Genomic DNA, 57,671 nt, shown 5'->3' with positions numbered 1-57,671 from the left:
CAAGTTCCGTTCTCCCGCGAAATCTATATCGAGCAAGATGACTTCATGGAAAATCCACCGAACAAGTATTTCCGCTTGTTCCCTGGCAATGAAGTCCGCTTGAAGCACGCCTATTTCATTAAATGCCATGACTTCGTGAAAGACGAGAACGGCAACGTGGTTGAAATTCACTGCACGTATGATCCGGAAACGAAGAGCGGCAGCGGATTTACCGGGCGTAAAGTGAAGGGGACGATTCACTGGGTGGAAGCCTCGCACGCGCTTCCGGCTGAATTCCGTCTGTATGAGCCGCTTATCCTGGATGAAGAGAATGATGAAGATGATTCGTCATCGTTCTTGGATCGCATCAATGCGAATTCGCTCGTGAAGGAACACGGCTTCGTGGAACCGAACATGAAGGATGTGAAGGGACAGGATAAGTTCCAATTTTTCCGACATGGGTATTTCAATGTCGATCCAAAAGGCTCGAGCGAAAATCATATCGTGTTTAACTTAATTGTTTCGTTAAAGAGCTCATTTGAGCTGCCGAAGAAGTAATTGCGCCGAATCTTGACGCATGAATAGACCGGAATGATTAGGCTGCGCGAGAGATCGGCAGAGATTGCCGTACAGGCTGGAGGTCAAGAAGCATGAACGGGAAAGTCATTTTACTGACATCGGATTCGATTGGGGCGCAGGAGAACGGTCTCGGCGCTACCATTCTGGAAACATTTTTGACGTTGCTGAAGCAGCGGGAGGAGCAACCGGCGGCCATCTTCTGCATGAACCGCGGAGTGTTGGCCCTTACGTCCCGTTCGCTGGCATCGCTGCAGTTCGCGGAATTGGCTCAAGCGGGGGTGCCGGTGCTCGCTTGCAAGACATGTGTCGATCATTATGGCATCGCAGATGAGCTGGCAGCAGGCGAAATATCGAGTATGGGCGCATTTGTCGATTTGGCTTCGCAGTACGAAGTCGTCACATTGGGATAGCAGAGCAGCTGAACAGTTGAACAGCTATATTAGTGTATACGGAAGACCGAGTTCTCTTTGAGGGCTTGGTCTTCTTCTATTTTTTCCGTTCAAAAGAAATATATAGAGAATCAAGGTTCCTTCTATCAACATCTTATTCGTTCTCGCTCCATGCGAAAAAGCCCTGACCCTTACGGAAAACCTCCGTGGGGGCAAGGGCCGTGACAGGCTGGCGCTGCAGTTACTCCAGCAGCTTCCGCTTCAGCTCTTCTATATCCGTTTCGGTTAAGCCGAGGGCATCCTCTAGGTATGGGTGGATGCCGCCGTATGCTTGTTCCATTTCCTCGAACGCGGCGGTCAAGTACTCTGGACGAGCTTCCATGACGGCTTGCAGCACGTCAGGGTTCACGAGCCCGAGCCTATCCGCTATCCTGGCTTCCGTCTTCAGACGCAAGTTAAAGACATTCAAGTACCTATTCGTCAGCATATAGTCGTACATGACCGTCTCCTTCGGGACACCGATCGCGATGAGAATGAGTGCAGATATGAGACCGGTGCGGTCTTTGCCGGCTGTACAGTGGAAGAGAAGCGGCGTGCCGTCCTCGCGAAGCAGCAGCTCGAAGACGCTGCGGATGCCGGCTGTGGAATGAACGAGCGAACGGTTCAGGTCGACGAGCAGCTGCCCCGGCTCGCCCGTATTAAAGGCGGACGGCTGTCGGATGACATCCCGCGATTGGCGAATGGCAGTTGACCCTGACAATTGCACGAGTGGGACGTGATTGCTGTTCACTGCCTGCAGGGGCGGAGAAGGCATGGAGGCTACTTCATCGCTGTCGCGGAAATCGCACAGGGCGCGCAGATGGAGTGAATCGAGATAGGACACATCGTCCGCTGTCAATTCAGATAGCTCTGCTGCCCGGTACAGCCGGCCCCAGCGCACTCTTCGTCCGTCGCTGGCAGCATAGCCTCCCAGATCGCGAAAGTTGGAACCGCCTGCAAGCGGCAGCACGCGTTCACCTACGGTCAACACCGCATAACCGCTCTGCACCACGTGAACGTAGCAACGGCGTCCGGGCGTTGGATCGCCGAACTCCAGAGCTGTTCCCTCGGTGCCGGTGGTGCTGGTGATGAAGGTAGCCTGCGCCCGATCCCAGTCGGGTGAAGGGCTGTTGTACACTTCATACTCGGCACCAGGCCTGCCGCATGATAAGTGCAAGCTTAGCTTGCCTGGTGCGCTTCCGCGCGTCAGCTCGGCTTGAAGGGCTGGTGCAATGGAGCGGGTAGACGGTGTCATCGATTCGGATGTGGACATATCGCATCACCTCTATCTATGATGTTAGGTCTCCGTGCGGGCACGGGACGGAAGACAGTGTTGCTGCTTCCATCATACAACATATCAGACGCTCCGAGCGAATGAGCAGCTCTACCGTACCCCCAAGCCGTTTACAAGAGGGTGGTCGCAGCACTCCGTGAATCCGTTAGAGGGTAGATAAGTCAATGGCTGTGGAGATGGAGGATGCAGCAATCTCCTCCGCAGTCACCTCGCGACCGAGCGTGCTCGACATATAGATGCCTTCACTGATAAGCATGGTGTTCAGCGCCAATTCAGCTGTTGGCAGAAGCGGCACAAGTCCGTTCAACGCAGCTGCCCAGTGACCTTGCGAAGAGTCGTATGCCCATTCATTCGGGTTGAGCAAATGATTGCGGCTGTCCATGGAATCGAGATCGATCGTCGCGTTCAAGTCTAAATCAGCTACTGTGCTGTGATAAGAGAACGAATGCGCTCCCTGGCTCGTGCGGTAAGGCATGCGGATACCGCCTTCGGATCCGACGATGCTGCTGCCTTCGAAGCTGCTAAGGTATATCGCCCATGCTTCTACGATATCGAGCGTCACGCCGCCTTCGAATTTGACGAAGCCAAGACCAAGCTCTTCCACGTCGAACTTGCTCTGTTCACGGCGGTCCTGGAGCATTTCCATTTCTTGATACGTCTGCCCGCTGATGCGCGCCACCTTCGGCAGGCCAAGCAGGTATAGCAGTTGGGAAATGTGGTATACGCCCATGTCATATAGCGCTCCGCCTGAAGCGGTCGCTTTCTGTGTGAAGGCCATCGAGCCGTATCCGTCGACGAATGGGCGGCCGCGGCGGCGGAAGCCTGTGGAGCGGGCGTGATACAGCTTGCCAAGCTTCCCGGCGTCGATTAATGCTTTAGCTGCTTTCGTCTCTTTGGAATAAAGCGTCCCCAATTGGATGTGCAGCATGCGGCCGGTTGCTGCGGCGGCTTCTACCATTGCTGCGCCGTCCCGGTAGGAGCCGGCAATCGGCTTCTCGCAGTAGACGTGCTTGCCGGCTTCCAATGCGGCTATCGTAACTGGAGCATGGAAGTTGTTGTGCAAGCATACATCGACAGCCTCGATGTCATCTCGTTGCAGTAGCTTGCGGAAGTCGGTATACACATGGGGCACCCTGTATTGCTCGGCGACGCGCGTTGCTTCTCCTTCATTCACATCGCATACCGCGATAACGTCGACACCTCCGACATGCGCATACTCACTTGCATGGTGCTTTCCAATCTGACCGACACCAATGATGGCGATACGTCTTCGTTCCATTTATTTTCCTCCTGCTATCACTATCTCTTCTCTATCCGCTCCTCCTTAAATTCGGGTTCTTGCAACCTTTTCGATGCTGAATAGGTCTTTTTGAACACGCGCTATAAAAACATTCAGTCTGAAATATGTTCTGAACTGCTGCTGCTCTCGTTCCGGCACGCGGCCACATGATGACGCAGCTTGTTCAATGCGTCGCCTACTGCGTTCAATTGGTCATTGTCCGCATTGTACTCAATGGCCCAATATCCATCGTATCCGGCTTGGATCAAGCTGGATACACGCTCCACGGCGTTATCTGCCTCAACTAAGCGGTGATCGACATGGGTATGGCGGACCCAACGGCTAACTTGTCGATCTCCTTCCTTCGCTAAGAGCGCGGCATCTTCCGCTGTAGCTTTACGGTGGCCGAATGGAACGCCTGTCGCCTGCCAGCGTCCGAGATGAAGCAGAATGCCGTAATGCGGGTGGTCGACTGCTTCGGAGATGCGAACGAGAGATTCCGGGAACAATGCGAGCCCGGTATGATTTTCGGGGCCTACCCAGTAACCGCCGTCAGCGGCCCGATCAGCATATTCACGGTAACGTGCGACAATGTATTCCAAAGCTTCGTCGCTTAGCTGACCGTCACCGTGCAGCACCGCATCCAAGCGCACCGATTTCGCCTCTAGTATTTCAGCGGCCCGTAGATAGGAGAGCGCATTCTGATGGAGCGCCTCCCGTACCTCCGGATCAGCGTCCCATAGATGTGCGCTATCTACAGCAATGTTCACCAGGGTCATTTCTCGCTCCTTCAAAGCGTCGCGGATGCGCCGCAGTTGGTCGTCGTCAGCGACTTTCCAGAGCGGGCGCGAGCTGTCAGCGAAGAAGGCGTTCCAGAAATCAATGGCGTGGAGCTGATAACGTGCATGCACCGTGTCAATATAAGAGAAAATATCCATTTTCCCTTCCACGCGCATGTTATTGAACGAAAATCCACCTATAGATAATTTCATGCTTCTCCTCCTTTGCACAGCAACGGTTTCCCTACGAGCGTAGCAGATTATGGAATCTTCAACAATCCCTTCCTTGTGCTGTAATAGTACTGTTTAAATACCAAGCTTACCCTGCTGCTGCTTCTTGCGCCGGATCCCGAACTTTTCTGCGATGTCACTATAATCTCTATAAAAATAATTATGCATGTAAAAACGAAAAAAACCGCAGATTATCTCTGCGGCCCCAGACAGGTAAATTAAAGAACACGCTTGGCACCGACATAGGTGCGGCTTGACCAAGAGGATGACAGGCTCGACACAATAACGCGGTGAGCATTGCCTGATGAAGCATTCAAATACTGGTTGTTTCCGATGTATATGCCAACATGCGTTATGGATTTTCCTCCGTCCGCAAAGAAGAGCAAATCTCCAGGCTGCGGGTTGCTTACGGACGTGCCGGTGGCACGATACATGTCGCGGGAAGTGCGCGGCAGGGATATTCCATGCTTGCTATATACATAATTAACATATCCGGAGCAATCGAAGCCGCTCGGTGAAGTGCCGCCCCATACGTAGGGCACACCGACGTAACTGTGGGCCGTGTTCAGGATGCGATCCGTCAGGGCGCCTGTTTTTGGCTCAGCTGCCTTAGGCACTTCTGGGGCATGGCGCTCAATGCTTGGAATGGTCTTTAAGTATTGAGGATTCCATGTAAATTCTAAATTGTATTGCTCCATTAAAAAGCGCAGCGGGAGATATGTATTGTTTTTGTACGCCCATGGCTCGCTTCCCATATCAACGGTTTGGCCATCAACTTCGGCTTTCGGACTGTCGGTGCGGAACCGTATGGTCTTGTCGCCGTTGGAAAATTCAATCTCAACAATATCTTCATCAACAGTCGTCCAATTTATCGTATACCCCATTCGATCGGCAAAGCCGCGCAGCGGGACGTAAAGGTTCTCATTTTCATCAAGAATTGGAATAATATCAGTAAATTGTAATGCTTCTCCGTTCACGTTAATCGTCACTTGCTTTGCTTCGGCAGCATGTACCGTCGCTCCAAGAGCGCTGTCTGCCCACAGCATGCAACCGAATACTGCGCCTGCCACTAGGACAGTGCGTAAGGCGGTTTTCACTGCATCTCCTCCTTAAATGTAAAAAATGTAAGTTGATTACTAATTAATCGACAAAACTAGACTAGCATAGTTGTTAAAAAGTTGACAATAGTCTGGGAGAATCATTATTACAAAAATGTAACTATTGTTCAAACTTCCTTCGCAGTGCTGGTTTTAAGCGGGATCTCTGCTAACTTAACCACAGAACTGATATTGGAAATGAAAGGAATAATGATGAAAATAGAGAAAATTGTCGAAAAAAGTACTGGAAATTCGCCCGTAAACCTTACTATGTCAGTAGTTGCAAACAAACTGGCCGAGGATGAAAAGGAGACTTTGCTTATGCATGTATTTGTGAAAAGACAGAAACCGTACCAGCAAGTTGGGTGCGCCCATTCGCGCAACGTCTTAATTGAACATGGAGGCGGGGGTGAAGGTCATGAAGCTGGATTTAGTGCTTTGGAACTATGGCTGCTCGGGCTCGCTTCCAGTGTGGGAACCTCGATGGAGGACTATGCTAATGAGAAGGAATGGAATATTACCTCTCTGCAGATTGAGGTCGAAGACGAGGTGAACGAGGAGGGTTACATTATGGATTTGAAGTTCTATATTACGGCTGAAGGGCTGACTGCTGCCCAGAGAGGCGAAATGTTCGGTGCCGTCCGGCAAGAGTGCAAGCTGCTGCATACAGTGAACCCTAATGTAGAGCTCTACTTCGCTGACAGGCTGGTGAAAGACGAAATCGGGCCTGCAGATTAGGTGGATACGGTTGTTTCAATACGTAAAATTATGGATCTAACACTTGCAATATAATACAATTAGGTCAAGTTCAAGAAGGGAACTTGAACAGCCTCAAGCTGACTGCTTGGTGAACATCAGGCAAGTATATTGCATGTGGGAACGAACCATTTGTGTTGAAGGAGACCGGGGTGGATGAGGACGATATTGGTAGCGGATGATGACGATCATATTCTCGAGCTTATCGGATTGTATTTGCGTAACGAAGGGTTCCGGGTGCTTGAAGCAAGGGATGGATTGGAAGCCATTCAACTAATGGAAGTGAATCGAGTGGACTTGGTTATTTTGGACATTATGATGCCGTGTATGGATGGGTGGGAACTGTGCAGCAAGCTGCGGCGCGGCTATCCTGATTTGCCCTTGCTTATGGTGACCGCGAAGGGGGAGCCGGGGCAGAAGATCAAAGGGTTTCAGCTTGGTACTGACGATTACATAACGAAGCCGTTCGATCCGATGGAGCTCGTCATGCGAGTGAAAGCGTTGCTTCGACGTTATCGGATCGTATATTCACAAGTTGTCCAGCTTGGCCAGCTGCGGTTGGATCGCAGCAGTTATAAAGTGATTAAGCCGGAAGACGATTCATCTATGACATTGCCGTTGAAAGAGTTCGAGCTGCTATTTAAGCTCGCAAGCTGCCCAGGACAAATCTTGACGCGCGAGCAGCTGATTCAAGAAATATGGGGAATCGATTACGTAGGAGACGATCGCACGGTAGACGTACATATTAAGCGCCTTCGCGAACGTTTTTCCAGTTATACGGACATATTCAACATCGTTACAGCCCGCAGTCTCGGCTACCGCTTAGAGGTATACCATGATTAAGACGCTGTATGTGCAGGTTGTGCTCACTTTTATGCTAGCGCTTATTGTCGGCATTTTCGCTGCGTTTTCTGTTTCGGGGATGCTGTTTCAAAAAGAGATGGAAGAGGCTGCGTATCGCGATTTATCGAAGCTGGGAGAAGATCTGGCCCGTCTTCGAGCGGGCATGCCGCTGTCTCAATTTGAACAATATTTGCTATCGATGCAGTCACTTGATTTGTTTCAAGTGCAAATTTTCGATAATCAGGGCCGCACTGTGCTGCAGCGTAGCATTAACAGGCATCAGCTCTACCCTGTGGAAGCGGAACAGATTAAGCAAGTGTTGGCGGGCGAAAAGGTCCGCATGACCGCGGCTAACAACGAGAGTGTTCCGATTATCGGGATTCCTGTAGATATTGGGGAAGAGCGGCAGGCACTAATTTTACAGATGTCCATCGGCGGCTTGGACGTCATCGGACGCTTCATCATCATGGTGCTTATCGTCGTGCTCGTAGTGGGAAGCTTATGCTTCTTGGTGGCTGCGAGCTATATCGTCCTTCCGGTGAAGAAGATGACCGCGGCTACAAGGAGAATGGCAAAGGGTGATTTTACGACCGAATTGCGCATGAAAAGAAGGGATGAGATCGGTGAATTGGCGGCAAGCTTCAACAACATGGCGAAAGAGTTGAATCAGGTGGAGCAAATGCGGCAAGATTTCGTCTCGAATGTCTCCCATGAGATTCAATCACCCTTGACGTCGATATTCGGCTTCGCCAAAGCGCTTAAAAATAACGTTGTCCCTGAACAACAACGTGAACGGTACCTGCAAATTATTATGACGGAAAGCGAACGATTGTCCCGTGTAAGTGACAATCTGCTGCAGCTCGCTTCCTTGGAGTCAGAGCATCATCCTGTAAATATGAGGACCTATTCATTAGACGAACAACTTCGTAAAGCTATTGTTGCCTTTGAACCGCAATGGCAGGCCAAATCATTACAGATGGACCTGCAGTTAGAAGCGGTCACGATTACTTCAGACGAAGACATGCTAAGTCTCGTCTGGATGAATCTGATTGGCAACAGTATGAAATTCACTCCGGATAACGGAACGATCACAATCGTGTTGTCCCGCCAGTCAAAAGGAATTGAAGTTGTCATTTCCGATACCGGTATCGGCATACCTAAAGAGGATTTGAACCGGGTGTTCGAACGGTTCTATAAGGCGGATCGGTCACGGCGGCGTGACGGTAACGGAAGCGGTCTCGGCTTGGCGATTGTGAACAAGGTCATGTCTCTGCATAACGGAACGGTTGCGCTGGCAAGCGTGAGCGGTCAAGGAACGAAGGTGACGGTGACACTGCCGTTAATAAAAGGATAATTCGCCAATAGTGTCTCTTGCCATGCTATTTATTCATAGTAAAAAGGTAATGTATGTTTTCCACGACCATAACCGTGTTCGCTGCGGTTATGGTTTTTTTGTTCCTTAATTTTCCTTTGTTCATGCTCCGTTCATATTTCATTGTTACGTTATGTTCTAGGCCGGAACCTTGGTACATAAAGCCATGTAAGGAGGAGACAAGGAGGAAAGTATGAACGCATTAATTCGATTTTCAATGAAAAATGTGGCTGCGGTTCTTATTATCGTAGCGATGCTGTTCGGGGGAGGGTTGTATGCGTCCACGGGCTTAAAAATAGATAACATGCCTAACATCTCGTTCCCGCTCGTCTTAGTGACTGCACAGTATGAGGCCCCTCCGCAGGATGTGATGGAGGAGGTGACGAAGCCGATTGAGAAAAAAATATCCGGCATGGAGCGCGTGAAGTCGATCTCCTCGACGTCGAGCGCCCAGACATCTGTGATCCTCGTGACATTTGAGGAAGGCGTGGATACGGATCGGAAGAAATCGGATATGGAAAGTTTGATTCAGGAAATCTCATTCCCGGCTGGTATGGATCGCCCTCATGTATCTACGCTCGGCGTTGCATCGATCCCTTCCTATTACTTGGCCATGTATGCGGACGAAGGCATGACGCAGCCTGAACTGGAACAGCATTTCGAGAAGACGATCAAACCAGGTTTTCAAGCATTAAGGGGCTTGGATCATATGGATATTATCGGAGCGAGCAGCACGACGCTCAACATCCGTCTATCGCCTGAGAGGCTCCGCTCATACGGGCTTGCGCCGGCGCAAGTGTCGGAGGCGCTGCGCAGCGCTCTGGCAACCGGGCCTGCGGGAATGGTGGAGCTGGATGGGAACACGCTTCTTGCACGCATGGACAACGGAATAAGCAGCGTGAAGCAGCTTGAGGATATCCCTTTGCGGACGGCCCAAGGAGGAACGGTGCACCTTGCCGAACTGGGGAGGATTGCCGAGATTACCGAGTCCAAGTTCATGGCAAGGCTGGACGATCAACCGGCCATCGGCATTTTGCTGTATAAGGCAGACGGCGCGAATGCAGTCGAGTTCACCACCGGGGCGGATCTCCTGATGGAACAGTGGAAGTCGGATCTCGCGGGCGTAACCTTCAAGAAGGTATACAATTACGCAGACGAAGTCAAAGAATCCATCGGAGGACTTGTGCGCGAAGGGCTTGTCGGCGCTTTGCTGGCATCGCTCATGGTTCTTGTCTTTCTGAGAAATATGCGGATGACGCTAATCGTGCTCGTGTCCATTCCGCTGTCGGTGCTCATCGCTCTGCTGCTTATGAAATGGATGGACATATCGCTTAATATTATGACGCTGGGCGGCATGTTTATAGCGATTGGCCGCGTCGTCGACGACAGCATCGTCGTCATTGAAAATATATATTCCAAGCTCCAGCGTGCTACTGAGAAGAATGAGTCGGTCATCGCCTTGGCGACCAAGGAAGTGGCGAATGCCATCACGTCATCCACGTTGACGACAGTGGGCGTATTTGCGCCAATCGGCATGATTAGCGGACCGGCCGGTCAATTGTTCCGTCCCTTCGCCATTACGCTGGCCTGCGCCTTGATGGCATCGCTGCTGGTTGCCTTGACCGTTATCCCGATGCTTGCCAAGCTGATCGTGCTGAAGCAGGCTGATATCAAGGGGCACGACGAGTCCAAGCCATCGGTTCTTGCGTCCAGCTACCGGCGATTGCTGGAGTGGTCTTTGGCTCACCGCTTGAAGACCCTGCTTATATCGGGTCTGCTGTTCATCGTCACGATGGTGGCGATTGTGCCGCTGCTTTCCTTTACCTTTATGCCGGAAGGTAATCCGCCGCGTCAGTTCTACTTCACGGTGAAGCTGCCTTATGAGAGTTCCTTGAAGACGACAGACTTCATCTTGAAAGAAATGGAGGCAGAGCTGCGTGCGGCACGGGACGGGCAGGACCGCCCTCTGTTCACATTCATCGAAACACTGGTCGGTTATGGCGGCGTGCCGAGTCCAATGCCATATACGGCACAAATATATACGGAAGTGAACGAAGAGGCTGATGTCGATCAGGCAAAGCGGGAATATAAAGCGAAGCTGGCCAAGCTCATTCCGGCAGGGTCGGAATTGGATACGATGACTTTGTCAGGAGTTGCCGGCTCGTCGCCGGATTTCACCTACGTTCTGTCTGGAGAAGACGCTGCTCAGTTGAGGCAGGCCGCCGCCGTCATCAAGCAAGAAATGAAGAAGTTCCCTGAGCTGTCTGAAATCAAGGACTCATTGAGTGAAGCCACATCGGAAGTCGTCATTGATGTCGATCCGCGCAAAGCGAATCAATTCGGGCTTACCCCTGCTGTCGTGCAGAACACGCTGCAAACGTGGTTGTTTCAAAACAAAATTGGCGAATATCGGTATGAGGAAGGACTGCTTCCTACTGTAGTGGAAACCGAGGGCGGGGGGCGGAACGGCTTGCAGTCTGTTGGCCTTATCCAATTGAAGACACCGACTCAAGATACGATAGCGATCTCTGATATTGCGGACATCAAACGGGTGCAAGCGCCTGCCTCCATTAAGCGGGACAATCAAAAGCAAGTTATCAACGTAACCGCAAAAATTACCGGACAGAACAAGGGCGGCATCAGCGTCCAGATTGCGGCCGGATTGGATCTGATCGAGCTGCCTGAAGGCGTTGGCCGTTCAGTAACGGGCGTGAGCGCGGACATCGGCGAGAGCTTCAGTCAGCTATTTGTGGCAATGGGCGCTGCGGTATTCGTCGTGTACTTGATTATGGTGCTGACGTTCGGCAATGCGAGCGCGCCATTTGCCATATTGTTCTCCTTGCCGTTCGCGGCTATCGGCGGCGTGCTTGGGCTGTTTGTAACCAATGAATCGATCAATATTACATCCCTCATCGGTTTCATGATGCTTATCGGCATCGTGGTGACGAATGCCATCGTGTATCTCGACAAGGCGCAACAGCTGCGCGAAGCGGGATGGGGTGTTCGTCCGGCATTGATCGAAGCGGGGCTCTCCCGTCTGCGTCCTATCATCATGACAGCCGGCGCCACGATTATGGCGTTGCTGCCGCTTGCATTCGGGTTCGGCCATGGAACGCTCATTTCGCGGGGGTTGGCGGTTGTCGTTATCGGCGGGCTGACCGTATCTACGCTCTTAACGCTCGTCGTCGTTCCGATCATTTACGATATCATTGCCCAGCGGCAGCGAAGCGGTAAGCGCGCTTCCGGACAACCGGGGAACGATGCGGCACCGCATGCCGCAGGAAAGGGGATATAACTCATGAATCAAACATATAGAAGCAGCCGCATCACAAGAGCGCTTCTCCTGGCGATACTCGCGGGAACGGTTGTTGTCGCCGCCGGATGTTCTCAGCCAGACCAGGCCAATGAGCCGGGAGCAGAGAGCGGGCAGCAGACATCCATTCCCGAGGTCAAGACGGCGGCTGTGGCCAAGCAGCCGATGGGAGCGCCGGCGGAGGTTGTAGCCGATATTACTCCATCGGTCATGATGGATATCGTCGCGAAGGGAGCGGGCGATGTCGTGTCGGTGCAGAAGCAGCGCGGGGAGCAGGTCAGACGCGGGGAAGTGATTGCCCGCACGGATGTAGCCCGCATTGAGTCGCAGAAACGGCGGGCGGAACTCGCGTTGCAGAGCGCCCAGAAGCTGCTTACGTCATCACGGGAGACCAAGCGCGTGAACATGGCTGAAGCGCGCTTGTCGATTACGAAGCTGGAAGCCCAAATTGAGGAGCAGACGAAGGCGCTGAACAAGCTGAAAAACGGATATGACGAAGGCACGGTGGAAAAAACGGCCATCGAACAGGCGGAGATGCAGCTTAAAAATGCCAACCTTGATTTGCAAGTGCTGAAAATGAAGCTGGATACGGCGGAGAGCGTTAAGTCCGATGTGACGGTCGAGGATCAAATCGCGGCCGCTCAGTATCAGTTGGCGGAGGCGAACCTCGCGCTGGAAGAAGCGGAAATTAAAGCGCCTGCCGATGGCATATTGACGGAATGGGAAGCTCTCGCTGGGATGACTGTGGCTTCCGGGACGAAGCTGGGCCGCGTCGCCAACATCCGCACGGTGCGTGTTCAGGCGAAGCTGGCCGAAGATATGCTCCCGCTCGTGCACGGTAAAAAGACGTTGGCTTTTTATGTATCCGGCAGCCGGGAGAAAAGCCTTAATGGAACAATCACATATTTGTCTTCCGTCATGGATATGGATACGCGCACATATGCCATCGAGATGAAGGCGGATAATGCCAAGCTTGAACTGAAGCCGGGAATGAAGGTTCAGATCAGCCTGGCGGGAGAGAAAGAGCGCGAGGTTCCTGTCGTGCCGGCGAACGCAGTCGTGCGCGACCAGGGAGCGACATTCGTCTTTATATATAAAGACGGTAAGGCAGTGAAGCGTTCTGTCACTCTGGGTCCGTTGGAGGAAGCCATGTATGCGGTGACGGACGGATTGCGGGAAGGAGAGTCCATTATAGTCTCAGGTCAGCATCAACTAAAGGATAAGCAGCAGGTGCGGCTTGCGCAGTAAAGGAGATGGCGAGAAATGAATAGAAAATTGATTCAATTGACAGCTGCCGCTGTTCTACTTGGAATCAGCGTTGGCTCGACTTCGGTCTACGCGCGCCAACCTGCGGATGACGGTCGTGCAACCGTTCATGCCGCCAAGGGGGAGAAGCCTAACGTAGCCAACCCGGTCAATCAGGGGACTCAGGAAAAACCGGACTATACCGCTAATAAAGCTAAAAATGTTAACAACACTAATCCGACTATACCGGTACAAACGTCGACACCCAATGCAACGGAATATATGAAGGCCAAGTTCCGATTACAAATCGAGCTAGCCGATGTCATCAATAGCGATACGACTGAGGGGCGGCAGGTTGCCGCTGTAATTAAGCTAAAGAACGAATCGGGCAAACGGCTTCGCCTGCCTGACTATGAGCTGTTCGTGCAAATGGATAATAAGGCGGAGTACGCCATGGAGCCCAGCTCGAACAATGCGCGCGTGCTGTCGCCGGGCGAAATGGCCGAATGGCGCTGGATGAGCCATGTGATGGCTGAGGAAACGGCTGCTCCTGTCCGATTTATATGGAAGGAAATCAATCGTGAGGTGTATCCGAAAAAGGAGACTGCCATCGCCACAATGAATATGCCGCAGCAGGCATGGGAGAATGACTACACGCCGATAACCGATCCTGAATCGATTAAGGAGTGGGGCCAACCTTTTCAGTTGAGCGCATTGTCTGATACATCTATGCTTATCTATACGCCGATAAGCATCGTGAAGAGCTCAGGCAAGCCGGAACAGGCGGCAGAGCGCGGCAAAGAAAAGCTGGAGTCCATCCATGTCGTCACGTTCCGCGTAGAGAACCGGAACAGCATACGGGAAAGTGTGCCTGACTTTAAGTTGATTGCCTGGTCTAACAATGAACTGTATTACAGCAAGAAGCTTGGTAAAGTTCCCGAGTCGCTCTTGCCTGGGGAAGGTGCGACCCTCCGATTTGCGGTCGAGACAGGGCCCCGTGCGGAGCTGACCGGCTTGCAGCTGATGACGCCGGAATCGTTCCAGCCTCCGGGAGCGGCCGATGCGACGCAAGCTGTTACGTATCAAGTAGGGCGTCTCTTCATTAACATTACGAAGCAAGCGTCAGCCCAAGTGACACCGACCGACTACAAGCTGCGGGAGCCGATGAAGTTCGGAGCAGGGGTTGATTTGTTCCCCGAGGGATTGAAAGTATCGATCGAGGAAGAGACGACGCTGGAGAACAAAGAAGCGGGCTTCAAAGCGCTGCTGCTTCGCTTCAAGCTCGAGAACAAGAGCGGCTCTTCCGTTGTGCTGCCATCGTTCCACGCTGAATTGGAGAATAAGGACGGAGCCCGATTCGGCGGAGAACGGATCGGTTCCAAGACAGACAAGAAGGCGCTCATTCCGAATGCGGCTGTCGTTGAATCGCATCTGTTCGTTCTGCCTGATGGGGATAAGGGACAAGAGCTGCTGCTTCATATTGTTGATAGCCGCGAAGAGAAGGAGTATCCATTCGTCGTCGATACGTTCCGCTTTAAGACGAGTCCTGATTATACAGGTGATTTGTTGTTCGACATGTACCCGTTCCGATTGAAGATCGACGATTGGGAGGGCAAGTGGCTCCGGGACGGAAATTCGATAATGGAATCAACCTCATATGCATTGAAGCTGAAGCTCAATATCGATCGCGCCCAACAGGTAATGGCCGATCCGAGCTTGTCCAAAATCAGATTGGAAATGACGGATCACGGCGGCCGCGTGCTCGGAACGAAGCTGTTCTCGCTCGTCGAGGAGCCTCGTCTGGCAGAGGGCGAGCAGAACATCATCTTCCAGAATATTGACATGGTAAGTGTGAGATACCCGGTTATCGTCAATTTCTACGAAGTGCTGGATACGCCTTACGGCCCGGTGAAGCGTTTCTTGGGCAAAGTTATCCGAAATTAAATAGTTAACATGCGCTACCCCTTGTAGGTAACAATGAGAAAACACATAGGTTAAGATGTGTTTTCAATTGTTACCTCTAGGGGAGTTTTTCTTTTTATTAACATTTTAAATGAGCTCTTCGTCTAATGAATAAGATAGCACACGATTACGGAGTGGCTAGTGGGTGTATCATGCATGAACAATGCTATTTAAAAGGGGTATCCGGAAACAGAACGTACTCTACTATAAATAACTTGAGCTAGATTGTTCTCCGCAGTCGAAGTTAGTTCCATTGGAAAATATACAGTGAAATGTACGGTTTAAGCGTCTAAATGGTGTTCAGACTGTATTATGTCCAGTGGATTTGGCGCTTTTCAGTGATTGCTCCTCAATGGAATGGCAAAGCATTGGATAATTCCAATGAAACCTGTTGTAGAAGAGGCATAGGTGCTGTTCCATTGGACAAAATCCAATGGAAGATGAGATAAGCTTATTTGTATTTGTTTCTCCTGTAGCGAAAAATGCCATCAATACGTTGCAGGTGGAACTGCTGATAAGTTGGTGGACCCCAATAGCTAATTTACCTTATTGTGGAGGAGGTGTTTTTGATCCGCAGTAATACGATTATTTTGGTTTGTTATTTTCCGTTTTAGTTGGTTGTGCTTCGACAACGGCTCACGAAGAGGGAGCGCAGAAGTTTAATACGGATATAGAGAAGTAAAGATAAACAGCAGCCTACACCGAAGTGCCGGTGCAGGCTGCTGTTTTTGTTGGATTTATGTCAACGTAACCAAGAACGTACGAATTTCATACGGCTTGAGCGTAAAGGCAAATTCGTCTTTCAGCACATCGCCCTGCGGACGCTCCATCAAGTCGCATTCCTGCCAAGACTTGATGTGCAGGTCGCTTATCACGCGAACGTTGCTGCGGGAGCCAGAGAAATCGTGTACGCGCAGTACGACCTGCTCGCTGTCTTCCGCCTTCTTCACGGCGTCAATCATGACGTTCGGCGCGTCGATGCGGAACATCGAGAATTCATCCTGCTCGCCCCGGCCTACGGTGCAACGGAGCGGGTTGTTCAGCATCCAAGCCTCCTGAACGGTATGGCCCGCATACCAATCGCCTGTGTGCGGCAGCAGCGAGTACGTAAATGCATGGTACCCTTGGTCAGCCGTCGGGTCAGGGTGAGTCGCGCACTTGATGAGCGACAGGCGGATAACGTTGTCTTTAATGTCATAGCCGTATTTGCAATCGTTCATCAAGCTGACGCCGTAGCCGCGATCGGACAAGTCGGCCCATTGATGGCCTACGGACTCGAACCGCGCCCAATCCCAGCTCGTATTCCAATGTGTCGGCCGCTTTACGTTGCCGTACTGGATATCGTACGTCGCTTCCGTTGCACGCACATCGACTGGGAACGCCACCTTCAGCAATTGCTTCGGATTGCGCCAATCAGCCTCCGTCTTGAAGTCGATGCGGCGGTTATGCGCGTAAACGATCATATCTTGCTCGATCGTCGCCTTCATGTACGTCCAAGTGAAGCGGACGACTGCACGGAGTTCGCCGTTCTCCATCGTTTCCACAGATTCCAGCGTCGTCACCTCACGCATTTTCTCCTGATAGAAAAGATCGATATCCCATGCTTCGTGAGCAAGCGGCTTATCTTCGAACACCTGCAGTACGTTGCCGCGTGCGCCTGCCGCCAGCACTTCGCGCTCTGCCTGCTTGTCGTAGATACTGGTCAGCTGGCCATTTTCGTTCCACGCAAGCGTGTAGAACGGCGTGTCCACGCCCGAAGGGCTCACCGCAAATGGCGACCCCGATACATCTGCTGCAGCTGGAGCTTCTTCCGCCCGGAAGCGGATCGTCGTGAAGCCCATGGACGGCACGTCCTTCACCTCGACTATCCAGCCGCCATCCGTGCGCTGGGCTTGCAGCGTGCCGCCCGTTGCGTCCAGCCATGCGCCAGCTGCGCCGCTTGCGGCCGCATCGATGCTCACCCAGTGGGTGGCCGTCCACGGCGATCCGTTCCACACCGTGAACGTGCCCGCGCTGCCAGCCGGAAGGAGCTTCTGCACGGACTCGTTCAGCACGCCTTCACCAAGCTGCCACGCTTCCGCATATTCCGCGGTGCTGTCCTCGTACACTTCGTGTATCGAGGAGCCCGGAATGATATCGTGGAACTGGTTGCGAAGAATGATCTTCCAGCCTTCGTTCAACTCGTCGTGGCGATAACGCTCCCAGCCATAACGCAAGCTGTCGAGCGCGTTCAGCCATTCAGCCTCGCGGTACATGAGCTCAAGCTTGCGGTTCATCCGCTTATTGTACGCTTGACTCGTGTACGTTCCGCGGTGATATTCTAAGTACAGCTCGCCGTCCCACGTATGGACGTATTCGCTTGTATTATCCACCGTCTCGTGCAGCTTGTTGAAGAACGAGCCTGCGGTTCCTGTCTCGATCTTTGGCATGCCTGGCATCTTATCCAGACGGCGCCGCATTTCGAGCATCGTGCGGTTGACACCGCCGCCGCCATCGCCATAGCCATAGGACAAGAGCAGGTCCTGGTTCAGTTCCTTGTTGCGGTAGCCGTCCCATATTCCTTTGACCGTCTTCGGAATGATATGTCCATTATACGTATAGAACCAGGAACCTGGCTGGCTCCAAGGCTCTGGCGTCGTGATGAAGTGGGTCAGCACTTCGGAACCGTCGATACCGCGCCATTTGAACGTGTCGTGCGGAATGCGGTTGTATTGGTTCCAGCTGATCTTCGTCGTCATGAACGTGCGGATGCCTGATTTGCGCAATATTTGCGGCAGGGCCCAGCTGTAGCCAAACACATCCGGCAGCCACAAATAATCGCATTCTTGGCCGAACTCGTCGCGATAGAAGCGCGTGCCCACCAGCAATTGCCGCACGAGGGATTCACCGCTCGTCAGGTTGCAATCGGCTTCAAGCCACATGCCGCCTTGCGCTTCCCAACGTCCCTCCTTCACGCGGGCTTTAATGCCTTCATACAGTTCTGGATAATCGCTCTTCACATAATCATAGAGCTGCGGCTGCGTCTGCAGGAACACATAATCCGGGAACTGTTCCATCAAGCGCAGCACCGTCGAGAAGGAGCGTGCGCATTTCTCGCGCGTATGCTTCAAGCGCCATAGCCAAGCGACGTCGATGTGCGTATGGCCGATGCATTGCACTGTTACCGGTGATGCTTTCTCGATGCGGTCAATCTGAGCATGGAGGGTATCGCGCGCTTCCGCCACTGACGCATAGAACTCGTCAGAGCCCGGCACCGCCCAATCGATCAGGCGGAATGCGTCATTGACCGCCTTTAACAGCAACGGCTTCTCTGGACGGCCTTCTTCCAATACCTGACTCGTATCGAGCGCAGCCCATGCGGTATAGAACAAATCGTCCGCAGCTTCGTCGAGCCAGCACAGCTCGGCGCGTCTAATGTCATGCTCTTGCTCCTGTGGCTGTCCGCCGCCTTCCAGACCGGACCAGAGGCGGAACGTCAGATCAAGCTTGTTGCCCGAGACACGCTCTGGGAAAAATACTTCCTGGTGATTCGAATCAACACCTTGATACGGCTTGCCCTCAAAGTAGAACAGTGATTCGAAGCCGGAATTGTTGCCGCCGCCTGTCGAGCCGAAGTCAAATCGTCCGAGCACCTTGCGGCCAGACCATTCGGCTGGAACATCCAGTGACGCCTTCATCCACAGATACAGGTCGCGTCCCTTCCATTTCTCGCCGACGCGCAGATCGGTCCATTCGCCGCCCTCGGGCAGCTCAGGCGCAATTTCTTTCCCTTCGTTGACCTGGCTGTGGAATACCGGAATGCCAATACGATCGCGGTAACGCAAGTCGTTCAATTCCTGCAAGCGAGCTTGCAGCTTGTTTTCCGTTAAGAACATAGGAAGGGCCTCCTCTTTAGAACGCAATTAATTTATATTTAATATATTGATTATGATATTATAGGTGTATGGTAAAGTCTAGTGAAGGAATTGTAGTTTTACAGTAAAAAATGTGGCTCTGGCACCATTTGGTTCTCCTTCTACATGCAAACGTTTGATAAAGTAATAAGAAGGGTGTAATGTAAGCACGAATCTGCCGAAAAACGAATAGCCCGTATTCAAAAAGGCAACTTTTCAAAGAGGACATTGTAAGTGACCTCTGCCACAGACAAATCGTTAATTTAACGATGGAGGTAAGCGCCATCATGTTCAAACAAATTTATCAAAAGCATTTCAAGAAAAAGCTGTTCAATAAATTGATTGCCGTGTACTCCTTTATCGCGGTCGCTTCCTTGCTCACCGTATCCGTGTTCGCCTACCAATATTTTGCGCGCAACGATATTAATACTGCTTTGCTGGAGCAGCAGCGCATCGTGGATAACATGAATCGCTATTTGGATCAGAAATACGATTTGGCGCAGGCGATAACCCAGCAGGTGTTCCAAGATAATATGCTCATACGCGACACGGTTTATTTGCTCGAGCAAGGATATGAGCAATACATTCGCTACCGCCTCGATACGTATAGCTCAAGCAACGTGTTTTTTACCCGCAATCTACAGGATTTTTATGTACTGCAATTCTGGAAAGATCCCGATTTGCAGAACATTAATTTGATCAGTCCTACGAAGCAATTTGCCCTGATGTACAGTGTGCAAGCGTTAAGCGGCAAAATGTATGATTGGAGCAAGGAGCCCGGGCTGAATGAACAATGGAGACGGGAGCGTTACGGTTTTCAGAATCCTTCCTATATGAGTCAGAAGGCGAAGCAGGCGGGAACTGAAGCGAAGAACGGAACTGCCGATCCAGCTCCTTCGGATGTCGAACAGGGCGTTCAGGAGCCGGTGAACACTACGGACACAACCCGAGATATGCCGTTATTCACTGTGACGACACGCATCAGCAGTCCGGAGACGCTATTGACGGCGGGGCATATCTCGATAGATTTCAATGCCAATGGGATTGCGCGCCAGCTCGGGTCTTCCATTAGAGGAGAGCAGTGGCTTGTCCTGAATCCAAAAGGGGAGATCGTATATCCCGCCCAAGCGGCCTATGATGGTCAAGTATGGCCGAACTTTGACAAGTTGGCTTCCATAGACCGGAATAAGTCGCAAGCAGTTGATCTGGATGGGCAGAAGTCATACGTCATCGTATCCAAGACGAACAAGCTTGGACTAACGGTAGTGGGTGCTTTGCCGCAAGCCGCGATTACCGATCATTTATCCGGGATCAGAAATACAATCGGCATCGTTACGATTCTGTGCATTGTCACCGTTTTGACGCTGACCTATTTTTCTGTGCTCCATCTGTCCCGCCGCACGCAGACGATCGTCAAGGCGATGAAGAAGGTGCAGGACGGCAATTTGAATACGCGTTTGCCTGTGGATCGGGAAGACGAGCTTGGTCTGATTTCGGAAAGCTTCAATAAAATGTGTGAAGATTTGAAGCAGTATATCAACCGTTTTTATAAATCAGAATTGAAGCAGAAGCACGCGGAGCTTATCGCGCTGCAAGCCCAGATTAAGCCTCATTTTCTATTCAATACGTTGGAAGTAATTCGGATGCGTGCCATCTCGCAAGGCGTTCATGATGTGGGGGAGATGATCTATAGCCTTGCTTCGATGTTCAGACATATGGTTAAAGATAAGACGGTCATTACAGTCAATGAAGAAATCGAGAACTGCCGCAGATACTTGGAATTGACCCGAATCCGGTACCGGGATAAACTACAGTACACGATCCATATGGATGAAAGACTGGGCGGTTATAATATTATGAAGCTGTCGGTGCAGCCGATCATCGAAAATTACTTGGTTCACGGTATTGGTCTGGAGCGGACCGACAATCACATCTTAATTGAAGTGATGCAGTCGGAAGAGGAACTCGTCATCCGCATTTCCGATAACGGGAAAGGGATCGAACCGGAACGTCTCAAGCAAATTCAGCAAGAGCTGGACGAAGCCCAGATTCAAGATCATGGATCGCTTGGTTTGAAAAATATACAGGAACGCCTCAGAATCTTGTATGGCGAATCATATGGCTTGACGATTGACAGTGTATTGAACCTAGGCACGATCGTTACCATTTGCGTGCCGCTTAACTAATGGGTGGACTAGGGTTGGGGGGATAAACGATGTATGATGTGTTCTTAGTCGATGATGAACCGTTTATTATTGATGGTTTGCAATCGATTTTAGAATGGAACGATTACGGGTTTCGGATTGTCGGTCAAGCAGAAAATGGTGAAGCGGCATGGGACATCTTAAAAGACCAGCCTGTCGATTTGGTCGTTACCGACATTATGATGCCGAAGATGACCGGACTTCAATTAATAGAAAAAGTAAAACAGGTTCATCCGCACACGAGATTTATCATTTTAAGCGGATATAACGAATTTGTATATGTAAAGGAAGGAATCAAGCTGGGAGTAGAGAACTATCTGCTCAAGCCAATTAATATTGAGGAATTTCGATCAACGTTGGAAAATACAGTGCAAAAATTAGACCAGTCCCGCATGCACCATATGACTGAACAGCATAACCGCGACATCTTGCGCGATAATGTGCTGTACCGCTGGCTGCGCGATCATATCCATTTGGAAGAGCTGCAGCAGCGTGCCGATTTGCTCGATATTCAGTTCAAGCATCCATACTATATGGTTGTATTGGTTCGGCCTGAGGTTCGGATGGACAATGAATTGGACTATCAAAAGCAGGAAGCGGTTGCTAAGGAGGCAAGAGCGCTTCTCGACTCAGCGTCTGGAGGCTTCTGCGTCAGGGAGTGGGATGGCGAGACGGCCATTGTATTCGGCTTATGCCAACCTGCGGACAAGCAGCCGATTATGGAGAAGCTGCGCGAGTGGAAGAAGGAAGCGGAGAGCAGATTGCTGACGCCGCTGCAAGTGACGATAGGCAGTGTGCAGGACGGGTACGCCAATGCGTCGCTGAGCTTCACACATGCGAAGCAGGTGCAGCCGTATCATCTCGTACGGCTCGATGACGATGTCGTCGATTGCGATGAGATCGCAAGCTACCGCTCCTCGCGTCCGGCTGCCGTTCAACCAGAGACGGAACCCTATGTGAAGCTATTGTATGCCCGTGACCGGGGCGGAATCGCCGCACAGCTGCAGCGGGATTTCGACCATTTGTCCGTGACGGAAGGGGTGGCACCCCGTGACATTCGTAATTTTGCGGTGGAGCTCCTGATTGCTTGGAAGCAATCTATGAAGGATTCAGCCATCTTGCAGCTGGATGATGAGCAGGATTGGTTCGATGAAGTGTATCACATGCAGACGTTGGATGCATTGAAGGAGCATGTGATGCAGGTGGCCAGGCGCATGATTGAACGACTGGCTGAACCGGAAGATATGAGTCCGGTCGTGAAGCAAGTGCTGCATGACATTCATGACCGCTACGCGGAGGAATTGTCGCTGAAGACGCTGAGTCAGATCTATAACATTAATCCGGTCTACCTAGGTCAATTGTTCCAAAAAGAAGTGCAATCCACCTTCTCCGATTATTTGAATAAGACACGGATTAAAAAAGCAAAGGAAATGTTAGTCGAAACGAACTTTCGCATGACAGATATTGCGGCGAAAGTCGGATATTGGGACAAAAGTTATTTTTACAAACAATTTAAAAAGTACGTCGGCATTTCTCCTAAAGAATACCGTGAAATCCATTGGAAGACAGATTGAATTGGGATGAAAACCATAATAGGAAAGGGCATCCACGTCGAAACGGAGCAATAGTTTCGGCGTGAAAGCCCTTTCTTTATTTTGTACACCAAATCTAAAGTTTGTTGACTATTGGAAACGTATTAATTGGGGTACGCTAAATGTACAACATAGCAACGGGGGATGATCGGATGCAATCCATCAAGAATGCTTTTTCGAACTTAAACCGCAATCGGATCTTTCTTCTCATGGTTCTGCCAGGAGCCTTGTGGTTTTTGTTCTTCTCCTACCTGCCGATGTTCGGAACTGTGATCGCTTTCAAGGATTATCGTTTTAGCAGAGACGGCTTCCTCGCTAGCTTACAGCAGAGCGAATGGGTAGGATTTAAAAATTTCGAATATCTCTTCAGTACGAATGACGCCTATGTCATTACACGTAATACGATTTTATACAACTTAGTGTTTATCTCACTTGGTCTCGTATGTGCCGTGGCGATGGCTATTATCTTAAGCGAAATCGTCAACAAGCGATTGGCTAAAGTATATCAGACGGGGATGTTCCTGCCTCACTTCTTGTCTTGGGTTATCGTCGGATACTTTACGTTCAGCTTCCTGAGCGTAGACAAAGGGGTTATGAACCAATTCCTGACGTGGATGGGCAAAGACCCGTTATCTTGGTATTCGGAGACGACGTACTGGCCTTACATTCTGGTGTTCTTGAACCTGTGGAAAGGGATCGGTTATTCCAGCGTCGTGTATTTGGCGGCCATTGTAGGTATCGACAAGACGTACTATGAAGCCGCGATGATTGACGGAGCGAGCAAATGGCAGCAAATCCGCCATATTACGATTCCATCAATTACGCCGCTCATCACTATCTTGACTTTGCTAGCGGTTGGTCGGATTTTCTATGCTGACTTTGGTCTGTTCTATCAAATTCCGCGCGATTCGGGTCCATTGTACGCGGTTACGAACGTTATCGACACTTACGTGTACCGTGGTCTGAAGGCGACAGGCGAAATTTCGATGAGTACGGCTGCTGGTCTATATCAATCGATAGTCGGTTTCATTCTCGTCATGACCTCGAACTGGATTGTACGAAAATTCAACAAAGAAAATGCACTGTTCTAGGATAGGGGGGAATGACATTGCGTAAGAAAAAACATCGTGACGTTCATGACTTGCCGAAAGGCATGAACATCCTGTTCAACATTATTGCCGGTGGTTTTGCTTTCCTGTGTGTGTATCCGTTCCTGTTCGTTATTGTCATCTCATTGACGGACGAATCATCGTTAGCGACGAAAGGGTACAGCATATTCCCGGATAAATGGAGCTTCTCTGCTTATGAATACATTTTCAAAGCGGGGGATCAATTGCTTCGTTCCTACGGGGTAACAATATTTATTACGATTCTCGGTACGGTTGTCAGCTTGGCTATGATTGCATTGTACGCCTACGCGATTTCACGCAAAAACTTTACGTACCGTGGATTTTTCTCCTTCATCGCATTCTTTACGATGCTGTTCAACGGCGGTCTCGTACCGACGTATATGGTAGTTACGCAAGTATTGGGCTTGAAGGATTCCATCTGGGCACTCATTCTTCCGCTCGTCATGAACGCGTTCTACGTGCTCATCATGCGGACGTTCTACAGTACGACTGTTCCGGATGCAATTATTGAATCCGCGAAAATAGACGGGGCCGGCGAGCTGCGGGCGTTCTTCAAAATCGTGCTTCCGATTTCCTTGCCGGGTATTGCCACGATCGGGTTGTTCGCAACACTCGGCTTCTGGAACGACTGGTTCAACGCCTTGCTCTACATTGACAATCCGGCACTCGTTCCGCTCCAATCGATGTTGATGCGGATCGAGAACAGCATGCAGTTCCTGCTCAGCAACGCACAGCTAAGCTCTTCGGGTCAATCGCTTGAATTGCTCCGCTCGCTGCCGCAAGAAGCGACGCGTATGGCGCTCGTCGTGTTGGCAACTGTGCCGATTGCTTGTGCGTATCCATTCTTCCAACGTTATTTCGTACAAGGATTGACGATTGGTGCTGTTAAAGAGTAACACATACCTACAATCTTGATTATTTCCCGGGCGGCGGCATCCGTTCATAATAGATGCCGCTAGTTCGGAAATAATATACACAACTATGTGTGGTACAAAAGGGGAGGAAACAAAATGGCTAAGGCAAAAAAAATGTTGCTGATGACGTTCTGCCTCATGTTGGTCGCGTCTTTGGCACTGGCAGGTTGCGGTAGCAAAAAAGAAGAAGCTACTGGCGGCACAGGTGAAGCAGGGAAAAACGAAAAGCCGGTTGAACTGATCTGGTACACGATTGGTACACCGCAAAAAGACGTTGACAAAGTTATGGAGAAAGTAAACGAGTACACAGCTGACAAAATCGGCGTTACCGTAAAAATGAAAATGTTCGACTGGGGCGATTATAACCAAAAGATGGGTGTAATTGCTGCTTCTGGCGAACCTTATGACATCGCTTTCACTTGCTCATGGGCATTTGATTATGTAACGAATGCTAAAAAAGGCGCTTTCTACGAACTGGATGACCTGCTCGAGAAATATGGCCAAGACATTAAGAAAAACGTTCACCCATCCTTCCTGGAAGGGGCAAAAATCGACGGAAAAACGTATGCAATTCCAGTTAACAAAGAATTGCCTGCGCAAAAAGTATTCCGCTTCAATAAGGAATATGTTGATAAATACAACCTTGACATTAACAGCGTGAAAACATTGGAAGACTTGGAGCCGCTGCTTGCGAAAGTTAAAGAAGGCGAACCAGGATTGTATCCAATCTCTGCTGACAAGCAATTTAAATTCGGCGTTCCTTACGACTTGGTATCCGAGAACTTGCCAATCGGCGTAGCTTTGACTGATACGAATGACCTGAAATTGGTTAACGTATTGGAACAACCGGATATGATGAAGAACTTCGAAAAAATGCATGACTACTACAAAAAAGGCTATCTGAAAAAAGACGCAGCAACGGCTCAAAACGGCGACGAAATGAAAACAGGCAAATGGCTTATTGACATGCCGGATACACAACCGTTCGCAGACAACCTCTGGTCCCAAACATTGGGCTATGAAGTCGTCTCTACGCCTTACACAGAGCCATATGTATACAACTGGTCCGTAATGGGGTCCATGCACGGTATTTCCGCTAACTCCAAGTATCCGGAGAAATCGATGGAATTCCTGAACCTGTTGAACTCTGACAAATACTTGCGCAACCTGATTAACAACGGTATCGAAGGCGTTCACTACAAACGCATTGACGACGAAACAATCGAATACTTGCCTGCGAAAACAGATGGTTACGATATGCCGTCCTTTACACTGGGTAACTTCTTCATCTTGGATAAGCTGCCTACTGACCCTAAAGACAAATGGGAACAATTTGAAGAGTTCAACAATTCCGCTAAAAATGCGCCATTGCTTGGATTCCACTTCAATGGGGACAGTGTGAAAACGGAAGTTGCTGCTTTGCAGAACGTAAAAGAAGAATTCTACGCTTCCTTGTACACAGGAACAGTAGATCCGAAAGTATATGTTCCAAAAGCGGTTGAGAAGTTCAAACAAGCTGGTTTGGACAAAGTTCAAGCAGAAATGCAAAAACAATTGGATGAGTGGAAAGCATCCAAGAAGTAAGACAGCAGTAATTCATATGAGGCAACAGCATCTCGCCTTGCAGCAGATTTGACAACATGGAATGACAGCAATGCATAAGCGAAATGAATAGCCCAATGTGTGCAATCAGGTGAAGCGTTGGCTTCACCTGATTGTGTTTATATAAGGTTGCTCAGTGACCTTTTTGAACATGAACTATATGAGTTGTATTTTCACAATGTCTTATATACAATATGATTGACATATTTAATGATTTATTTGTTATAGAGAAAACACACAGATGGATTGGAGAAGGAGAGAGCCGATATGGAACGTCTACCGCAAGCCGTGCTTCGCGTGATGGAAGAAGCGAAGGCAAAATTGGCAGGTAACCCGAAATTGATGCAGCTGTTCTTGAATTGCTTCCCGAACACCTTGCAAACAACGACCAAATTGCATGAGGACGGCACGTCCTATGTCTTTACCGGAGATATTCCGGCGATGTGGCTGCGTGATTCATGCGCTCAAGTGCGTCAGTACATGCCGCTTGCTAAAGACGATGCTGACGTTCGCCGCGTAATTGCTGGACTGGTACGCAAACAATTGAAGTACATTCAAATCGATCCGTATGCCAATGCTTTTAATGAAGAAGAAATTCCGCTTGACGAAATCCATCACCGCGACCAAACGAAATTGAATGGTTGGGTATGGGAACGCAAATACGAAATCGATTCCTTGTGCTATCCGTTACAGCTCAGCTATCTCTATTGGAAAGAGACTGGGGATACGTCGTTGTTCGACGGAGAATTCAAGACGGTCGCCTATATCATCATGGACTTGTGGACGGCTGAGCAGCGTCATTTCGAGCACTCTCCATACCGCTTCGAGCGTATGGATTGCCGCAAAACCGATACGTTGAAGAACAACGGCATGGGCATGCCGGTTAACTATACGGGAATGACCTGGTCTGCCTTCCGTCCAAGCGATGACGCGTGCACATTCGGTTATCTCGTGCCTTCCAACATGTTCGCAGTCGTTGTGCTGCGTTACTTGGAGGAAATCGCAGAAACGGTGTACCAAGATGCTCCGTTTGCCGCAAAAGCGCGTGCCTTGCACGAAGAAATTGAGGATGGCATTCAAAATTACGGCGTCTTCCACCACCCGAAATACGGCAAGATTTATGCATATGAAACAGACGGCTTCGGTAACTTTAACCTGATGGATGATGCGAACGTACCTAGCTTGCTCGCAATTCCGTATCTCGGGTATACGACGGCTGATGATCCAATCTATCAAAATACGCGCCGCTTTATTTTAAGCGAAGAGAATCCGTACTTCTATGCCGGCAAAAAAGCGAAGGGCATCGGCAGCCCGCATACGCCTGAACGCTACATCTGGCACATTGCATTATCGATGCAAGGGTTAACGGCGAATTCCCAAGAAGAAATCGATTCGTTAATGACGTTGCTTGCGGAGACGGATGCCGATACAGGATATATGCACGAAGGTTTTAATGTCGACGATCCAGCGCTATTCACACGTGAATGGTTTGCATGGTCGAACAGCTTGTTCTCTGAACTGATTTATCGCGAACACTGGTTGAAAGCATAACATCTAGAGGAAGAGAGGGATTGAACATGACGAAAAAGACAGCCCACATTATCTCGCACACTCACTGGGACCGCGAATGGTACATGCCATATGAGTATCATCATGCGTTACTGATTGAATTGATGGATACATTGCTTGACACGTTGGAGCACGATCCAGGCTTCAAGAGCTTCCATTTGGACGGCCAGACGATTATGCTGGAGGACTATTTGCAAGTTCGCCCGGAAATGAAAGGCAAGCTGGAAAAGTATATCCATGAAGGCCGCATTCATATCGGTCCGTGGTACATTCTGCAGGACGAGTTCCTGACGAGCAGTGAAGCGAACGTGCGCAACCTGCAGATCGGGCATCGTGACTGCGCTCATTACGGCGGACACATTTCCAAGGTAGGCTATTTCCCGGATTCATTCGGCAATATGGGACAAGCTCCGCAAATGCTGAAGCAAGCCAATATTGACGTGGCTGTATTCGGCCGCGGCGTGAAGCCGACTGGCTTCAACAACCAAGTGTCTGAGGATGCGGCTTATGAGTCTCCGTTCTCCGAAATGATCTGGCAATCCCCAGACGGATCGCGTGTCATCGGTATTTTGTTCGCGAACTGGTACTGCAACGGCATGGAAGTTCCTGTAGAAGAGAAGCAAGCAGTCGCTTATTGGGAAAAACATATTGAAAATGCAGAGAAATTCGCGTCGACGAACCATCTGCTGTTCATGAATGGTTGCGACCACCAGCCGATTCAGACTGATTTGTCCCAAGCGATCGAAGTGGCGAAGAAGCTGTTCCCGGACGTTGACTTCGTTCACTCTAACTTCAACGACTATGTAGATGAGCTGAAGCAAGAGTTGCCGGAGAACCTGCAGACGATTCAAGGCGAACTGCGCAGCCAACGTACGGACGGCTGGTATACACTCGTCAATACGGCTTCTTCCCGCGTCTATCTGAAGCAGATGAACGCCGAGAATCAGACGCTGCTGGAGAAAGTGGCAGAGCCGCTCGCTGCGTTCGCGCATCAAGCAGGCAAGCCTTATCCTCATCACCTGTTCGTGTATGCATGGAAGACACTGATGCAGAACCATCCACATGACAGCATCTGCGGCTGCAGCGTGGACGAAGTGCACCGTGAGATGGTTACACGCTTCGAGAAGTCGAAGCATATGACAGAAATGATTATTAATGAAACGGTCGATAGCTTGCTTAAGCAAATCGATACGACTGTATATAGCGGCAAAGACATGGTACCGTTCACCGTGTTCAACACGGCGGGCTATGACCGCAGCGGTATCGTGGAAGTGAAGCTCGAGCTGTCGCGCCGTTATTTCCGCGAAGGGCATCCGACGAAATTGGCTGCGGAAATGAAGCAGGAGCCGATCGTTCCGGGCGCAGTCGTCGATGCGGACGGCAACGTGTTGGACTGCCAATGGGAAGATGCGGGCGTTACCTTCGGTTATGACTTGCCGAAGGACAAATTCCGTCAACCATACATGGCGCGTTCCATCAACGTGCGTTTGCAGGCGAAAGATATTCCGGCACTCGGATATCAGACGCTCGCATGGGTGCCAGGAGCTGCGAAAGAACAATCTGCAGGCCTTGTTACCGGCGAATTTACGTTGGAGAACGATCGTTTGAAAGCGGAAGTGGCCGAGGACGGATCGCTTACATTGACGGACAAAGAGACCGGACATATGTATGCGGGATTGAACGTGTATGAAGATGCGGGCGATATCGGCAACGAGTACATGTTCCGCATGCCGGAAGGCTCGAAGCCGTTGACGACGGCAGGACTGAAGGCAGAGCGAAATGTCGTCGAAAATACGCCGTTCCGCTCGGTTATCGAGGTCACGCATCATTGGAGCATTCCGGTTTCCGCCGACGAGACGCTGAAGCAAGAGCAGCTTGACATCGTCGACTTCCCGAGACGGAAGGCACAGCGTTCGACCGACATGGTGCCTTTTCGCATCGTAACGCGGTACACGCTGGATCGCGGGGCAAAGCGCGTGGACGTGCATGTGACAATGGACAACCAGTCCAAAGACCACCGCGTCAGAGCATTGTTCCCAAGCGGCTTCACAGCTGAAACGCACTTGGCGGAATCGATCTTCGAAGTGGCGCGCCGCAACAACGTGCCGGCACAAGAGTGGGAGAATCCGAGCAATGATCAGCACCAGCACACGTTCGTCAGCGTTAGCGACGGCAAGCTTGGCTTGACGGTAGCGAACAAAGGCTTGTTCGAATACGAAGTGTCGCAAGACAATAAAAATACGATTGGCGTCACATTGCTCCGCTCTTCAGGCGAGTTGGGCGACTGGGGTTACTTCCCTACGCCGGAAGCGCAGTGCATTGGCACGCATACGGCGGAATATGCGATTATTCCGCATGCGGGTGATGCTGTAGCTGCGGGCGTGCATGCTGAAGCACATTCGTTCCAAGTCCCTTGGATCGTTCGCCAAGTGGACGTTCATGAAGGACGTCTCCCAGCGAACCATGCATTCTTGGCATGGGAAGGCGAAGGCTTGGCGTTCTCCTCGATTAAGATGGCGGAAGAGTCAGGCGACATGGTCGGCCGTTGGTTCAACATCGCGCACGAAGGCAAGACATTGAGCGTCCGTCTGCCAGAAGCGGCGACAGGCTTCTACCGCAGCAACATCTTGGAGCACACGGGCGACAGCATTGCGTCCGCGAACAACCAAGACGTAACGATTCAGCTGGGCAGCGCGGAAATCTTCACGCTCGGCATGAAGAAATAAGAAAGCAATCTATAAACGAAAAAGATGGTGGGGCAGGAACTATTTCTGCTTCACCATTTTGCGTTTTGTCGGCTGCATTCCGCCCCGCCCAGACGTTGAGCGCAGAGCATAGCATACTTTGAAGCTTGTCCCGCGCCTGCTTAGCGCACGCAGAGCACCCGCGCACCCGCTGCTATTAACGCACGCATAGCAATCGCGCACCCGCTGCTAGTAACGCACACAGAGCAATCGCGCACTCGCTGCTAGTAACACACACAGAGCAATCGCGCACCCGCTGCTAGTAACGCACACAGAGCAATCGCGCACCCGCTGTTAGTAACGTACACAGAGCAACTCGCGTCCGCTGCTTGTATCGCCATACAGGGCAACTCAACTTTCTTGCGGAAACAAGCCCCATTGGAAAATATACAGTGGAATGTACGATTTAGGCGACAAACGGCATGTAGACTGTATTTTGTGCAGTGGATCTGGCTGCTTTTCAGCTGTTGCTGCGGAAAGAGAGTCAAGCCACTGCATGAATTCCAATGAAACTTACCGTAAAGAGATAAACGCTGCCATTCCATTGTACGAAATCCAATGCAGCAAGTGGCAAGAGAGATTCATCCCGTCCTTCAGCTAAAACGGGAACTGTCCTTCAGGTCATTCAGATTCAGACCTTTTGGGACAGCCAGCCCCTTTCTTGTATTGTCCGTTTCATCCATTGCCTCACTCTCCCCTTCATTCAGAATGACAGCAACCCATTATCCCCCTGCCAATGAGTATCTTTCATAGGATGAGAGATGAACTGAAACATAAATGTTTGTTTTGAGCCAAGAAACATGATGTCGGGCATTGGTTCGATGACCCTTATAATCACTCTCCCATACAATCAGGTAGGATAGCGTCATAGGCACATCCCGTTTTGTATAAACACTGTGCCGTGAAGCGACCGCTCATGAAGGCACAGTTCACTTGGCAGCGGGCATTTAGCGTCGTCATAGGAGCGTACCGCCTTTCTGACGGAAGGGGAGAACGAAGTAAAGGTGAGGATGAAACGAGTCCTCGCCTTTGCTTTATAAGCAGCAATCAGGGGAAGTTCCGTCCAAGCAGCCATACCGATTGCGCTAGCTGCTAGTGTCAATCGCAATGGCGAACGGTGTCCGTTCCGCCGCGGCTCGCGAGGCCGAACAAGACGGCGGCGAAGACGAATTTCAGTATCGTCGGCAGCGTCACATCGGGGAAGCAAGCAATATATTGCGAACGATGAACGCCCCATATTGAGGTGGCGGCATAATCACCGATATAGCTTACTATAAAGCAGGGGAATAACGCTTCCAGATGCAATGCGCCGATGTGCGGTCATTTGCTTGCAACACCTTCATGTTGATAGAACTCCTCTCGGCTGGCTGTGTCACAACGAAAAAATAGACCCCTGTCGAAAAGGCGAAGGCTTCGCATTCCCGAATAGGGGTCAGTAGCCCGAAAGGGCGATGTATGGTCGAGCGTTATCGTCCCAATGGACGGCGTATGTCTTCGGATTTTATTGTAAATAAGTATTGATTGTATTTCAATGCCATTTTCACTAGTGAAATCTTTATGAAATGGAAGGGGGGCAAAGATGAATGCTGCTTATTTGGCTTATACGCCGATAACGGTCAGTTCTTTCGGATAAGAAGTCAGCACTGTAACACCTGTCTCGGTGACAGCAACATCGTCTTCGATGCGCACGCCTGCCACCTGAGGAACGTAGATGCCCGGCTCAATCGTAAAGGTCATGCCCGATTGGAGGAGGTCATCGTTCTGGCTGTGTATGGACGGATACTCATGAACATCGATGCCGAGACCATGTCCGAGACGGTGTGTAAAGTATTGGCCGTAGCCCTTCTCTGTGATGACCTGACGGGCTGTCCGATCCAGGCTGCCGAACGTGACACCCGGCTTCACGGCTGCGATTGCTGTTTCGTTCGCGGCAAGCACTGTGTCATAAATCTCTTTACACGTCGCATTTACTTCACCGACGGCAAACGTGCGTGTTATATCGGAAGCATAGCCGTTCAAGTATACGCCCAGGTCGAACAGCAGCAGCTCGCCCTCCTGAATTTTGCGTGTACCCGGAATGCCGTGCGGCAGTGCGGCATTTTCTCCGGCAAGCACCATCGTGCTGAAGGAAGGGCCATCGGAACCGAGCTTTTTCATCAAGTATTCCAATTCCGCCACGACTTCGATTTCGGTCATGCCTGTTTTTACCTGGCTTACACATTGACGGAGCACGTCTTCGATGAGGTTTACTGCTTCCTTCATCCGCGCGAGCTCCTCTTCCGACTTGATAAGCCGCATGCTTTGCAGAATTGGGCCAGCATCCGCGTATCGCTGCGCCTGCACGGCATGGTCTAACGTTTCAAAACGCTGCAAGGACATATGATTTTTCTCGATACCGAGAAGCGGAAGGCCATGCGGCAGATGCTGCTTCAGCACATCGTAGGGGTTATCTGTATCTGTGTGGGTTGCGATCCGCTTTACAGAGGAAGTGGAGGACGCTTTATCTCCGTCGAGAGAAGGCACAATCAGTGCCGGTTCCTCATGCTGCGTTATGACGAGGCCAAGAAAGCGCTCATGCGGATCACAGGCAAACCCAGTCAAATAGTACACATGCTTCGGATCGGTAATGAGCAGCGCAGTAAGTGATTCCTTTTCCATTGACTTCATTAGTGAGTTCCACTTTTCGTTCATCTCGATTCATCCTTTCATACATATCTACTGTTAAATCGAAGATACCACGAACGGTTGGAAATTGCGAATGGACAAAACGGAAAAAAGGAGTATTATATATAATACAGACTGATTATTTTAATTGCTTTTTACGCATTGTGTTTCAGTCTGTATTAATACGTTTATTTCATTAGTATATATTCGTTATGCAGTCTGAGCAGATAAAGTGGACATGGAAAGGGTGAACGACATGAACACATCGAAAGAACAACCACAACATCCAGTCGTAAGCCGCGGGGCAGACATCGTCGTCGAATGTCTCAAGCGGCAAGGCGTCTCTCACATATTTGGCATTCCGGGGGCTAAGGTAGACAGTGTGTTCGATGCACTAGTAGATCAAGGCCCTTCTTTGATTGTGTGCCGCCACGAACAGAATGCCGCGTTCATGGCTGCTGCAGTCGGCCGCCTAACAGGCAAGCCGGGCGTATGCCTCGTCACTTCGGGGCCGGGCGCTTCCAATCTGGCCACCGGGCTCGTTACCGCTACGGCAGAAGGGGACCCCGTCGTGGCCTTGAGCGGGGCGGTATCGCGTGCGGATCGGTTGAAGCGGACACACCAATCGATGGATAACGCGGCATTGTTCCAGCCGGTGACGAAATACAGCGTCGAAGTGCAGCATCCAGACAATTTGCCCGAAGTGCTCACGAATGCATTCCGGGCAGCGACGTCGCCGCGCCCAGGTGCAGCGCTCGTCAGCTTGCCGCAGGACGTCATTACGAGTCCGGTCGAAGTGTCGGCGATCGGTCCGCTTCCTTCACCGAAGCTGGGGGCTGCTCCTTCCGAAGGGATTCGGGCAGCAGCCGAAGCACTGCGCGGAGCGAGCATTCCAGTCATTTTGCTCGGTATGAGAGCTAGCAGACCGGAAGCGACCTATGCGATCCGTGAATTGATCTCTCATACGAATTTACCGGTTGTAGAGACGTTCCAGGCGGCGGGGGCCATTTCGCGCGAGCTGGAAAGCCACTTTTTTGGACGGATCGGATTGTTCCGCAATCAGCCTGGTGACGATCTGCTGGCGCAAGCCGACGTCGTTCTGACGGTAGGCTATGACCCAGTCGAATATGATCCGAAGTTCTGGAATAGTGATGGCCTGCGCCACATTATTCATTTGGATGAGGTCCAAGCTGATATTGACCATGATTACCAACCAGACTTAGAGCTGCTCGGCAGCATTGAACGGACGATACAGGAATTAACGAAGCACTTGTCTGGCCTGCAGTGCACGCCGGAAGCTTCCAGACTGTGTGATTCCTTGCAAGCCAAGCTATTGGAAGCTTGTGAGCCTCCGGAGCATGTGCAGGAAGGATTGCTGCACCCGCTGCAAATTATACACGGCCTGCGCCGTGTGATTGATGATAAGGTGACGGTAACGTGCGACGTCGGCTCGCACTACATCTGGATGGCGCGCTACTTCCGCTCTTATGAGCCGCGCCGCCTGCTGTTCAGCAACGGGATGCAGACGCTCGGTGTCGCGCTGCCATGGGCGATTGCGGCAGCGCTGGTGCGCCCCGGCGAGAAGGTCGTCTCGGTATCGGGCGACGGAGGCTTCCTCTTTTCCGCCATGGAGCTGGAAACGGCTGTACGGCTGAAATTGCCTATTGTGCATCTCGTATGGAACGATGGCACGTACGATATGGTCGCCTTCCAGCAGCAGATGAAATACGGACGCACCGCCGGAGTGAACTTCGGTCAGCCGGATATGGTGCAGTTCGCCGAAAGCTATGGGGCACAGGGCTATCGTGTTACGGATCCGGATGACTTGGTGCCAACGCTGCAGCGGGCGCTAGCGGCGGAAGGACCTGTCATCATCGATATTCCGGTCGATTACAGTGACAACATCGCCTTGGGCAATATGCTTTTGCCGGACCAATTCCATTAAAAAGCAAGGAGGGCATAATATCATGAAAGCCATATTACAACCAATGCAAGACCTACAAGACATAAAAGAACTGCAAGATTACGCAGCAAACAATAAGCCCCTTGCCGGCCATGCAGCGCGACGGGGTGATTTAGAGCCCGTCACCATCTTTCAGACGTCCACGATGAGCGCCTTGTTGGATGGTGTCTACGAAGGAAGCATGACGATGAAGGAATTGGCTCGGCACGGAGACTTCGGTCTTGGTACATTTGATGAGTTAGACGGGGAATTAATCGCGTTCGATGGGGAATTTTATCACCTTCGACATGATGGGAGCGTCAATTCGGTTCATGCGGAGGAAATGACGCCGTTCGCTTCGGTGACCTATTTTCAGCCGGAGACGACGTTCGCCATCGATCGCCCGCTGAACCGCATGGAGCTTGAAACGCTAATTGACAGCTTCCTCCCGAGTGAAAACTTATTCTATGCGCTGCGCATGGATGGACAATTCGAACAGGTGGTGACGCGTACGGTCACTAAGCAGAAGCGTCCGTACCCGACGTTGGTCGAAGCAACAAAATCCCAGCCGGTATTTACACTTAATCAAGTCGAGGGCACGATGGCCGGATTTAGAATGCCGGAATTCGCCCAAGGCTTGTCTGTAGCAGGCTACCATCTGCATTTTGTGGATGATAACCGCACAGGCGGCGGACATGTACTAGATTTTACGCTGCTTAGCGGAACGATCCAGATTGGCAAGCCAGCGGAGCTGCATCTTCATTTTCCGGAAACATCGGGTTTTATGAACGCTGATCTAACAGGCCGCGATGTGGCGGGTGAGATCGAGCTTGCAGAAGGCGGGACTTCCCGGTAAATTTCCGTTATTCATTTCTATTGAACCGTCTTGCCTTTTCAAAATGGAGAGTGCAGGCGGGTTAACTTCGCCAAGAAGGTCTGAATGGGAGAGCATGGAGCCCGTTTGGACCTTTTTTTATCGCAACATGCTTGGTATATCGGTCCTTAGCAACGATCTCCCAAAGAGACAGGGAGTATAGGAAATAGATATGGATGTGGAAATGCACGTGGAAATAGGTGTGGAACTGGATGCGGAAATAGAAATGGATAACGTTTAACGTGGATAACGCAGGTTGGTCCTAATCTATATGAAGTCTTTTCTGATTCAAGGGGAGAATGAGCATAAGAGGATGAACATGAGGGAGATGGGCCACCAAGCTCTCACCTCCCCCAAGTTCGAACACTTCATTATGGAACTTTAAAAAAACAGGCCAATCTGCAGCATCTTGTCACAATTGTCCTCGATACCACTGTGTATACCCGAGCTTCCACGACAGGTAATAGCATAGCGTGATCCCGCCGAGCAGCAGTGCTAATAAGAGCCAATCCTTCCAAGTGACGCGCAGCTCCGTGTAGTAGGTGCGATCGCGCCGTCCGCTGAAGCCTTTGGAAATCATAGCAGCTGCCACACGTTCTGACTTGCGGATTGCGGAGGCAAGCAGCGGAATGGCATATCGCTTCCAAGCGCGCAGCTTGTTCTTCCAGCCCCGTTCGCGTTCGACGCCGCGCATGCGGTGGGCGTGCTGAAGAATGCGCAGCTCTTCCTTGAAGAACGGAAGGAAGCGATAGCCAGCCAGTATGCCGTACGCCCATTTCGGAGACAGCTTGCATTGCTGCATCAGGCTCAGCATGAAGCGGACAGGGTCGGTCGTCAGTATGAAAATTAGCGACAGCGCGGAGAAAATTAGCACTCTCAGGCCTAGAGATAAGGCTTGATGGAAGGTTGCTTCTGTCACAATGAACGAGCCCCACTGCCAGAGCACAGCACTTGCAGCGGGATCGGCTGAACGCGGAAATAGAAGTGCCGTCCAGACGTAACCAAAGCCCATGATAAGAAAGGGAGCAAAGCCCAATAGCCATTTGCGCCAAGGTACCCGTCCCAATCCGAAGGTGAACAGGATGGTAAAGGCGAGCGCCAAGAGTGGCGTTACCGGATCAAAGGTGAGTGACAACAGAATGACGGCAAGAATGATCGCTAGTCCCTTGATGCTCGGATTCCAATCCCGCAGCATCATCTCCGTTCACCGCCTTCCGCAAGTTGAGTGCGGAGCCGCCCGGCTACCGAATAATTCATCGGCATTCGCAGATGATAGGCCTCCAACAGAGAAGCATGTTCCGTCCATAAGGAGGCCGGAGATCCATCATAGCGAATCTGTCCCTCGGACAAGACGATGACACGGTCGGCATACGCTTCAACCCATTCCATATCATGCGTAATCATAAGCACAGCCGCATCGGCTTGCACCCGTGAATGGAGCATGTCCATCAGCTGGTGCGAGGCGTAGGCGTCTTGGCCGTATGTTGGCTCGTCGCACATGAGCAGCTGCTGGCTGTCGGTCAGGACAGCTGCTACGCTGAGACGCCGTTTTTGCCCTTGGCTCAGCGCGAACGGATTGGCATCCGCTATTTTAGTCAGCCGGAAGCGTGTCAACGTGTCGGTGACCTGGCTTTGAACATCCTCTTCGCTGATGCCTTGCAGCCGCAGGCCGAACGCAAGCTCGTCGCGCACCGTATCTGCAATGAACTGATGCTCCGGATTTTGAAACACGTACCCGATGAACGCTCTCAGCTCCCGTTCAGCGTAACGATGAAGGTGAATGCCCTGCAACAGGATGTTCCCCTCATCTGGCTGAGTTAGCCCGGACAGAAGCGAGGCGAGCGTGGATTTTCCGGCCCCGTTCGGCCCGACAAGCGCCACCCATTCTCCGGCGCGCAGCGTAAGAGAGACACCATTGATGACGGCGCGCCCTTTTCGGCGAAATACGAGTTCGTGCGCTTGAAGGAAGACGCGGTCTTCGGTATATGACCGCTTCGTCTTCAGTGGTGTTAATAGGCTTAGCGCCGTCGCTTGAGCGTCGCGGGGAAGGGATGACAGCTTGGCAAGCAGCTGCTGCTCCGTCAGTGGCGGATCGTCTGCGTCTTCAGCGATGTCGGCAAAATCCCTTGAGGACACGTCAGTTGCCTTTCCGACCATCGACAAATCCTCCGCTAACGCCTGCTGCAGCTCAAGCGCGCGAGGGAGCCAAATGCCATGCGCCTTGGCCTCGGCAACGTGATGCTTGAAATATGGAGCGGGCAGTCCGTCGTAGACGATTGTTCCGTACGCATCCATGACGAGCAGGCGATCCGCTATGCCAATCCAATCATCGAGCTGGTGCTCGATAATAAGCAATGTAAGACCTTCCTTGAGCGCGAGCTCAGTCACGAGATTGGCGAACTGGCGTCTCGCATACGGATCGAGATTCGACGTCGGTTCGTCCAGCACGAGCATCCGCGTGCGAAGAGCCAGTGCGCAGGCGAGGGCCAGCTTCTGTTTCATTCCTCCGGATAACTCGTGGATGAATGCATGGCGCCAATCGTTCAAACCGACTTTATCAAGCACTTCGCGTATGATATGGTCCATGTCCGCGCGAGGGCAATTCCAATTTTCGAGACAGAAGGCGATTTCCTCTTCCACCCGCAGCATGCAGAACTGACTTTCGAAATCTTGAAAAACGATGCCGATGAGCTGTGCGATGTCTCCCGATTCATAGTCTGCCAGCGGCTTGCCGTATATGCTCACGCGCCCCTCCACGTGGCTGTCGATTGCATAGGGATACAGTCCAGTAAGACAGAAGGCGAGCGAGCTCTTGCCGCATCCGCTCGGACCGAGCAGCAGCACGGTCTCGCCATCGTGAACTGCAGCGTCGATATTGGCAAGAACGGGCGCGTTGTGCTCTTCGAAAGCGAGAGCCAGCCCTTCCGCCATAATTGCTTTCCTGCTGTCGTGCTGATCGTCCCCTGCTGGAACGGAAGCCGAATGATTGCGGCCTGTTGCAAGAAGCTGCCCAGCCGTCATCTTACTTGCGCTCCTTCGCTATCGGGAAGCTTCGCAGGACGCCGGTCTTCGCCAATGCATCCGCGATCCATTTGCCGAGAAGGCCTGAGATGAGTGCTCCGCTAATGCAGCGCACCACGAGCATGGCAATGACGAGACCGAGGGAGTAGGCCCCGAACCCGCTGCGAAAATAACCCCAAATAAAGCTGAATACGGCGGAACCGACGCCGGCAACCATAAGGACCTTTGTCGAATAGCTGCGGTAGCGCGAAGCGGCAAACACGGCTTCCGCTCCCAAGCCTTGAATGAGGGCGGACACGATCAATATCGGCCCTACGGCGTTGCCGATGAGAACCTCCACGACACCAGCAACGGTCTCCGAGATGACTGCTGCCCCGGGTTTGCGAATAATATAGGCGGCGATAATCGATACGATAAACCAAATGCCGAATATAACTTCGTATCCCATCGGGCCCATGAAGCCAACAAGCACATTGCCCACTTGCAAAAAGAGCAAATAAATAACTGCGAATACGACGGATAAAGAGCTAAGCACGATAATATCGCGTAATTTCCATTGGTTGTTCATGTACAGTTCCTCTTTTCACCACGTTTTATCTCGATGCATAAGTATTGCGCGCGTCTAAGAGCGCTCTTTCTTCGATGGGCTGTTGGCGGAAATTGTCGCCGTCATAACGACATGCGAAGCGTCGGAGGCTTGCGCTTTTACAAATGCATGCTCCAATGTAGTGAATACCCGCTGCGCGTCTCCGTCCAGACGGCTCGCATAGTGGGCGCTTCCGCCGAAGGTGCCTTCTTCCTTCGCTAACGCGACAATATCGTAAATCGTATCCATATAGCTCGTAGAACCGAGTGGATAGAGTGAGAATTGGGAAGCGACCTCGATCTGGATGGCTTGGCTATGTCCGGCATTCAGACGGATGTCGTCTGCGCTCAAATATACATCCCCTTCAGAATCTCCCGGACAGCCAATCGAAAAAGTCGCATTCAGCACGACATGTTCCCCACTAGCCGCACTATGCAAAAATATCGACTGGACAACGTCAAAGACATGCTCTGTCCGTCCGCGCACGCATGTGCTGACATCATCGGTTTTGGACCAGACCTTGGACATATTCGTTTCCTGTAAGGCCCCGATAATAATGTCGGTGAACCGATCGCTCATCGGATAGATCGAGAACCGGCAGCCGACAATGCGGCTTGATCCGCAAGATGCAGTATTCATAATAAACTCCTCTCTTGTTGCGGTTATATTTTGGCTAGCAGAACGACAAAAAAACTGCACCATGAGTAAGTGCAGTTTCGATTCGAGATAACGTCTAGTCTCCATACGTGATGAAGCCACAGTCTATATCTATCAGTCGACTACACTTCCCCACGCTAGTATTATCTAGTTCGGGTTATAAGGGTTAACAGCGTTGCCGCTGCCTCTCAGCCTGTTCAAGCACCCCTAGTGTTTCGAAATTACTATGCAGTTGTTCATATGCATTGCCGCTTCCATTATACAACGGACGGCTGGAATGTAAAGGGCTAATTAAGCGCCGTGGAGCAATTATCGGATCCGGGCTACGGTAAAGTCTCCCGCTAACGAGCCCAGCTCCGCGCCCAGTGCGGACGATGTCACAGAGCCGCGCGCGTCCAACATGTAGCGAAATTCATAAAATCCGCCAAGCGTCGCTTTGAAGTTGGTTTCCCAATAGTTAGTCATCAGCCATGCGTATGTTTCCGGCTTGGCGTCTTGCAGCTGCTGCGTATGAACAAGACGGCGGCCGTAGTCGAGCGGGCCGAGCTGTACGAGCGGCGTGTCTGGCGTGCCGAGGAGCAATGTCCGGGACTGTGCTTCATTGACCCACGCCAGCCCTTCTTGAATGCACATGTAATCCAGCAAGGTGCCAGGCAGTTGGTCGATCCAAGGCCGCACGACGGCGCCCGCCTTCTCAACGTACAGTGTGTCCTGTGTGGCATCGCCATTGGTGAACGGAAGCGCGACATAGACGTTCTCTGGCAGCCAGACGCTGTCTTTGTGCAGACGAACGGATACGTCAACGCGGTTCATCGTCGCGTACACCTTCAAGAAGAGGGCGTAATAGCTCATGCCTGGTACTTCATACAATAACTCGACCGTGGCGTAGAGCGGTCCGTTCTCCAACGGCCGGACACGGATGAGACGTCCGGCAGAACGCTCAACATGCAGACCCTTGCGGTTGCGGCCCATGCGGCTGCGCACCGACCAGACCTGACTCTGATTCGTGGCGTCTGCAGCTGGCGTCACCTCATAGATTGGGGTGAAAGCGCCGTATGCACGGTTTTGATGAAGCAGATCCGCTCCTGTTTCCTTGTTCCGCCATAACACGATGCCGCTGTCCTCTCTCCACTCGATACGGATGAAGGGCGATTCGACACTGTGCTGCGAGATGATGACTGGATCGTGCGCGGATGAATCCTCCAACAGATCTTCCATATCATGCACGCGATCGCTGCCGACCAGCTTCGTGCTGGAAGTCATATAACCGGCTGCCAGGCCTGTGCCGTCCTGCGGACGGATGAGAAGCGTGCACTCAGCGCCTGCAGCCAGCTGCACTTCGACGATGACTGCCTGAGGATGCGGGAGCTGGTGCGGCATGACTTGGCCGGTGGCTTCATTCACCACTTCCAACCCATTCTGGAATAAGGCGGGCTCCCAGCCGTCTATCGACAACGTGACGAGCTTATTCGCCGGCGCTGGTTCCGTATTGACGACGCGGTAGCGGAATGGACGCTCCGGATACAGCGTGGAAGCGCCTTGAGCTAAGAGTGTCTTATCCAGCGCCCGGTGAGCCAAGCGGCTCGCTTCCGCAGCATAGGCCTGCTTGCGCACTTCGAGCAGCTGCACGTTCGGATGCCACGGCTCGGCGATGGAAGAATGATAGCCCCATGTATGCTCGGCGTACATGACGAGCGCTTGCTCCGCCGCGGCAATTTCGTCGGCCGTCACGGTCTGTCCATCCGGATCAAGCCGCTTCACTTGGCGCAGCGTTCGTTGCGCATCACGGAACAGCTGGGTATGCATCGCCGTCGAGCCGACGCCGTCCGACCACCAATCCGGCCAGTCGCCGCGGTATACCGGAATCGCGTTGACATCCTCCTGCTTAAGGCGGGCAAAGAAGCCGCTCAGCGTTGTCATTTCGATGCGAATCGTATCCCCGTATTGCTCGTTCCATTTGCGGATGAATTCCATAATGCGGCCGTTCGGTGCTGCATTATCCGTGCCTAAGCCAGACAGCATGACGGGAACGAAATCGTATGGATAACGCTCTTCTTCCAGCTTGCACACGTAGCGATGCAGGCGGATGCGCGCAATGTCGTCATGGTGCGCATCAATAAGCTGATTGTCGAACTCGTCCTGAATCATATATTTGCCGAGCGCATTCGGGCACAGCCCGAGCTCGTTGCCGAACATATAATGCTCGCCGTTCCAGACGAGAAGCCGTGCTCCGCTTGGCGCTTCCCACCAAAATGGTGTCTGCTTGCGGCCGAGCGCGAACATGCCATGATGGGTATGAATGCAGCTGAATAAGTGCTTGATGCCGTTGGATAGCAAGCTATCGGCATAACCCCAGCCATACCCGTTAATGTCGGCGGTCATGGCAGAATCAATCGTATGGCCAATCGATCTGGCGTAAGCTTGCGCCTTGCCGTGTATGCTGCGCAGCAGATCGTAATCCGGCAGCTCCGTCATGTTCAAATAGGTGCCGGACAGCTCGATGTCACCACTTATGACCGCAGCGGCGAATTGCTGGCGCTCCTCATCGGATGCGCTTTCAAGGAAACGCTCGACTGCCCAGAACGTTTCGCATGTCCATTTGAAGCCCTGCCATTCCGGCTGTGCTCCGTCCTTGGCTTGGCGTACAATGTTCAACGCTTGGCGGATGAAGTCGACATGATATTGCTCGATCCGCTCCTGCCGCTCGGTATAGCCGATATCCGTATGTGAATGGTGGATGGCATAAATGGTCCAAGTCCGCTTCGGAGCGGGTGTCTCGGCAAGAGAAATACGTTGTTCCAAGTTCAAGTTCATCGTGAATCACTCCTCTAATGGGTATAGGAGGTCAGGGGAGGTGTGATCATGCTTGCCCCGGACTTCACTGGGTCTACTAGCCAAGACGGACGTCCGTCTGGCCTGAAGGAAATCGTTAATCGTATGGAAAGGCACATGTGCTCATTGAAACAGGGCATCGATACCCAAATACGTATATTCCATCACTTGATTGTTCGTCTGCAGCTCGCATTCGCATGGCTGCAGCAGCGCGTTCAGTTCTGCGGCGAACAAATCGGCACTCTTAGCAATTTGTCCGCCCAGAATAAGCCGGTGCGGGCGGAAGCCGTGAATATAAGGCGACAGCATCTCGGCAAAGCGTGTTCCGAACACGCGGAAGACATGCAATGAAGCGGTATCTCCGCCGCGGGCTGCTTCCGCCAAGTCGCGCACTTCCTGATCGGGGCAGCGTGCATCCAAGAGCTCAGCGAGCTCCAGTATGCCGCGGCGGCCGAATTGCTCGTCCACGAGGCGGCCACGATACGCTTCGGCATAGAGCATGCCGCTGTCTGGCACACCGCTGCGGCCCGCAACGGGACGACCGGCCTCGATGAAGGCCGAGCCGAGCCCAGTGCCGAGCGTCAAGCAGAGGAGACGCTCGTGCGGGTGCAGGCGGCTTAGTCCAAGTGCGAACAGCGTCGCGTCGTTCTCGAAGCGAACGTCGGCGTTGGCCAGAGGGGCCGCCCATGCTTCGCCGGACGCCGCTCGGCGGGAGAACTCGGCGCGGAGCGCGTCGCGTACGTTGACGCCATAGAGGCGGTCGTACTTGCCCAGGCCCTGCAGGCGCGACACGCCCGCTTCGTAGTCGAACGGCCCGGGGAAGGCGAAGCCGATGCGCATCGGCGCCTCAGGCCGAGCCGGGCCTGCGGCCGCGTAAGCGCCAAGCAGCTCGCGACAGGCGTCGGCGAAGCCCGCCACGATGCTGGCGGCGTCGCCCTCCGAACGCGACGGCCACTGGCCGCTCACGTTCGGCACGAGGCGCCCGCCTGCGACGACGGCCGCCTTCAGCGCCGTGCCGCCGGCGTCCAGCGCCAGCGTCACCGCTTGCGGCGCTGTCGCTGAGCCGCAGTGCGCAGCCGAGGATGGGCCGCGCATCGCTCAGGCCTCCTCGCCTGTGCGCCAGCCGTGCGGCAGCAGCGGCGTCGACCAGGTGGACGCCACGCCCGCCTTCACGAGCTTGCACGGAGTGCCGCCGGCGTTCTCGAGGCGGTAGCGGCCGACGCTGGCCGGCACAATATACGCTTCCGCGTAGCCGAATTCCACGGCCTTCGCTTCGTCATCCAACGGCACGAGGCGTACGCGCTCGCCCTCGACGAGATTGTACATGACGAACTCGCCCTTCGTATCGTCTTCCCAGCGGTCGAAGAGATGAACCCGCTTGACGCAGAACAGCAGATCGTCATGTTGTCCGAGCAAATACTCTTGGTTGGCGCCTTGCTCACCGAGCAGCTGCGGCTCGGACATCAGATGGCGCTTGACCCAATCCGTATTTTTATCGAAGTCGACATTATGCTCGGCATGCTCAATGCTAATCGGGCGCGGTTTGCCGTCTAAGTCCTTGCGCAAATAGTCGTATATTTTGAACGTAAACCACCACGTCGTGGAGGATACCTCAAGCACGAGGTTGCCTTCGCCAGAGCAGTGAACCGTTCCAGGAGGAATGAGGAACAAATCGCCTTTTTTGGCATCGAACTCATTCACATAATCCGTGAACGGCATCGGCACACCCGTCTCCTGAGCTTCACGAACGGCACCGAAGAAGCTGTCCGGAGTGCTGCGGCCGGTCAGGCCGAGATACACTTTAGCGCCATCCTTCAGCTCCATAATGTAGTAGGATTCTTGCTGTGTCATATGCTCGTTAAAGTTCACTTCTACATATTCCTGCTTCGGATGGACCTGACACGACAGGTTGCTGCCGTCAATCGTGTCCAAATAGTCGAAGCGGACCGGGAAATAGTCGCCGAACAGCGCAACCGGCCGTTCTCCCATTACGCGGTTATATTCATAGGTCATCAGCAGCGTGAAAGGAACCTCGATCGTGCGGCCTTCATACTGGATCAGCATTGAATTTTCTGGTGCGATCGGCTCGAAGCTCCATGCGCAGTTCACCCAGTCCTGCGGCAGATCGCACAGCTCCTTCAAATACTGGCCGCCCCACACGCCCCGCGCAAAAAACGGCTTAACTCGCAGCGGCTGTGCGGCAACTTGCTCCAGCATGCGGCGCAAGCCGGCTGTCGTCGTGACGACGGGCTCCTTCGGCTTGTTCATGTCTACATAATAGTCAAAGCGCTCCAAGTTCCGCTTCCGATAGGTCTCCCAGACCGGCCATTCGAGGAACAGGCAGATTTTATATGTTTCCACATGATCCCGATTCCATGACATGCCAAGGTTGCACAGGTTTTTGCGGTGCTCAAGCTGCTGATATTCACGGGATACGTCGAAGAAGAAGGACAAGTGAACAGTTGGTTGAGCGATCCATAGCGCCCCTGGGCCGAACAGCAGGATGATCTGCTTGCGAGAAGCGTCAGAGCGGTGCGAATGCACCGCAGAATCGGCTTCCACAGCGGCTGCGAAGCGTTCTTTCGCATCGGTCATAAAGTAATCGCCAACGTCCGCATCCGACGCCATATAGCCAAAAGCGCGGTTGTCGGTAATATAGCGGTGGAATTGGCGGCGCAGCGTGTCGCCGCTGTGCATCAAGCTCGTGGTGCTGTAGACGTGAGCGGACACCTGTTCTCTATCTAGGCGTTCGACAATGCGCGCAATGACAAATTGCATATTTGCGCCATGCGTGCTGTCTAAGGCAACGACCAGCACATCTTGATTCGAATTATTTAAGGCGGACATAATCGCTTCCGCTATCGGTTCTGTACCATGCTCAAGTCCTTGCGGCATCCACGCCAACGGACGGTCGCCTTCACAGGATACGGACGAATGAATCACATTATGCGGGTATTTGTTGAACATGAAGCAAGCCCTCCATTCTATCGCAGGTCATTGCGTAGGGAGAGGTAATCGCTCTCCGGTTCGCTTATGCCCCCATTGTAATGAAAGAAGGGAAGGCTGTATTTGGACAAGGAAGCTCCTTTTTTGTACAAAACGGACATGGATTCCGTTTAGGTGCGAGGTGTGGCTTTCAGGCGGGAACGCCCTTCGGCAAATTGCGAGCGCCGAAAACGGGCGGGGGATACACCCAGCTTGCGGGTGAACACTCTTGTGAAATAATGAACAGATTCAAAGCCGCACCGCACGGCGATATCTTTAATCGCGGCGTTGGATCGGAGCAGCATCTCCTTCGCTGACTGAATTCGGCGCTCTTGCACGTAATGCACGAACGTTTGACCGCTTTCCTGAACGAATAAGCGCGAGAGATGCCGCGGGGAAATATGCAAATGCTGCGCAACGATCTCTAACGACAGCGGACCGCTCAAGTTATCTTCCAAATAAAGCTGCGCCCGGTGGAATAAGTCGTTGACCGGACGCGCCGTTTCTTCTGCACCGAACGAGGTCGGCAGCTGATTCGGATCCGGCGTGAACAGCGGCAGCATGGAATAGAGCAATGCATGCGAGGCCGCTTGCAGGACAGGGGGCGGGTAGATCGCCTGCCCGGCGTCGAACATGCCAAGCAGCGCCTCCCATAACTTTGCCATCGGGGACGCAGAGGCATCCGGCATGATAGGCAAGGCGTGAGCGGCCATATGCTGGAACGCCTGGGCGTAATCATCCTCCGTATGCTCCTCATCCATATCGAAGGCAACGAAGCATAATGTCAGCCCTTGATCGCTGCGAATCTGGTGCCAGATGCCAGGGCGGGAACAGAAGGCGGTTCCGGGGGCTAGCGGGTATTCTTGTCCGTCATCGGTGTACTCGCCCTCACCATTTAGCACATAGCACACTTCTAAGAAGGAGTGGCGATGCACAGTATTATTATAATGCTGCGGCATAAAGCCCCAATAATGCACGCGAAAGGCGATGGGACCATTGCGGAGCATGGTGGCATGCACATTGAGCGCCGTGTTTGCTTTTTTGAAAACGGAATGGTTCATCATCATGCTTCCTTACCGGGATCAAGGGTGGTTTGCACATTGGACTGTTCGACATCGGAAATGAGGGAGCGGAGATCCTGCTCCATCCCAATGCCCGCCACCATTAAGCCCATAGCTATAAAAGATACGATGGCACGAAGACGGATAAATCCTTTGCGCGGTTGTTTTTTCATCGTTGTCTCCTTTCGGCGCCACCTATATTATGAGGAAACATTTGGAACTGTCTCTTTAGTGTGACGTTTGTTACAATAATCTTTACGACTAAAACAGTGAATCGTTTCGGCAGGATCACGCACCGAAATACACTTCACAGAAGCGTCACATAAAACGCTTTCTTCTTCCTTATTGTTTGCATTTTGTCACAGCTTTTAACAATTGAATATGGCACAATATGGATGCAGGAAGAAATCATCATATGGAGGGGACGGACGATGTTGTTAACGGCAGAACAGCCGGTGCAGTGGAACGATGAGACCGTAGAACGTTTGGAGACACGCAAGGCGGTGTATCAATTGTTAGCCGATTTCCTTGGCGAAATGCCAACGCTCGATGTCATTATGTCTTGGCGGAATCATCAGGGGTTACAGGAGATGTCCTGCGCGTCTGAAGGAGCCAAGCAGCTGCGCTTGTTGTTAGAGAACTTGTCGATTAACGAGTTGTACGCCGTATTCTCTTCGCTGCGCGATGAATATATGCGCCTCTTCGGTTCCTCGGGCCAACTGCCCGTGACTCCGTGCGAGACGATGTATCGTGCCAGCGAACAGATGCTGCCGAAGTCCTACGCTCAAGTTGTGCGGCAGACGTATGCTGAATTCAGCTTATATTTTAAAAAAATGAATGGTGAGCCTGACGATCATATCGCGATTGAACTGGAGTTCATGGCCGTTCTGATTGAGAAGATGATGAACAGCGTCATGACGGAAGAGCGCTTTGACCGTTATATGAACGGACAGCGTGAATTCGTGCTGCATCATTTGAAGCGGTGGGCGCCGCGTTTCGGGGATGACCTGAAGCAGCATGCGGAGCATCCGGTATATCAGGCCATTGGTCTGCTGCTTAAAGAATTTATTTCTAAGGAAGTAATTTGGGCGGAGAAGACGAAGACTGCATAAATATTGCGTTACGATTCGCAAAACAGAATTGCGTCACTAAAATTAAGTTTCTAGAATTGAGTTACTCGATATTGCCAATCCATTATGAGATACATGATTATTCATAGCAAAGGGACCTTTCCAGTAGAAAGGTCCCTTTTTTCCAACATCCCGATGGGGGTGAATAGATGCAGATGCTTCGCTCGGTTTCCCCAGATGACCTCACTTAGATTTGTAACAAAGATAAGCGACCTGTGCTAGTTCAAGGCTAATCATCCTTGATAGTCAGCCCTCGCCAATATATCGACCAAGCGGCTTCAAGCTTTTTCTCAAAGCGATCGGGTCCACCGTACAGCAGCTCTACGAATAGTCCATCCAGGATGCATATGAACGCTTTGGAAGCTTGTTCCGGATGCACGCCAAATATTTCTTGTGTTCTGAGGGCTTGAGCCATTCGGGGAACCAGTCCATTTTCCAACCGGTCCAAAAATTCATTCATGCGCTCCATGACTTGCTCCCGCAGCGTTTCTGGGGGGAAGAAGGAAACACGTAAAATGAACTTCAGCACATCGTACTGCTCATAACGCTGACGGTATGATTGAATCAGCAGGGTGAGCTGATCGTGAAGTGACAGATGATCATGCTTATTGAAAAAATCGGTAATCCAGTTCCACTCATCTATAAATACGGTTTGAAGAACATGAAGAAATAAATCGTCTTTGCTCTTATAATGAGCATAGATGGACGGTTTCTTGATGCCGACGTCTTCGGCGATTTTGGCTAAAGACGTCCCGTCATAGCCATACTTGGCAAAATGGGAGAGGGCGATGAGTTGAATGCGGTTTGCGGTCAAAGGGAATTCCTCCATTCCTCGCTGTTCCTTCATCTCGCAGAAACGGTCCTGTGTTTACAGTAATAGGCGGATGGCCGCCTCTACTTAGCTACCTACCGTTCGTTCGAAAATTATGTCATACGGTTGTAACCGTTGTCAATGACATATTTGATGTTGTTGTTTTCGGGTATAGTAAAGCAATATAGCTTGTACACTACCTTCATTGTCCCATCAGCTGGAAGGGTTTATGCGTTATGTAGTCGTCTTATCATTTATTTGGAAAAAACATTGGTTTATGCTGCGTATATGTAGATAAGTACAACGATAGGAATAGGAGAAAATGGGTGAATAGATAGAATGGCTAGTTAGAATGGGGGAGCATGTGGATGAGAAGAGCACTGCAGGTCGGGTTATTCATCATCATGTTGTTGACGTTTGGTCTATATATTAATGATACGTTTGGAAATACAATTGCTACAGCGCTAAGCATTATGACGACGCTGGCGGTCATTACGCTGGCAATCATTATCTTTATGGAGAACCGTCATCCGTCCAGCACGGTGGCTTGGATATTAGTGTTGGCGCTCGTTCCGGTAGTCGGATTCATATTTTATATGCTGTTCGGACAGAACTATCGCAAGCGGCGGCGGTATGCGCGTAAAGCGCAGCAGGACAGACAAGCGTACGCCTTCATCGATAACGAATCATTGCTTCGCAGGGAACAAATATTAAGCTCGTTTACCGATGATCAACGTCAATTGCTGCGGCTGACCAGCCGTCTCAGCAAGAGCCCGATCTCGTTCTCATCGGATACGCGCATTCTGAACAACGGGGAAGAAACGTTTGCTGCCCTGCTTGCAGAGCTTGGCCGAGCGGTTCACCATATTCATATGGAATATTACATTTATAGAGACGATGATATCGGACGGAAGATTAAGTACATTCTGATGGAAAAAGCGAGGCAAGGCGTGGAAGTTCGATTCATGGTTGATGCAGTAGGCAGCATGCAATTGCCAAAATCGTTCCTGAATGATCTACGGAGGGCTGGCGTAGAAGTAGCCGCCTTCGGTGCGGTGAAATTCCCGCTGTTCTCGAATCGGGTCAATTATCGCAATCACCGCAAAATTGTCGTTATCGACGGCGATGTCGGGTTTATCGGTGGACTGAACGTCGGCGATGAATATTTAAGCCGCAGCAAGACGTACGGCTTCTGGCGAGATACGCACATGATTGTGCGGGGCGAGGCAGTGCAGACGCTTCAGATTATATTTCTGCAGGATTGGGCGCATACGACGGCCGCCAACCTCTACGGGCCGGAATATTTGCTGCCGCGGCCGGTGGAGGCGACAGCCGGAGCGGTGCAAATTATCGCAAGCGGGCCTGATCAAGATTTCAAAACGATGAAAAACGTCTTTTTCTCAATGCTGACCTCGGCCAAAAAGTCCATTTGGATTGCTACGCCTTATTTCATTCCGGATGAAGATATTTTTACGGCGCTGAGGGTAGCGGCATTGGCAGGAATCGATGTGAAATTATTATTTCCGGCCAAGCCAGACAAATGGCTGCCGTTTCTTGCGTCCCATTCTTATTTTCCCGGCCTCATGGAAACGGGCGTACAAATTTATGAATATGAAAAAGGCTTTCTGCATTCCAAGCTTATTATAGTAGACGGCGAGATTGCTACGATAGGAACAGCTAATATGGATATGCGAAGCTTCCATTTGAATTTCGAGGTCAATGCGATTTTGATGCGAACGGATAGTGTGGCAGCGTTGGTTGAAGATTTTGAACGGGATTTGCAGTACACGACGCCGATAGAGGAAGAAGAGTTTGCGCACAAGAAAATGATAACCCGATTTTTGGAATCCGCTGCCCGCCTATTTTCACCATTGCTTTAACGAGACGGCTTGCGGTGCATATACCCGCATTCCGCACCAGCTTTCTGGCGAATTAGACGCCGAGGGTCGATCCGCCAACCAAAAGCTTAGCGTTGTGTGTGCGGTACGGGTGCAGTGTTCGCCCTGATAAACTCCGCCATTCTACTGCCTTGAACTGTCACAAGGATGGCCAGAATGACCCCCGTCAAAAGGGGCTGGGACTGATTGACTGCTGGCACCGTTTATGGCATGATGTTACTAATCATTCATTTGAGAACGATTTTCATTTTCTACAAGATTTACAAGGTGAAATATCTCATTCATACAGGTATCATTCATATACGTAATTAGAGCTGCTTCGCTTGATGGCGGAGCAGCTTTTTTGATTCTGGGCAGCTTCATGATCAAAAGGGGACTTTTTGAACAACCTCTAACAGACTTTAGTGGGAGAACGGGGATGGATGCAATGTGGAGTAACCGCAACGTATGGATTGTGCTGAGCGGAGAGTTTATCGCCGGTCTCGGCTTGTGGACTTCGATTATCGCGAATTTGGAATTTATGCAGCAGCACGTGCCGTCAGACTTTATGAAATCGCTCATTTTATTCGTGGGACTGCTTGCAGGCGTGCTGGTCGGTCCGTATGCAGGGAAGGTCATCGATACGAGCAGCAAGAAGAAGGTGATGATATACGCCGGAATCGGGCGAATGGTCAGCGTGTGCTTCATGTTTCTCGCTTTGTCGATGGATTCGGTATGGTGGATGGTCCTGTTTGCAGTCAGTTTGCAGGTGTCTGCGGCGTTCTACTTTCCGGCACTTCAGTCGGTTATTCCGCTTATCGTCCAAGATAAAGATTTGATTGCGTTAAATGGGGTTCATATGAATGCTTCCACTATCGCTCGTATATTGGGAACGGCGATGGCGGGAATGATGTTGGCCGTCATGAGTCTGTCCTCATTATATCTCACCTCTCTCGTTGCGTACGCGCTGCTGCTTGCGTCCACCTTCTTCTTGCAGGTAGAGGATACAGGCACGCCACATCGCAATAGGAACCAGAAAGGCAAAGAGAGCGGCGGGTTCAAGGAAATCGTTCCGATGCTCAAACAACTCCCTGTAGCTGTCATGGCGCTCGGGTTGTCGATTATTCCAGCGCTGTTTATCGGAGGCTTCAACCTGATGGTCATCAACATTAGCGAATTGCAGCATGATCAGCAGATTAAGGGCCTGCTGTATGCAGTGGAGGGGACAAGCTTTATAGTTGCCGCATTTTTCGTGAAACGGATTTCCGGAAAAGTGAATTTGTTGAAAATGCTGCTCTCGTTTTCATTTGTCATCGCCATCTCGCAAATGCTGTTGTTCTTTGGAGATATCAGATGGGTGGCGCTGCTGTCATTTGGCTTGTTCGGCCTGGCGGCAGGTTTTTTCTTCCCTTTGCTGTCGACGTATTTCCAGACGACCATTCCGAAGGACTATCATGGCCGCTTCTTCTCGTTCCGGAATATGCTAGACCGGGTGCTGTTCCAAATCGTCCTGCTTGGGACGGGCTTTTTCCTCGATACGATCGGGCTCCAATACATGGTGCTCATCTTCGGCGGAATTTCATTGGTGTTGGCGCTGTATGCCTTGCTTTACTCCGACAAGATAACGGCACGAATGCTCTCCAAGCATGGCGGGCCAAGTGTGGAAACGGGGAGTACCCCGATGTAATCAGTTCCCGTTCGCATTGTGTTAGAGAAATGCGGCGGGAACTTTTGTATTTTCCTGGAGGACATATGGCAATATTTTACCGTTATGTGAAACAGTGTGCTATACTCTGAATATGGTATAGAAAGCGATTTCGTAGAGGACAGAGGAGGATAGTGAATGGCAGGCTCAGAAGAGATTATCCGCACGACGGAACGGTATGGAGCAAGGAATTACGATCCGCTGCCTATTGTCATTTCCAAAGCGGAAGGTGTATGGGTAGAAGATCCGGAAGGGCGCCGCTACTTGGACATGTTAAGCGCATACTCGGCCTTGAACCACGGACACCGCCATCCGAGCATTATTCAGGCGCTCTTGCGCCAGGCAGAGAAGGTGACGCTATCTTCCCGGGCGTTTCACAGTGAATCGTTGGCCTCATTTTATGAGAAGCTGTCGGCCTACACGGGGAAAGCGATGGTCTTGCCGATGAACACAGGTGCGGAAGCGGTGGAAACTGCCCTCAAAGCAGCGCGGCGCTGGGCATATAACCATAAGCAGGTCCCCGCCAATCAAGCAGACATCATCGTATGCAGCGGCAATTTTCATGGGAGGACGATTACGGTCACCTCCTTCTCCTCGGCGGAGGAATATAAGGAAGGCTTCGGTCCGTTTACGCCAGGCTTCACGATCATTCCATTCGGTGATGCTGAGGCGCTGGAGCAGGCTATCACACCGAACACGGCCGCTTTTCTAGTAGAGCCGATTCAAGGGGAGAATGGCATCGTCATTCCTCCCGACGGTTATTTGCGCCAGGCCTACGAAATATGCAAACGGCACAACGTTCTGTTCATGGCGGATGAAATCCAGACCGGCTTCGGGCGTACGGGCAGGCGGTTCGCCTGCGACTGGGAACAGATCGTGCCAGACGTCTATATCATGGGTAAAGCGCTCGGAGGAGGCGTGCTGCCTATCTCGGCCGTAGCGGCGGATGAAGAGATTCTGGGCTTGCTGCAGCCTGGATCGCACGGCTCCACCTTCGGAGGCAATCCGCTTGCTTGTGCGGTGGCGGTAGCCGCCTTGGAAGTGCTGGAAGACGAACGGCTTGCTGAACGCTCGGAGGAGCAGGGAGCGTATTTTAAGCAGCGGCTAGAGGGCATTCACAGTCCGGTAGTCCGCAATGTGAGGGGAAGAGGGTTGTTCATCGGCGTGGAGCTGACGGAGCCTGCACGACCGTATTGCGAGATGCTGATGCGGCTTGGCATGCTTTGCAAAGAGACCCATGAGAATATCATCCGCCTAGCGCCCCCGTTAATTATTGAGGCAGCGGAGCTCGATTGGGCGTTGGAGCGTATCCAGCGCGTTTTGGCTCGCGCATAGCCGTACCCGCTTATCAGTCTTGGAACTATGTTGCATATTAGCTTGCAAGGAGGAGAAAGTTGTCGATGACGATGACGATGAATCGAAAACTGTCAATGATTAGTGTTCCATTCGGACTAGGGGCTGGCAGAGCGGGAGCGGAGCAGGGACCGGAGAGCATTGTTCGCTCCGGATTGCTGCGGCAGCTGAAGCAGTTGGGGATAGAAGTGGCGGCGGAGCGCGAAGTGAATTTGCCATCGGCGGCTCCAGCTAGAGAGCAGTTGGATGAAGCGCCTGTTCCCGCGCGGAACGCGAAGCACTTGGCCGAGGTGCTCTATACTTGTTCCGCGTTGGCCGAACAGGTGTCTGCAGCCGTAACGGACGGTTGCTTTCCGCTCGTGCTGGGGGGTGATCACAGTATCGCGATGGGCACGCTCGCTGGATTGACGCGCCATTATCGCAATGTAGGCGTCATTTGGTTCGACGCCCATTCCGACTTAAATACGGAGGAGACGAGTCCGAGCGGGAACGTTCACGGCATGTCGCTGGCTGTTGCGTTGGGCAGAGCCGAGTTCGCGGAAATGCCGTGGTCAGGACCATACGTGAGAGCGGATCGCGTCGTGCTTATCGGGGCGCGCGACCTCGACCCCGGAGAGAAAGAATTCATTCGTCAGCAAGGCATTACCTGCTTTACGATGCACGAGATTGACCGCATGGGCATGGAACGGGTTGTGCAGGAAGCGCTGCGCATTGTCGGCAGCGACACGGATGGAGTTCATCTCAGCTTCGATGTGGATAGCGTCGATCCTTACGAAGCGCCGGGAACGGGCACGCCAGTGCAGGGTGGAGTGAGCTACAGGGAAGCGCACTTGGCGATGGAGCTGCTGCACGAATCTGGCCTTGTCACTTCGGCGGAGTTCGTGGAAGTGAATCCGACGTTAGATGTGAACAACAAAACGGCAAGGCTGGCCAAGGAACTTATCGGTTCGTTATTCGGACAGAGAATATTATAATGAATGAATAAAACCGGAGGCGCAAACCTCCGGTTTGTAGCTTCCAAGTATATATGCTGGCTATTATCACTTCATGATGACGTTAGGAATGCTGCCTATGGATAGTACCTGCTCCAGCGGCATCTGGATCTCTGCCCCGTGATGATCAAGCAAGTAGAAGCTCTTTCCAGCATCTTCATGGCGGCGCAGTAAGGCCGCGAATGGCTCCATTTGTTCCTGCAGCATCATTTCGTTTCATTCAAAGACGACACATTTCACGTTATGCTCCAGCAGCTGTTCCATGCCGAGAAACGCTTGGTATTCTCCCCCCTCGATGTCTACCTTAATCATGTCGATATGCGGCAGATGCGCGAGTGCATCGTCCAGCCGTATGGCCTCCGTCTCGAATTCCGATATATCGTCCCGGTAATGCTTGAAATATTGTTGGCTATGCTTGTTCACCGAGCTGTTGCCCATGTATCGCTGTGAGGCTTGAAACTGGAGTGGCGCAGACGAAGAGGATACGGCCTGCGGATATAAACGAACGCGATCGTGAAGGTAATTCAAGGCAACGTTATCCTGAAGGAAGGAGAACAGCAGCGGATGCGGCTCGTACGCATACACTTGGCCTGACGGTCCCGTCAAATGGGCGAGAAAGACAGTGAAGTAACCGACATTAGCCCCGATATCGACGAGTACGTGCCCCTTTTTTACGTGATTCTCCAAATACTTCATTAGTGGCCACTCCATCGCGCCGTGCATGACGAGTTCTGGTGTAATGCTCAAATCAGCGGAAGGGACGATGAGCTTCCCTCCGTAAACAGGCTTGACGAGCAGGCGTTCATTGCCCATGTAAATCGCGTGCATGCAGTCACTCCTTCGCAAGTGATGTCTTCCAATATAAAACTTTTCCATGTCAGATTTCTACAACTTATGCGCCGCGATTCTGCAACATAACGATTGAATGGGAGACGTCTATAAATCGCCGTGCCGGAGGGGTTGTGTTCTTGGCAAAGCCTTGGTAGGATGAGTCTGAAAGTGCTTGCAGCGGTCGGCTATCGTCGTGGAGAAAGCGGGACCGGTTGCGTACAATAGAAACGAGCAAGACGAGTGGAATAGTGGAACCATCAGGATAGATTGGATAGAACGTTGGGGGAACGCTAAAGAGGAGGAAGGGCGATGAAGTATCGCAGTGTGTTTGACATCATTGGTCCGATTATGGTGGGTCCGTCCAGTTCGCATACGGCCGGAGCAGCCAAGATAGGACGCCTTGCGCGAAGCATCTTCGGCAGACAGCCGAAGCGGGTGCATATTTCCTTGTACGGCTCGTTCGCAGAGACGTACAAGGGACATGCGACGGATGTGGCGCTCATTGCGGGGGTGTTGGATTATGACACGAATGACCCGCGCCTGCCGCAGGCGCCGCAGTATGCCGATGAAGCCGGCATCGAGGTAGTCTTTACGACAGAAGACGCCGTGCCTGAGCATCCCAACACCGCCCGCATTATGATGTCGGACGAACGGGACGAGATGGAAGTAGCAGGCATCTCCATTGGCGGGGGCAAGGTGGAAATTACGGAATTGAACGGGTTCGAGCTGAAGCTTTCCGGTCAATGTCCGGCCATTCTCGTATTGAACCATGACCGGTATGGAGTCATCGCCGGAGTGACGCAAATATTGAGCGGCCAGCACGTCAATATCGGACATATGGAAGTAAGCCGCAAGGAGAAAGGCAAGATGGCACTCATGGTCATTGAAACGGATGAGAAGATAAACGAATCCATTATAGATGAGATTCGCGCTCTAGCGGGGGTTAACCGCGTGCTGCGCATGGAAGATTAATGACGCCATCGAGGAAGGGAGGACAAGATTATGTTCCGCAATGTAGCTGAATTAGTCGCGCTTGCCGAAGAGCGTTCGTGCTCGATCGCGCACATTATGATACAGCAGGAAATGGAAGTGCGCCAAACGTCGCGCGAATCGGTTATCGAGCTGATGACTCGGAATCTGGACGTCATGGAGCAAGCGGTCGCGCGCGGTCTGTCAGGTGTTAGCTCCCACTCTGGTCTGACGGGAGGAGATGCGGTCAAGATCCAGCAGTATATTGACTCCGGCAAAGTATTAAGCGGCGAAACCATAATGGACGCCGTCAGCAAAGCGGTGGCGACGAACGAAGTGAACGCTGCGATGGGGCTCATCTGCGCGACGCCGACGGCAGGATCGGCCGGTGTCGTGCCGGGAACGCTGTTCGCGCTCAAGGAGAAGCTGCAGCCGACACGTGAACAGATGGTGGACTATCTGTTCACGTCGGGGGCCTTCGGCATGGTCGTGGCGAACAACGCCTCGATCAGCGGCGCGGCGGGTGGCTGCCAGGCTGAAGTGGGGTCAGCCGCAGGTATGGCGGCGGCAGCCATT

Annotated in this window: 44 protein-coding genes and 1 riboswitch (1 of these 45 running past the window's edge); of the genes, 25 read left to right on the top strand and 19 right to left on the bottom strand. The window is 51.8% G+C overall.

Features of this window, described 5'->3' with window-relative positions:
* Both A372_RS0111390 and A372_RS0111385 read left to right on the top strand, forming a co-directional pair.
* Positions 1 to 537 carry the final stretch of a glutamine--tRNA ligase/YqeY domain fusion protein gene (locus A372_RS0111390; RefSeq protein WP_019420978.1) on the top strand. Its footprint begins 1,131 nt before the window's first position, so 537 of the gene's 1,668 nt are visible here — the last part of the coding sequence; the start codon falls outside the window, past its left edge; the stop codon is at positions 535 to 537.
* A gap of 92 nt (positions 538 to 629) precedes the next feature.
* Positions 630 to 968, top strand: coding sequence for a DsrE family protein (locus A372_RS0111385; RefSeq protein WP_019420977.1), 339 nt, complete (start codon positions 630 to 632; stop codon positions 966 to 968).
* A gap of 220 nt (positions 969 to 1,188) precedes the next feature.
* Here A372_RS0111385 and A372_RS0111380 read toward each other — a convergent pair whose 3' ends face one another.
* The 4 genes from A372_RS0111380 to A372_RS0111365 form a co-directional block, all read right to left on the bottom strand.
* Positions 1,189 to 2,259, bottom strand: coding sequence for a tyrosine-protein phosphatase (locus A372_RS0111380; RefSeq protein WP_019420976.1), 1,071 nt, complete (start codon positions 2,257 to 2,259; stop codon positions 1,189 to 1,191).
* A gap of 166 nt (positions 2,260 to 2,425) precedes the next feature.
* Positions 2,426 to 3,559 carry a Gfo/Idh/MocA family protein gene (locus tag A372_RS0111375; RefSeq protein ID WP_019420975.1) on the bottom strand — a complete coding sequence of 378 codons (1,134 nt, stop codon included), beginning with the start codon at positions 3,557 to 3,559 and terminating at the stop codon, positions 2,426 to 2,428.
* A 113-nt stretch (positions 3,560 to 3,672) separates the two neighbouring features.
* Positions 3,673 to 4,551 (bottom strand): sugar phosphate isomerase/epimerase family protein, encoded by an 879-nt coding sequence (locus A372_RS0111370; protein WP_019420974.1) that lies wholly within the window; start codon positions 4,549 to 4,551, stop codon positions 3,673 to 3,675.
* A 236-nt stretch (positions 4,552 to 4,787) separates the two neighbouring features.
* Positions 4,788 to 5,666 (bottom strand): C40 family peptidase, encoded by an 879-nt coding sequence (locus A372_RS0111365; RefSeq protein WP_019420973.1) that lies wholly within the window; start codon positions 5,664 to 5,666, stop codon positions 4,788 to 4,790.
* A 321-nt stretch (positions 5,667 to 5,987) separates the two neighbouring features.
* On the opposite strand from A372_RS0111365, the gene A372_RS0111360 reads away from it, so the two are divergent.
* The 7 genes from A372_RS0111360 (at position 5,988) to A372_RS37935 (ending at position 15,737) form a co-directional block, all read left to right on the top strand.
* Positions 5,988 to 6,404 carry an OsmC family protein gene (locus tag A372_RS0111360; RefSeq protein ID WP_019420972.1) on the top strand — a complete coding sequence of 139 codons (417 nt, stop codon included), beginning with the start codon at positions 5,988 to 5,990 and terminating at the stop codon, positions 6,402 to 6,404.
* Positions 6,405 to 6,578: 174 nt separating this feature from the next.
* Entirely contained in the window at positions 6,579 to 7,265 is a 687-nt protein-coding gene (locus tag A372_RS0111355; protein ID WP_019420971.1) for a response regulator transcription factor, read from the top strand.
* Positions 7,258 to 8,619, top strand: a complete 1,362-nt coding sequence (locus tag A372_RS0111350) for a sensor histidine kinase (protein WP_019420970.1) — start codon at positions 7,258 to 7,260, stop codon at positions 8,617 to 8,619. Before A372_RS0111355 ends, A372_RS0111350 begins: the two co-directional genes overlap by 8 nt.
* Before the next feature lie 211 nt (positions 8,620 to 8,830).
* The gene (locus A372_RS0111345; protein ID WP_019420969.1) at positions 8,831 to 11,932 is read left to right on the top strand and encodes an efflux RND transporter permease subunit; all 3,102 of its coding nucleotides are present in this window, start codon (positions 8,831 to 8,833) and stop codon (positions 11,930 to 11,932) included.
* A gap of 3 nt (positions 11,933 to 11,935) precedes the next feature.
* A complete protein-coding gene (locus tag A372_RS0111340; protein WP_019420968.1) occupies positions 11,936 to 13,198 on the top strand; it encodes an efflux RND transporter periplasmic adaptor subunit in 1,263 nt (420 codons plus the stop codon).
* Between the two features lie 15 nt (positions 13,199 to 13,213).
* On the top strand, positions 13,214 to 15,139 hold the full coding sequence (locus tag A372_RS0111335; protein ID WP_019420967.1) for a hypothetical protein: 1,926 nt from the start codon (positions 13,214 to 13,216) through the stop codon (positions 15,137 to 15,139).
* 451 nt (positions 15,140 to 15,590) lie between these two features.
* Complete coding sequence (locus A372_RS37935) at positions 15,591 to 15,737, top strand: hypothetical protein (RefSeq protein WP_192813605.1); 147 nt, start codon at positions 15,591 to 15,593, stop codon at positions 15,735 to 15,737.
* Between the two features lie 157 nt (positions 15,738 to 15,894).
* Here the strand turns inward: A372_RS37935 and A372_RS0111330 are convergent, their stop codons facing one another.
* Entirely contained in the window at positions 15,895 to 19,032 is a 3,138-nt protein-coding gene (locus A372_RS0111330; protein WP_019420966.1) for an alpha-mannosidase, read from the bottom strand.
* A 305-nt stretch (positions 19,033 to 19,337) separates the two neighbouring features.
* Between A372_RS0111330 and A372_RS0111325 the strand changes: the two genes are divergently transcribed.
* The 7 genes from A372_RS0111325 (at position 19,338) to A372_RS0111295 (ending at position 30,787) form a co-directional block, all read left to right on the top strand.
* Positions 19,338 to 21,236 carry a sensor histidine kinase gene (locus tag A372_RS0111325; protein ID WP_019420965.1) on the top strand — a complete coding sequence of 633 codons (1,899 nt, stop codon included), beginning with the start codon at positions 19,338 to 19,340 and terminating at the stop codon, positions 21,234 to 21,236.
* Positions 21,237 to 21,265: 29 nt separating this feature from the next.
* Positions 21,266 to 22,828, top strand: a complete 1,563-nt coding sequence (locus A372_RS0111320; RefSeq protein WP_019420964.1) for a response regulator transcription factor — start codon at positions 21,266 to 21,268, stop codon at positions 22,826 to 22,828.
* 170 nt (positions 22,829 to 22,998) lie between these two features.
* Positions 22,999 to 23,937: an ABC transporter permease gene (locus A372_RS0111315; RefSeq protein WP_026011016.1), complete on the top strand. Its 939-nt coding sequence runs from the start codon at positions 22,999 to 23,001 to the stop codon at positions 23,935 to 23,937.
* A gap of 11 nt (positions 23,938 to 23,948) precedes the next feature.
* The gene (locus tag A372_RS0111310; protein ID WP_026011015.1) at positions 23,949 to 24,872 is read left to right on the top strand and encodes a carbohydrate ABC transporter permease; all 924 of its coding nucleotides are present in this window, start codon (positions 23,949 to 23,951) and stop codon (positions 24,870 to 24,872) included.
* Between the two features lie 114 nt (positions 24,873 to 24,986).
* Positions 24,987 to 26,474 carry an ABC transporter substrate-binding protein gene (locus A372_RS0111305; RefSeq protein WP_019420961.1) on the top strand — a complete coding sequence of 496 codons (1,488 nt, stop codon included), beginning with the start codon at positions 24,987 to 24,989 and terminating at the stop codon, positions 26,472 to 26,474.
* 285 nt (positions 26,475 to 26,759) lie between these two features.
* The gene (locus A372_RS0111300; protein WP_019420960.1) at positions 26,760 to 28,043 is read left to right on the top strand and encodes a glycoside hydrolase family 125 protein; all 1,284 of its coding nucleotides are present in this window, start codon (positions 26,760 to 26,762) and stop codon (positions 28,041 to 28,043) included.
* A gap of 26 nt (positions 28,044 to 28,069) precedes the next feature.
* A complete protein-coding gene (locus A372_RS0111295; protein WP_019420959.1) occupies positions 28,070 to 30,787 on the top strand; it encodes an alpha-mannosidase in 2,718 nt (905 codons plus the stop codon).
* A 1,116-nt stretch (positions 30,788 to 31,903) separates the two neighbouring features.
* Here A372_RS0111295 and A372_RS37930 read toward each other — a convergent pair.
* Together A372_RS37930 and A372_RS0111280 are read right to left on the bottom strand one after the other, a co-directional pair.
* Positions 31,904 to 32,110 carry a hypothetical protein gene (locus A372_RS37930; protein ID WP_192813604.1) on the bottom strand — a complete coding sequence of 69 codons (207 nt, stop codon included), beginning with the start codon at positions 32,108 to 32,110 and terminating at the stop codon, positions 31,904 to 31,906.
* 294 nt (positions 32,111 to 32,404) lie between these two features.
* The gene (locus A372_RS0111280; protein WP_019420956.1) at positions 32,405 to 33,496 is read right to left on the bottom strand and encodes a M24 family metallopeptidase; all 1,092 of its coding nucleotides are present in this window, start codon (positions 33,494 to 33,496) and stop codon (positions 32,405 to 32,407) included.
* Positions 33,497 to 33,725: 229 nt separating this feature from the next.
* On the opposite strand from A372_RS0111280, the gene alsS reads away from it, so the two are divergent.
* Complete coding sequence (gene alsS / locus A372_RS0111275; protein WP_019420955.1) at positions 33,726 to 35,414, top strand: acetolactate synthase AlsS; 1,689 nt, start codon at positions 33,726 to 33,728, stop codon at positions 35,412 to 35,414.
* Positions 35,415 to 35,436: 22 nt separating this feature from the next.
* Complete coding sequence (gene budA / locus A372_RS0111270; protein ID WP_019420954.1) at positions 35,437 to 36,267, top strand: acetolactate decarboxylase; 831 nt, start codon at positions 35,437 to 35,439, stop codon at positions 36,265 to 36,267.
* 430 nt (positions 36,268 to 36,697) lie between these two features.
* Here the strand turns inward: budA and A372_RS0111260 are convergent, their stop codons facing one another.
* The 9 genes from A372_RS0111260 to A372_RS37330 all read right to left on the bottom strand — a co-directional run bounded on the left by A372_RS0111260 (position 36,698) and on the right by A372_RS37330 (position 47,600).
* A complete protein-coding gene (locus A372_RS0111260; protein ID WP_019420952.1) occupies positions 36,698 to 37,483 on the bottom strand; it encodes an energy-coupling factor transporter transmembrane component T family protein in 786 nt (261 codons plus the stop codon).
* Positions 37,480 to 39,306: an ABC transporter ATP-binding protein gene (locus tag A372_RS0111255; protein WP_019420951.1), complete on the bottom strand. Its 1,827-nt coding sequence runs from the start codon at positions 39,304 to 39,306 to the stop codon at positions 37,480 to 37,482. The genes A372_RS0111260 and A372_RS0111255 overlap by 4 nt, the downstream gene beginning before the upstream one ends.
* 1 nt (position 39,307) lies before the next feature.
* On the bottom strand, positions 39,308 to 39,874 hold the full coding sequence (locus A372_RS0111250) for an ECF transporter S component (protein ID WP_019420950.1): 567 nt from the start codon (positions 39,872 to 39,874) through the stop codon (positions 39,308 to 39,310).
* 54 nt (positions 39,875 to 39,928) lie between these two features.
* Positions 39,929 to 40,531 carry a YkoF family thiamine/hydroxymethylpyrimidine-binding protein gene (locus A372_RS0111245; RefSeq protein WP_019420949.1) on the bottom strand — a complete coding sequence of 201 codons (603 nt, stop codon included), beginning with the start codon at positions 40,529 to 40,531 and terminating at the stop codon, positions 39,929 to 39,931.
* 130 nt (positions 40,532 to 40,661) lie between these two features.
* A riboswitch (TPP riboswitch) is annotated at positions 40,662 to 40,768 on the bottom strand.
* Between the two features lie 90 nt (positions 40,769 to 40,858).
* Positions 40,859 to 43,363 (bottom strand): hypothetical protein, encoded by a 2,505-nt coding sequence (locus A372_RS0111240; RefSeq protein WP_019420948.1) that lies wholly within the window; start codon positions 43,361 to 43,363, stop codon positions 40,859 to 40,861.
* A gap of 141 nt (positions 43,364 to 43,504) precedes the next feature.
* Complete coding sequence (locus tag A372_RS0111235; RefSeq protein WP_019420947.1) at positions 43,505 to 44,476, bottom strand: ROK family protein; 972 nt, start codon at positions 44,474 to 44,476, stop codon at positions 43,505 to 43,507.
* 3 nt (positions 44,477 to 44,479) lie between these two features.
* Complete coding sequence (locus A372_RS0111230; protein WP_019420946.1) at positions 44,480 to 46,348, bottom strand: class I mannose-6-phosphate isomerase; 1,869 nt, start codon at positions 46,346 to 46,348, stop codon at positions 44,480 to 44,482.
* Positions 46,349 to 46,497: 149 nt separating this feature from the next.
* Entirely contained in the window at positions 46,498 to 47,427 is a 930-nt protein-coding gene (locus tag A372_RS0111225) for an AraC family transcriptional regulator (protein WP_019420945.1), read from the bottom strand.
* Between the two features lie 2 nt (positions 47,428 to 47,429).
* Positions 47,430 to 47,600, bottom strand: coding sequence for a hypothetical protein (locus tag A372_RS37330; RefSeq protein WP_019420944.1), 171 nt, complete (start codon positions 47,598 to 47,600; stop codon positions 47,430 to 47,432).
* Between the two features lie 258 nt (positions 47,601 to 47,858).
* On the opposite strand from A372_RS37330, the gene A372_RS0111215 reads away from it, so the two are divergent.
* Positions 47,859 to 48,539 (top strand): TorD/DmsD family molecular chaperone, encoded by a 681-nt coding sequence (locus A372_RS0111215; RefSeq protein WP_019420943.1) that lies wholly within the window; start codon positions 47,859 to 47,861, stop codon positions 48,537 to 48,539.
* A 247-nt stretch (positions 48,540 to 48,786) separates the two neighbouring features.
* Here the strand turns inward: A372_RS0111215 and A372_RS0111210 are convergent, their stop codons facing one another.
* Positions 48,787 to 49,386 (bottom strand): TetR family transcriptional regulator, encoded by a 600-nt coding sequence (locus tag A372_RS0111210; protein ID WP_036703960.1) that lies wholly within the window; start codon positions 49,384 to 49,386, stop codon positions 48,787 to 48,789.
* 350 nt (positions 49,387 to 49,736) lie between these two features.
* Between A372_RS0111210 and cls the strand changes: the two genes are divergently transcribed.
* The 4 genes from cls (at position 49,737) to rocF (ending at position 55,277) form a co-directional block, all read left to right on the top strand.
* Complete coding sequence (cls, locus tag A372_RS0111205; RefSeq protein WP_019420941.1) at positions 49,737 to 51,248, top strand: cardiolipin synthase; 1,512 nt, start codon at positions 49,737 to 49,739, stop codon at positions 51,246 to 51,248.
* Between the two features lie 445 nt (positions 51,249 to 51,693).
* A complete protein-coding gene (locus tag A372_RS0111200; protein WP_036703967.1) occupies positions 51,694 to 52,932 on the top strand; it encodes an MFS transporter in 1,239 nt (412 codons plus the stop codon).
* A 156-nt stretch (positions 52,933 to 53,088) separates the two neighbouring features.
* Entirely contained in the window at positions 53,089 to 54,285 is a 1,197-nt protein-coding gene (locus A372_RS0111195) for an ornithine--oxo-acid transaminase (protein ID WP_019420939.1), read from the top strand.
* A gap of 65 nt (positions 54,286 to 54,350) precedes the next feature.
* Entirely contained in the window at positions 54,351 to 55,277 is a 927-nt protein-coding gene (gene rocF / locus A372_RS0111190) for an arginase (protein ID WP_019420938.1), read from the top strand.
* Positions 55,278 to 55,343: 66 nt separating this feature from the next.
* Here the strand turns inward: rocF and A372_RS37325 are convergent, their stop codons facing one another.
* Together A372_RS37325 and A372_RS33770 are read right to left on the bottom strand one after the other, a co-directional pair.
* Positions 55,344 to 55,505, bottom strand: a complete 162-nt coding sequence (locus A372_RS37325) for a hypothetical protein (protein WP_019420937.1) — start codon at positions 55,503 to 55,505, stop codon at positions 55,344 to 55,346.
* A 6-nt stretch (positions 55,506 to 55,511) separates the two neighbouring features.
* Complete coding sequence (locus tag A372_RS33770; protein WP_019420936.1) at positions 55,512 to 56,123, bottom strand: FkbM family methyltransferase; 612 nt, start codon at positions 56,121 to 56,123, stop codon at positions 55,512 to 55,514.
* A 312-nt stretch (positions 56,124 to 56,435) separates the two neighbouring features.
* Between A372_RS33770 and sdaAB the strand changes: the two genes are divergently transcribed.
* Together sdaAB and sdaAA are read left to right on the top strand one after the other, a co-directional pair.
* Complete coding sequence (sdaAB, locus tag A372_RS0111175; protein ID WP_019420934.1) at positions 56,436 to 57,098, top strand: L-serine ammonia-lyase, iron-sulfur-dependent subunit beta; 663 nt, start codon at positions 56,436 to 56,438, stop codon at positions 57,096 to 57,098.
* Positions 57,099 to 57,128: 30 nt separating this feature from the next.
* Positions 57,129 to 57,671 (top strand): L-serine ammonia-lyase, iron-sulfur-dependent, subunit alpha (gene sdaAA / locus A372_RS0111170; RefSeq protein WP_019420933.1); only part of this gene is annotated, 543 nt, incomplete at its 3' end.

Origin of the sequence: Paenibacillus sp. OSY-SE (assembly GCF_000283315.1) — a bacterium.
Taxonomy (GTDB): Bacteria; Bacillota; Bacilli; order Paenibacillales; family Paenibacillaceae; genus Paenibacillus_B; species Paenibacillus_B profundus.
This window is presented reverse-complemented; position numbering and strand designations above follow the sequence as displayed.

Coding starts and splice junctions, on each gene's coding strand:
- A372_RS0111385 (WP_019420977.1), top strand. CDS start 630: ATGAACGGGAAAGTCATTTTACTGACATCGGATTCGATTGGGGCGCAG.
- A372_RS0111380 (WP_019420976.1), bottom strand. CDS start 2,259: ATGTCCACATCCGAATCGATGACACCGTCTACCCGCTCCATTGCACCA.
- A372_RS0111375 (WP_019420975.1), bottom strand. CDS start 3,559: ATGGAACGAAGACGTATCGCCATCATTGGTGTCGGTCAGATTGGAAAG.
- A372_RS0111370 (WP_019420974.1), bottom strand. CDS start 4,551: ATGAAATTATCTATAGGTGGATTTTCGTTCAATAACATGCGCGTGGAA.
- A372_RS0111360 (WP_019420972.1), top strand. CDS start 5,988: ATGCATGTATTTGTGAAAAGACAGAAACCGTACCAGCAAGTTGGGTGC.
- A372_RS0111355 (WP_019420971.1), top strand. CDS start 6,579: ATGAGGACGATATTGGTAGCGGATGATGACGATCATATTCTCGAGCTT.
- A372_RS0111350 (WP_019420970.1), top strand. CDS start 7,258: ATGATTAAGACGCTGTATGTGCAGGTTGTGCTCACTTTTATGCTAGCG.
- A372_RS0111345 (WP_019420969.1), top strand. CDS start 8,831: ATGAACGCATTAATTCGATTTTCAATGAAAAATGTGGCTGCGGTTCTT.
- A372_RS0111340 (WP_019420968.1), top strand. CDS start 11,936: ATGAATCAAACATATAGAAGCAGCCGCATCACAAGAGCGCTTCTCCTG.
- A372_RS0111335 (WP_019420967.1), top strand. CDS start 13,214: ATGAATAGAAAATTGATTCAATTGACAGCTGCCGCTGTTCTACTTGGA.
- A372_RS37935 (WP_192813605.1), top strand. CDS start 15,591: ATGGAAGATGAGATAAGCTTATTTGTATTTGTTTCTCCTGTAGCGAAA.
- A372_RS0111330 (WP_019420966.1), bottom strand. CDS start 19,032: ATGTTCTTAACGGAAAACAAGCTGCAAGCTCGCTTGCAGGAATTGAAC.
- A372_RS0111325 (WP_019420965.1), top strand. CDS start 19,338: ATGTTCAAACAAATTTATCAAAAGCATTTCAAGAAAAAGCTGTTCAAT.
- A372_RS0111320 (WP_019420964.1), top strand. CDS start 21,266: ATGTATGATGTGTTCTTAGTCGATGATGAACCGTTTATTATTGATGGT.
- A372_RS0111315 (WP_026011016.1), top strand. CDS start 22,999: ATGCAATCCATCAAGAATGCTTTTTCGAACTTAAACCGCAATCGGATC.
- A372_RS0111310 (WP_026011015.1), top strand. CDS start 23,949: ATGACATTGCGTAAGAAAAAACATCGTGACGTTCATGACTTGCCGAAA.
- A372_RS0111305 (WP_019420961.1), top strand. CDS start 24,987: ATGGCTAAGGCAAAAAAAATGTTGCTGATGACGTTCTGCCTCATGTTG.
- A372_RS0111300 (WP_019420960.1), top strand. CDS start 26,760: ATGGAACGTCTACCGCAAGCCGTGCTTCGCGTGATGGAAGAAGCGAAG.
- A372_RS0111295 (WP_019420959.1), top strand. CDS start 28,070: ATGACGAAAAAGACAGCCCACATTATCTCGCACACTCACTGGGACCGC.
- A372_RS0111280 (WP_019420956.1), bottom strand. CDS start 33,496: ATGAACGAAAAGTGGAACTCACTAATGAAGTCAATGGAAAAGGAATCA.
- alsS (WP_019420955.1), top strand. CDS start 33,726: ATGAACACATCGAAAGAACAACCACAACATCCAGTCGTAAGCCGCGGG.
- budA (WP_019420954.1), top strand. CDS start 35,437: ATGAAAGCCATATTACAACCAATGCAAGACCTACAAGACATAAAAGAA.
- A372_RS0111260 (WP_019420952.1), bottom strand. CDS start 37,483: ATGATGCTGCGGGATTGGAATCCGAGCATCAAGGGACTAGCGATCATT.
- A372_RS0111255 (WP_019420951.1), bottom strand. CDS start 39,306: ATGACGGCTGGGCAGCTTCTTGCAACAGGCCGCAATCATTCGGCTTCC.
- A372_RS0111250 (WP_019420950.1), bottom strand. CDS start 39,874: ATGAACAACCAATGGAAATTACGCGATATTATCGTGCTTAGCTCTTTA.
- A372_RS0111245 (WP_019420949.1), bottom strand. CDS start 40,531: ATGAATACTGCATCTTGCGGATCAAGCCGCATTGTCGGCTGCCGGTTC.
- A372_RS0111240 (WP_019420948.1), bottom strand. CDS start 43,363: ATGAACTTGAACTTGGAACAACGTATTTCTCTTGCCGAGACACCCGCT.
- A372_RS0111235 (WP_019420947.1), bottom strand. CDS start 44,476: ATGCGCGGCCCATCCTCGGCTGCGCACTGCGGCTCAGCGACAGCGCCG.
- A372_RS0111230 (WP_019420946.1), bottom strand. CDS start 46,348: ATGTTCAACAAATACCCGCATAATGTGATTCATTCGTCCGTATCCTGT.
- A372_RS0111225 (WP_019420945.1), bottom strand. CDS start 47,427: ATGAACCATTCCGTTTTCAAAAAAGCAAACACGGCGCTCAATGTGCAT.
- A372_RS37330 (WP_019420944.1), bottom strand. CDS start 47,600: ATGAAAAAACAACCGCGCAAAGGATTTATCCGTCTTCGTGCCATCGTA.
- A372_RS0111215 (WP_019420943.1), top strand. CDS start 47,859: ATGTTGTTAACGGCAGAACAGCCGGTGCAGTGGAACGATGAGACCGTA.
- A372_RS0111210 (WP_036703960.1), bottom strand. CDS start 49,386: ATGGAGGAATTCCCTTTGACCGCAAACCGCATTCAACTCATCGCCCTC.
- cls (WP_019420941.1), top strand. CDS start 49,737: ATGAGAAGAGCACTGCAGGTCGGGTTATTCATCATCATGTTGTTGACG.
- A372_RS0111200 (WP_036703967.1), top strand. CDS start 51,694: ATGTGGAGTAACCGCAACGTATGGATTGTGCTGAGCGGAGAGTTTATC.
- A372_RS0111195 (WP_019420939.1), top strand. CDS start 53,089: ATGGCAGGCTCAGAAGAGATTATCCGCACGACGGAACGGTATGGAGCA.
- rocF (WP_019420938.1), top strand. CDS start 54,351: ATGACGATGACGATGAATCGAAAACTGTCAATGATTAGTGTTCCATTC.
- A372_RS37325 (WP_019420937.1), bottom strand. CDS start 55,505: ATGATGCTGCAGGAACAAATGGAGCCATTCGCGGCCTTACTGCGCCGC.
- A372_RS33770 (WP_019420936.1), bottom strand. CDS start 56,123: ATGCACGCGATTTACATGGGCAATGAACGCCTGCTCGTCAAGCCTGTT.
- sdaAB (WP_019420934.1), top strand. CDS start 56,436: ATGAAGTATCGCAGTGTGTTTGACATCATTGGTCCGATTATGGTGGGT.